This window comes from Mycolicibacter acidiphilus (assembly GCF_018455725.1).
GTDB lineage: Bacteria > Actinomycetota > Actinomycetes > Mycobacteriales > Mycobacteriaceae > Mycobacterium > Mycobacterium acidiphilum.
The window spans coordinates 1-41,352 of the sequence record NZ_JAHCLR010000032.1 but is presented as its reverse complement, the minus strand read 5'-3'; the positions used below and the strand labels follow the sequence as shown (position 1 = coordinate 41,352).

The 41,352-nt window shown below is 70.1% G+C and carries 38 protein-coding genes; 26 read left to right on the top strand and 12 right to left on the bottom strand.

Annotation, left to right across the window (positions count from 1 at the left end):
• Positions 1-587 (bottom strand): extracellular solute-binding protein (locus KIH27_RS15035; RefSeq protein WP_214093766.1); only part of this gene is annotated, 587 nt, incomplete at its 3' end.
• A gap of 78 nt (positions 588-665) precedes the next feature.
• Between KIH27_RS15035 and pstS the strand changes: the two genes are divergently transcribed.
• The 4 genes from pstS to KIH27_RS15015 all read left to right on the top strand — a co-directional run bounded on the left by pstS (position 666) and on the right by KIH27_RS15015 (position 7,987).
• The gene (gene pstS, locus KIH27_RS15030; RefSeq protein WP_214093765.1) at positions 666-1,769 is read left to right on the top strand and encodes a phosphate ABC transporter substrate-binding protein PstS; all 1,104 of its coding nucleotides are present in this window, start codon (positions 666-668) and stop codon (positions 1,767-1,769) included.
• Positions 1,770-1,822: 53 nt separating this feature from the next.
• A complete protein-coding gene (locus KIH27_RS15025) occupies positions 1,823-3,787 on the top strand; it encodes a serine/threonine-protein kinase PknD (RefSeq protein WP_214093764.1) in 1,965 nt (654 codons plus the stop codon).
• A 248-nt stretch (positions 3,788-4,035) separates the two neighbouring features.
• Positions 4,036-6,021 carry a serine/threonine-protein kinase PknD gene (locus KIH27_RS15020; protein ID WP_214093773.1) on the top strand — a complete coding sequence of 662 codons (1,986 nt, stop codon included), beginning with the start codon at positions 4,036-4,038 and terminating at the stop codon, positions 6,019-6,021.
• 7 nt (positions 6,022-6,028) lie between these two features.
• Entirely contained in the window at positions 6,029-7,987 is a 1,959-nt protein-coding gene (locus tag KIH27_RS15015) for a serine/threonine-protein kinase PknD (RefSeq protein WP_214093763.1), read from the top strand.
• Positions 7,988-7,989: 2 nt separating this feature from the next.
• On the opposite strand, the gene KIH27_RS15010 is transcribed toward KIH27_RS15015, so the two are convergent.
• The gene (locus KIH27_RS15010; protein ID WP_214093762.1) at positions 7,990-8,898 is read right to left on the bottom strand and encodes a class I SAM-dependent methyltransferase; all 909 of its coding nucleotides are present in this window, start codon (positions 8,896-8,898) and stop codon (positions 7,990-7,992) included.
• A gap of 219 nt (positions 8,899-9,117) precedes the next feature.
• On the opposite strand from KIH27_RS15010, the gene KIH27_RS15005 reads away from it, so the two are divergent.
• Positions 9,118-9,729: a cation efflux transmembrane domain-containing protein gene (locus KIH27_RS15005; protein ID WP_214093772.1), complete on the top strand. Its 612-nt coding sequence runs from the start codon at positions 9,118-9,120 to the stop codon at positions 9,727-9,729.
• A gap of 160 nt (positions 9,730-9,889) precedes the next feature.
• Here the strand turns inward: KIH27_RS15005 and ctpC are convergent, their stop codons facing one another.
• Both ctpC and KIH27_RS14995 read right to left on the bottom strand, forming a co-directional pair.
• Entirely contained in the window at positions 9,890-12,034 is a 2,145-nt protein-coding gene (gene ctpC / locus KIH27_RS15000; RefSeq protein WP_214093761.1) for a manganese-exporting P-type ATPase CtpC, read from the bottom strand.
• Positions 12,035-12,042: 8 nt separating this feature from the next.
• The gene (locus KIH27_RS14995; RefSeq protein WP_214093760.1) at positions 12,043-12,324 is read right to left on the bottom strand and encodes a DUF1490 family protein; all 282 of its coding nucleotides are present in this window, start codon (positions 12,322-12,324) and stop codon (positions 12,043-12,045) included.
• A 181-nt stretch (positions 12,325-12,505) separates the two neighbouring features.
• Here KIH27_RS14995 and KIH27_RS14990 point away from each other — a divergent pair, with 181 nt between their 5' ends.
• Positions 12,506-12,919, top strand: a complete 414-nt coding sequence (locus tag KIH27_RS14990; protein WP_214093759.1) for a hypothetical protein — start codon at positions 12,506-12,508, stop codon at positions 12,917-12,919.
• Entirely contained in the window at positions 12,894-13,175 is a 282-nt protein-coding gene (locus KIH27_RS14985; RefSeq protein ID WP_214093758.1) for a hypothetical protein, read from the top strand. Before KIH27_RS14990 ends, KIH27_RS14985 begins: the two co-directional genes overlap by 26 nt.
• Here the strand turns inward: KIH27_RS14985 and KIH27_RS14980 are convergent.
• Both KIH27_RS14980 and KIH27_RS14975 read right to left on the bottom strand, forming a co-directional pair.
• Positions 13,144-13,839, bottom strand: coding sequence for a TIGR03089 family protein (locus tag KIH27_RS14980; RefSeq protein WP_214093771.1), 696 nt, complete (start codon positions 13,837-13,839; stop codon positions 13,144-13,146). The genes KIH27_RS14985 and KIH27_RS14980 overlap by 32 nt on opposite strands.
• Positions 13,840-13,900: 61 nt before the next feature.
• Positions 13,901-15,370: an LCP family protein gene (locus tag KIH27_RS14975; RefSeq protein ID WP_372451394.1), complete on the bottom strand. Its 1,470-nt coding sequence runs from the start codon at positions 15,368-15,370 to the stop codon at positions 13,901-13,903.
• A gap of 119 nt (positions 15,371-15,489) precedes the next feature.
• On the opposite strand from KIH27_RS14975, the gene rfbD reads away from it, so the two are divergent.
• From rfbD to KIH27_RS14955, 4 genes are read left to right on the top strand one after another with little or no spacing between them, the layout of a single operon-like run.
• Positions 15,490-16,368, top strand: coding sequence for a dTDP-4-dehydrorhamnose reductase (gene rfbD / locus KIH27_RS14970; protein ID WP_214093756.1), 879 nt, complete (start codon positions 15,490-15,492; stop codon positions 16,366-16,368).
• A gap of 9 nt (positions 16,369-16,377) precedes the next feature.
• A complete protein-coding gene (locus KIH27_RS14965) occupies positions 16,378-17,262 on the top strand; it encodes a glycosyltransferase family 2 protein (protein ID WP_307856893.1) in 885 nt (294 codons plus the stop codon).
• A complete protein-coding gene (manB, locus tag KIH27_RS14960) occupies positions 17,259-18,332 on the top strand; it encodes a mannose-1-phosphate guanylyltransferase (RefSeq protein ID WP_214093755.1) in 1,074 nt (357 codons plus the stop codon). The genes KIH27_RS14965 and manB overlap by 4 nt, the downstream gene beginning before the upstream one ends.
• A 43-nt stretch (positions 18,333-18,375) precedes the next feature.
• Positions 18,376-18,993, top strand: coding sequence for a 3'-5' exonuclease (locus tag KIH27_RS14955; protein ID WP_214093754.1), 618 nt, complete (start codon positions 18,376-18,378; stop codon positions 18,991-18,993).
• Here KIH27_RS14955 and KIH27_RS14950 read toward each other — a convergent pair.
• From KIH27_RS14950 to cofD, 3 genes are read right to left on the bottom strand one after another with little or no spacing between them, the layout of a single operon-like run.
• A complete protein-coding gene (locus KIH27_RS14950) occupies positions 18,990-19,541 on the bottom strand; it encodes an NUDIX hydrolase (protein WP_214093753.1) in 552 nt (183 codons plus the stop codon). The genes KIH27_RS14955 and KIH27_RS14950 overlap by 4 nt on opposite strands.
• The gene (locus tag KIH27_RS14945) at positions 19,538-20,890 is read right to left on the bottom strand and encodes a coenzyme F420-0:L-glutamate ligase (RefSeq protein WP_214093752.1); all 1,353 of its coding nucleotides are present in this window, start codon (positions 20,888-20,890) and stop codon (positions 19,538-19,540) included. The genes KIH27_RS14950 and KIH27_RS14945 overlap by 4 nt, the downstream gene beginning before the upstream one ends.
• Positions 20,883-21,872: a 2-phospho-L-lactate transferase gene (gene cofD / locus KIH27_RS14940; protein ID WP_214093751.1), complete on the bottom strand. Its 990-nt coding sequence runs from the start codon at positions 21,870-21,872 to the stop codon at positions 20,883-20,885. The genes KIH27_RS14945 and cofD overlap by 8 nt, the downstream gene beginning before the upstream one ends.
• Before the next feature lie 373 nt (positions 21,873-22,245).
• Here cofD and KIH27_RS14935 point away from each other — a divergent pair, with 373 nt between their 5' ends.
• Positions 22,246-22,605: a WhiB family transcriptional regulator gene (locus tag KIH27_RS14935; protein WP_372451397.1), complete on the top strand. Its 360-nt coding sequence runs from the start codon at positions 22,246-22,248 to the stop codon at positions 22,603-22,605.
• A 52-nt stretch (positions 22,606-22,657) separates the two neighbouring features.
• Here the strand turns inward: KIH27_RS14935 and KIH27_RS14930 are convergent, their stop codons facing one another.
• Entirely contained in the window at positions 22,658-23,137 is a 480-nt protein-coding gene (locus tag KIH27_RS14930; protein ID WP_250150184.1) for a metallopeptidase family protein, read from the bottom strand.
• Between the two features lie 65 nt (positions 23,138-23,202).
• Here KIH27_RS14930 and KIH27_RS14925 point away from each other — a divergent pair, with 65 nt between their 5' ends.
• From KIH27_RS14925 to lpqB, 14 genes are all read left to right on the top strand, one after another.
• On the top strand, positions 23,203-23,622 hold the full coding sequence (locus KIH27_RS14925) for a DUF3499 domain-containing protein (protein WP_214093749.1): 420 nt from the start codon (positions 23,203-23,205) through the stop codon (positions 23,620-23,622).
• 74 nt (positions 23,623-23,696) lie between these two features.
• Positions 23,697-25,091 (top strand): phosphomannomutase/phosphoglucomutase, encoded by a 1,395-nt coding sequence (locus tag KIH27_RS14920; RefSeq protein ID WP_214093748.1) that lies wholly within the window; start codon positions 23,697-23,699, stop codon positions 25,089-25,091.
• Positions 25,088-26,179, top strand: a complete 1,092-nt coding sequence (locus KIH27_RS14915) for a TobH protein (RefSeq protein WP_214093747.1) — start codon at positions 25,088-25,090, stop codon at positions 26,177-26,179. Before KIH27_RS14920 ends, KIH27_RS14915 begins: the two co-directional genes overlap by 4 nt.
• A gap of 9 nt (positions 26,180-26,188) precedes the next feature.
• On the top strand, positions 26,189-27,415 hold the full coding sequence (manA, locus tag KIH27_RS14910; RefSeq protein WP_214093746.1) for a mannose-6-phosphate isomerase, class I: 1,227 nt from the start codon (positions 26,189-26,191) through the stop codon (positions 27,413-27,415).
• A complete protein-coding gene (locus KIH27_RS14905) occupies positions 27,416-28,357 on the top strand; it encodes a cation diffusion facilitator family transporter (RefSeq protein WP_214093745.1) in 942 nt (313 codons plus the stop codon). It abuts the gene before it with no gap.
• Between the two features lie 5 nt (positions 28,358-28,362).
• On the top strand, positions 28,363-29,448 hold the full coding sequence (locus tag KIH27_RS14900) for a type I-G CRISPR-associated protein Cas7 (protein WP_214093744.1): 1,086 nt from the start codon (positions 28,363-28,365) through the stop codon (positions 29,446-29,448).
• Positions 29,449-29,700: 252 nt separating this feature from the next.
• Entirely contained in the window at positions 29,701-30,873 is a 1,173-nt protein-coding gene (locus KIH27_RS14895; RefSeq protein ID WP_214093768.1) for an alkane 1-monooxygenase, read from the top strand.
• Positions 30,873-31,040, top strand: a complete 168-nt coding sequence (locus tag KIH27_RS14890; protein WP_214093743.1) for a rubredoxin — start codon at positions 30,873-30,875, stop codon at positions 31,038-31,040. The genes KIH27_RS14895 and KIH27_RS14890 overlap by 1 nt, the downstream gene beginning before the upstream one ends.
• A gap of 44 nt (positions 31,041-31,084) precedes the next feature.
• Positions 31,085-31,681: a TetR family transcriptional regulator AlkX gene (gene alkX, locus KIH27_RS14885; RefSeq protein ID WP_214093767.1), complete on the top strand. Its 597-nt coding sequence runs from the start codon at positions 31,085-31,087 to the stop codon at positions 31,679-31,681.
• A 72-nt stretch (positions 31,682-31,753) separates the two neighbouring features.
• Positions 31,754-33,214, top strand: coding sequence for an adenosylhomocysteinase (ahcY, locus tag KIH27_RS14880; RefSeq protein WP_284144754.1), 1,461 nt, complete (start codon positions 31,754-31,756; stop codon positions 33,212-33,214).
• Positions 33,215-33,309: 95 nt separating this feature from the next.
• Positions 33,310-33,951, top strand: coding sequence for a dTMP kinase (locus KIH27_RS14875; protein WP_214093741.1), 642 nt, complete (start codon positions 33,310-33,312; stop codon positions 33,949-33,951).
• A gap of 52 nt (positions 33,952-34,003) precedes the next feature.
• On the top strand, positions 34,004-34,690 hold the full coding sequence (gene mtrA / locus KIH27_RS14870) for a two-component system response regulator MtrA (RefSeq protein ID WP_214093740.1): 687 nt from the start codon (positions 34,004-34,006) through the stop codon (positions 34,688-34,690).
• Between the two features lie 28 nt (positions 34,691-34,718).
• Positions 34,719-36,359, top strand: coding sequence for an MtrAB system histidine kinase MtrB (gene mtrB, locus KIH27_RS14865; RefSeq protein WP_214093739.1), 1,641 nt, complete (start codon positions 34,719-34,721; stop codon positions 36,357-36,359).
• Complete coding sequence (lpqB, locus tag KIH27_RS14860) at positions 36,359-38,128, top strand: MtrAB system accessory lipoprotein LpqB (RefSeq protein ID WP_372451396.1); 1,770 nt, start codon at positions 36,359-36,361, stop codon at positions 38,126-38,128. Before mtrB ends, lpqB begins: the two co-directional genes overlap by 1 nt.
• Positions 38,129-38,738: 610 nt before the next feature.
• On the opposite strand, the gene KIH27_RS14855 is transcribed toward lpqB, so the two are convergent.
• Together KIH27_RS14855 and KIH27_RS14850 are read right to left on the bottom strand one after the other, a co-directional pair.
• Positions 38,739-39,296, bottom strand: a complete 558-nt coding sequence (locus KIH27_RS14855) for a hypothetical protein (RefSeq protein ID WP_214093774.1) — start codon at positions 39,294-39,296, stop codon at positions 38,739-38,741.
• Positions 39,297-39,833: 537 nt separating this feature from the next.
• Positions 39,834-41,330 (bottom strand): hypothetical protein, encoded by a 1,497-nt coding sequence (locus KIH27_RS14850; RefSeq protein ID WP_214093737.1) that lies wholly within the window; start codon positions 41,328-41,330, stop codon positions 39,834-39,836.
• Between the last annotated feature and the right edge of the window lie 22 nt (positions 41,331-41,352).

The following is a 41,352-nucleotide window of genomic DNA, read 5'->3' as shown; positions in this document are numbered from 1 at the left end:
TCACCGGAGCCGTCGGAGCGGTGCAGCGGCACCACCGCCGTGGCGGGCAGCGTGACGCCGGGGTTCAGCGCGGCGACCTGCGGGTCGTTCCAGGTCTTGATGTCGCCGCGGTACATGCCGGCCAGCACCGTGCCGTTGAGCTTCAGATCGCCGGTCAGGCCGGGCAGGTTGTAGCTGACCTGCTGGGCGGAGATCGCCAGCGCGATGTTCACCAGGCCGGGGTGTTCCTTGACATCCCCCTCGGACAGGTAGGCATCGGAGGCGCCGATGTCGACCGCACCGGCGGCGACCTGAGCGATGCCCGCCCCGGAACCGCTGTCGGCGGTGCTGATCGTGACGTTGGGGTACTGCTGCTGATAGGCCGGCCCCCACTCGCTGAACAGCGAGTACAGCAGGGTGCTGCCGGTCTCGGCCAGTGACACCGCGGCGGTGGCCGGCACGGGCGCCGCGCCGGCCGACGTCGAAGTCGAAGCCGAAGGCGGACTTGAATTCTCCGTCCCGGTCGATCCGCAGCCCGCCGCGGTCAGCGCGGCCAGGGTGAGCAGGACGGTGCCGGCGCGGGCTCGGCGTTGCGGTCTGGGCTCCATCGGCGCAATGCTACTTCCGCGCACCGACTCGCACGGTAAGGTCGGGCCTTGTCTTGACCGCCTCACCAGAGGAGTTCCGTGAAGTTCAGCAGATGTGGTGTCGCACTGAGTCTGCTGACTGCCAGCGCACTGGTGCTCTCAGCCTGCGGCGGCAGCAGCAACGACTCGGCATCATCGAGCAGTTCGGGGGTGGACTGCGGCGGTAAGCAGGAATTGCACGCCAGCGGTTCGACCGCACAGGAGAACGCGATCGAGCAGTTCGTGTACGCCTACATCCGTGCCTGCCCGGGCCACACGCTCGACTACAGCGCGAACGGATCCGGCGCCGGCGTAGACGATTTCGTCAAGAACGAGACCGATCTGGCCGGCTCCGACGTCGCGCTGGATCCGGCCAAGGGACAGCCCGACCAGGCGGCGTCGCGGTGCGGTTCGCCGGCCTGGGACCTGCCGACGGTGTTCGGACCGATCGCGGTCACTTTCAACATCAGCGGCGTGAGCAAGCTGAACCTGGACGGGCCGACCACGGCCAAGATCTTCACCGGCGCGATCAGCACCTGGAACGACCCGGCGATCGCGGCGCTGAACAAGGGCACCAACCTGCCGGCCACCGCGATCACCGTCGTCTACCGCAGCGACAAGTCCGGCACCACCGACAACTTCCAGAAATACCTCGACGGCGCGGCCGACGGCGCGTGGGGCAAGGGAGTCAGCGAGACCTTCAACGGGGGCGTGGGGACCGGCGCGGCGGGCAACAACGGCACGTCGGCCCTGCTGCAGAGCACCGACGGGTCGATCACCTACAACGAGTGGTCGTTCGCGGTGGGCAAACAGTTGAAGATGGCCGGGATCATCACGTCGGCGGGGCCCGACCCGGTGTCGATCAGCAGCGAGTCGGTCGGCAAGACGATCGCCGGGGCCAAGTTCCAGGGCCAGGGCAACGACCTGGTGCTGGACACGTCGTCGTTCTACAGGCCGACCGACGCGGGTGCCTACCCGATCGTGCTGGCGACCTACGAGATCGTCTGCTCCAAATACCCCGACGCCGCCACCGGCGCAGCGGTGAAGGCGTTCATGCAGGCCGCGGTCGGTCCGGGCCAGGACGGTCTGGACCAGTACGGGTCCATTCCACTGCCGGACTCGTTCAAGGCCAAGTTGCTGACGGCCATCAATGCCATCTCGTGACCCACGGATGAGGGTTGCCGTACCGAGTTGCCGGGTGAGGGAAAGGCGGGGCGGTGTCTAACGGTGAACCGGATTCGCGGGCGGGTTCCCAGTTCGGGCCCTACCTGCTGCGGCGGTTGCTGGGCCGCGGCGGCATGGGCGAGGTGTACGAGGCCGTGGACACCCGCAAGGGGCGCGTCGTGGCGTTGAAGCTGATCTCGGAGCAGTTCTCCGGCAACCCGGTGTTCCGTGAGCGCATGCGGCGGGAGGCCGACGAGGCCGGGCGGCTGAACGAACCGCACGTGGTGCCGATCCACGACTACGGCGAGATCGACGGCCTGATGTATCTGGACATGCGCCTGATCGACGGCGTCGACCTGTCCACCATGCTGAAGCGGTTCGGGCCGCTGAGCACGACCCGGGCGGTGGCCATCGTGAGCCAGATCGCCGCTGCCCTGGACGCCGCGCACGCCAACGGGGTGATGCACCGCGACGTGAAGCCGGAGAACATCCTGATCACCCGGGACGACTTCGCCTACCTGGTGGATTTCGGGATCGCCCGCGCCGCCACCGATCCGGGACTGACCCAGACCGGAACGGCGATGGGAACCTACAACTACATGGCGCCGGAGCGGTTCTCCGGCGGCGAAGTGACCTACCGCGCGGACATCTACTCGCTGGCGTGCGTGCTGTGCGAATGCCTGACCGGGACGCCGCCCTACGCGGCGCAGAGCATCGAGCAGGCGGTTGGCGCACATCTGACCGCACCCGCCCCGCGCCCCAGCCAGTTGACCGGCGGGCGGGTGCCGGCCGCGCTCGACGAGGTGATCGCCCGGGGCATGGCGAAGAACCCGCAGGACCGCTACCGCAGCGCCGGGGAGCTGGCGATCGCCGCCCAGCAGGCGCTGGCCGGGCCCGCGCCGGCCCAGGGGGCCACCACCGCGTGGCGGGGCGAGCCGCGGTATGGGCCGACCGACGCCGTGGACACCAGTGCCGAGACGATGATGCGCCCGGCGATACCGGGCGTCGACCACTCCGGGCGGCCGCCGCAGCCCGCCGCCGGCCAAGGCGCCTGGCGCGGCACACCCGCGGCTCCCGCACCGGCCGGGCCCCCGCCGCGGGTGGATTTCAGCTCACCGGCGCAGCGTGTTTCAGCCGGGGTGCCGTGGTACCAGCGCAAGCCGATCCTGATCGGCGCCGCCGCGCTCGTCGCCGTCATCGCACTGGTCGGCTTCCTGGTCAGCCGGCCGTCGCACGGCTCGTCGACCTCGGCGTCCGGCCAGACCGTGCTGCCGTTCGAGGGCATCAACTTCCGGCTCTCCCCGGGCGGTGTCGCACTGGACACCAGCGGCAACGTCTACGTCACCAGCCAGGGCATGTTCGGTCGGGTGCTCAAGTTGGCGCCGGGCTCCAACAAGCCCAGCCTGCTGCCGTTCGACGGCCTCTACCAGCCGCAGGGCCTGGCGGTGGACGGCTCCGGCGCCGTGTACGTCACCGACTTCAACAACCGGGTGGTGAAGCTGGCGGCCGGATCGGACAGCCAGGAGGTGCTGCCGTTCAACGGTCTCAACTACCCGGAGGGGGTGGCGGTCGATTCCGGCGGCAACGTCTACGTCGCCGATCGGGCCAACAACCGGGTGGTGAAGCTCGCCGCCGGGTCCAACGACCAGACCGATCTGCCGTTCAGCGGACTGAAGAACCCCGACGGTGTGGCGGTCGACGCCGCCGGCAACGTCTTCGTCACCGACACCGACAACAACCGGGTGCTCAAGTTGGCCAGCGGCGCGACCACCCAGACCGTGCTGTCGTTCACCGAAGTGGCGGTGCCGTGGGGAATCACCGCCGACGACGGCGGGAACGTCTACGTCACAGAACACGACGCGAACCGGGTGCTCAAGCTGGCGGCCGGCGCGGTCAGCCCGACGGTGCTGCCGTTCACCGGGCTCAACACACCGCTGGACGTGGCGGTGGACAAGTCCGGATATGTGTACGTCGCCGACCGCGGCGATGACCAGGTGGTCAAGCTGAAGGCGGGCTGATCGGCGAACGCGGCACTGCGCCGCGGACTCCGCGGGGGCGTTCCCGCAGGTTGCGATCGGACCCGGTCAGGGGTGGTGCGGCCGACACGGGTCGGATCCGCCACCGCAAGCCTGTGTGCGACACAACCGGTATCCGTGAACGCCATCTGTTGGCCGTCAGACGAGCCGCTGCCGGTTAGGCTGGTGGTCAGTTTTCCGCCGCGGCTGAGCCGGTGGTGCGAGGTGGTCTGGTGAAGGGAGTGTCGTCGGTGAACAACACCGAACCGAGTTCGCGGGCAGGGTCGCGGTTCGGCCCCTATCAACTCGACCGACTCCTCGGCGGCGGTGCCGTGGGCGAGGTGTACGAGGCCGAGGACACCCGCAACGACGAGTCGGTGGCACTGAAGCTGATCTCCGAGACGTTCTCCGCCGACGAGGCGTTCCGCAGCCGGCTGGAGGACGAGGCCGAGGCCGCCGGGCAGTTGACCGAACCGCACGTGGTGCCCATCCGCGCCTACGGTGAGATCGATGACGTCCTCTACCTGGAGCTGGGTCTGATCGACGGCATCGACCTGGCCGCACTGCTGGCTGAATCCGGGCCGTTGAGCACGCCGCGGGCGGTGGCCGTCGTCCGCCAGGTCGCCGCGGCGCTGGACGCGGCGCACAACGCCGACGTGATCCACCGCGACGTCTGCCCGGCGAACATCCTGGTGACCGGTGACGACCTGGCCTACCTGACGAACTTCGGAGTGGCCGCGGCGATCGCGGACCCAGAGGCCGGCAGCTACCACTACATGGCACCGGAGCGGCTCAGCCGTGAACAGGTCACCCACCTCGCCGACATCTACTCACTGGCCTGCGTGCTGGCGGAGTGCCTGACCGGCAGCGCACCGTTCTCGGCAGACAACGTCGACGACGCGCTGGCCGAGCGCCGGAGCACACCACCGCCGCGGCCCGGCAAGCTGCGGCCCGGGCGGGTCCCGGCCGCGCTCGACGAGGTACTCGCCCGCGGTATGGCGAGGAAGCCGCAGGACCGCTACAGCAGCGCCGGGGAACTCGCCGATGCCGCCTACCATGCGCTCACCGAACCCGAGCGGCACCAGGTCGGCCGGATCCTGCGGCGCGGCGAGCCCGCGATGCACCTGCCCGGCGGCCTGCAAGCCGAACCGGAGACGCGCGGTGACGGCAACGGGCGGGGCCGGGCGCAGGTTCCCGCGCAGCCGGGCGCGGTTCCACTGACCTGGCCGGGCTGGACGCCGCCGGACACCGGTGCGGGCACCGGGATCGCGCCGGTGGTGACCCTCCCGCCGTCGCCGCTGCTCACCCCGGCATTCCCGACGGCCCTCCGGCCGATCCCGACGCCGAGCCGGCACCGGATCAAACGCAAGCCGGTCCTGGTCGCGGCCGCGGTGCTGCTCGCCGGCGCGGTGCTGGCCGGCGCGGGCCATCTGATCAGCGGCTCGTCGGCGAAGTCCCCGGTGGCCGCACCGCCGCAGGACATCGTGCCGTTCACCGACCTCGACTACCGGCTGTCGCCGGGCGGGGTGGCACTCGACGGCGCCGGCAACGTCTACGTCACCAGCGAAGGCATGCACGGGCGGGTGGTGAAGCTTCAGGCCGGGTCGACCAAGTCGGACGTGCTGCCGTTCAGTGACCTCTACCAGCCGCGCGGCCTGGTCATCGACGGCGCCGGCAACGTGTACTTCTCCGACGTCAACAACCGGGTGGTCAAGCTCGCGGCGGACTCCAACACCCAGACGGTGCTGCCGTTCTCCGGCCTGGACAACCCGGACGGGGTGGCGGTCGACGGTTCCGGCAACGTCTTCGTCGCCGACCGGGGCAACAACCAGGTGGTGCGACTGGACGCCGCGTCGAACAACCAGACCACGGTGCCGTTCGTCGGGCTGAACAACCCGGACGGGGTGGCGGTCGACGGTTCGGGCAACGTCTACGTCACCGACACCGGCAACAATCGGGTGCTCAAGCTGATGAACGCCACGAATGAGCAGGTGGTGCTGCCGTTCGCCGGGATCGTCTCGCCCTGGGGGATCGCCGTGGACGGCGACGGGAACGTCTACGTCACCGAGCACAACCGCAACAAGGTGGTGAAACTGGCCGCCGGCGCCGCGATTCCGGTGGTGCTGCCGTTCACCGGCCTCAACGCACCGCTGGACGTCGCGGTCGATCAGCGCGGGGACGTCTACGTCGCCGACCGTGGCAACGACCGGGTGGTGAAGGTAACGGCGGACCGGTGAGGACCGTATGAACAACCAACCCGGCTCGCGCGCCGGCACCCAGTTCGGGCCCTACCGGCTGATCCGGCTGCTGGGCGGCGGCGGGATGGGTGAGGTCTACGAAGCCGAGGACACCCGCAAGCACCGGGTGGTGGCGCTGAAGCTGATCTCGTCGCATCTGGCGGGCGACCCGGTGCTGCACGCCCGCATCCAGCGCGAGGCCGACATCGCCGGGCGGCTGACCGAACCGCACGTGGTGCCGATCCACGACTACGGCGAGATCGACGGGAAGTTCTTCGTCGAGATGCGGCTGATCGACGGCGAATCGCTGCGGACACTGCTCAGCCGCTACGGCCCGCTGAGCCCCGCCCGGGCGGTGGCGATCGTGCGGCAGGTCGCCGCCGCGCTGGACGCCGCGCACGCCGCCGGGATCATGCACCGCGACGTGAAACCGGAGAACATCCTGGTGACCGCCGAGGACTTCGCCTACCTGGTGGATTTCGGCATCGCCCGGGCGGCCACCGATCCGGGGCTCACCCAGATGGGCACCGCCGTCGGCACCTACAACTACATGGCGCCGGAGCGGTTCACCGGAACCGACGTCACCTACCGCGCCGACATCTACTCGCTGGCGTGCGTCCTCAACGAGTGCTTGACCGGGGCGCCGCCGTATCGGTCGGAGACCATCGAACGGATGATCGCCGCGCACCTGACCGAACCGCCCCCGCACCCCAGTGCCGAACGGCCCGGCAGCATCCCGCCCGGGTTCGACCAGGTGATCGCCCGCGGGATGGCGAAGCGGCCCGAGGACCGCTACCGCAGCGCCGGTGAACTCGCCGCGGCCGCGCACCAAGCGCTGACCGCCCCGCAGCAGGACCAGGCCGCCACCATTCTGCGCAAGGGCGCAGAGGCGGCGTTCAGCACCGAGACGATGGCGGTGCCGACGCCGTCGGACAGCCAGGTCACCAGCTGGCGTCCCCAGTCCGCACCCCAGTCGGCGTATTCACCGCCGGCGCAGCCGATCTACGCACCGTCGCCGGCCCAGCAGCCGACGTACACGCCACCGCCGGCCCAACCGCCGCAGTTCGACCGGGCGCCCGCGGCCGCAGCCGGCCCCAACCGGCTGATCCTGATCGGCGCCGCGGTGCTGGCGCTGCTGGCCGTCGGGGGCCTGATCGCCTACCTGGTCCGGCCGTCGCACAAGTCCACCGCGTCGGTGCCGGCCGGGCAGAGCGACCTGCAGATCACCGGGATCAACTTCCGGCTGTCGCCGGGCGGGGTGACGATCGACGACGACGGCAACGTCTACGTCACCAGTCAGGGAATGTACGGCCGGGTGCTGAAACTGGCGCCGGGATCGACCACCCCGACGGTGCTGCCGTTCAGCGGGCTGTACCAGCCGCAGGGCATCGCGGTCGACGCCAACGGCACCGTCTACGTCTCCGATTTCAACAACCGGGTGGTGAAGCTGACCGCGGGATCCAACGCGGAGACGGTGCTGCCGTTCAGCGGCCTGAGCTACCCCGAGGGGGTGGCGGTGGACTCCGGCGGCAACGTCTACGTCGCCGACCGCGGCAACGACCGGGTGCTGGAACTGCCGTCCGGGGCGAGCGCCCAGAAGGTGCTGCCGTTCAGCGGACTGAACGACCCGGACGGGGTGGCGGTGGACGGCACCGGCACCGTGTACGTCACCGACACCGACAACAACCGGGTGTTGAAGCTGAGCGCGGGGGCGACCAGCCAGGCGGTGCTGCCGTTCACCGGGGTGGCGGTGCCATGGGGGATCGCGGTCGACGCCAACGCCGACGTCTACGTCACCGAGCACGACAGCAACAAGGTGCTCAAGCTGGCGGCCGGCGCGACCGATCCGACCACCCTGGGGTTCGACGGGCTCAACACCCCGCTGGACGTCGCGGTGGACAAGAAGGGCACGGTGTACGTCGCCGATCGGGGCAACGACCGGGTGGTGCGGCTCACCCAGGGCTGAGCTCAGCGGGCCGTCCGGACGGCGGTGCAGTAGTAGTTGTCGGCGACCGTGCCGTCACCGGCCGTCGGCACCGGGAAACCGCTGTCCGCCAACAGTTCCCGCAGCAGGACCCGCTCCACCTGCCAGCCGTTGCCGGTGAGGTGGGTGGCGACGTCACTGCGCGGCCCCTGGTAGGTCAGCTCACCGAGTTCCACGTCGAGGCCCTGCTCGCGCCAGCGCTGCTCGGCCTGCTGATGGACCTGATCGGAGTCGGGGGAGGTCAGGAACACCTCCGCCAGCAGCCGGCTGCGCTCCGCCGAGAGCGCCGTGACAGCATCGAGCAGCCGGTCCTGGGCGTCGGGCGGCAGGAACGCCAGCAGTCCCTCGGCGATCCAGGCGGTGGGCCGGTTCGGATCGAAGCCCGCGGCGCGCAGCGCGGTGGGCCAGTCGTCGCGCAGATCGATCGGTACGAACCGCAGATCGACCGTGGGTTGTGCGTTCAGACCGGCCAGCACCGACTGCTTGAAGTCGAGGACCTGCGGCTGGTCGATCTCGAATACGGTCGCCGTGGCCGGCCAGGACAGCCGGTAGCCGCGGGCGTCCAGGCCGGAGGCCAGGATCACGGTCTGGGTGATGCCCGTTGCCGCGGCGGCGGCGACGAACTCATCGATGTGCCGGGTGCGCACCGCCAGCAGATCGGTCATCGGCTGCATGCCCCACGGTTGGCCGGGGACGTCGACGTCGCCGGCGGCGATCTCGCCGGTGGCCCACCGGGTGAAGAAATCGACACCGACCGCGGTCACCAGTGGTTCGGCGAACCGATCGTCGATGAGGCCGGCGCGGGTCGCCCGGGCTCGGCCGGCGGCGACCATGGTCGCCGTGACGCCGACGCTGCTGGCCAGGTCCCAGGTGTCGTTGTCGGTGCGGGTCATGGCCGGCCTCCTGAGGAATGCGGGTAACTGTTAGCTCGTGTAACCAACGACTCGTTCGCCTGCTTCCGGGTTCCCGGTAGCATTTTCGGGGTGGACAGCGGTGTGGACAGCCTGGTGGGACCGGTCGGCGACGGGGTCAGTGGCGCAGTCAGGCACGGGCATGACCACCACGGGCACGACCACGACCACGATGGACACGATCACGACCATGGCCGTCCGGTGCACGACGCCGGCTGGGAGCGCGCGGCCGCCTGGGTTCGCCGGCTGGCCTGGATCAGCCTGGCGCTGGTGGGCGCCGAGGGGGCGATCGGGCTCTGGCAGGGCCTGAGCACCGGGTCGATCGCGCTGACCGGCTGGGCGCTGGGCGCGATCCCCGAGGGCATGGCCGGTGCCGCGGTGATCTGGCGGTTCACCGGCGCCCGGGCGCACGCGGCGACCTCCGAGCGGCGGGCGCAGATCGCGGTGGCGATCTCGTTCTGGCTGAACGCCCCCTACATCGCCGCCGAATCCGTGCATCACCTGCTCGATCACGAGCTGGCCGAATCCAGCATCATCGGCATCGCACTCACCGCGACCGCGGTGCTGGTGATGCCGGGGGTGGGCCGGGCGCAGCGCCGGCTGGCGGCGCGGCTGCGTTCGGCGGCCACCGACGGTGAGGGGATCCAGAACTACCTGTGCGCGATCCAGGCCGCGGCCGTGCTGGTCGGGCTGCTGCTGACCGCCAACTGGCCGGGCGGCTGGTGGCTGGACCCGCTCATCGGGCTGGCGGTGGCGGCGGTCTGCGTCTGGCAGGGCTTCCGGTCCTGGCGCGGTGAGGGCTGCGGCTGCTGACCGGCGCTGTGAGTTCGGCGCGCTCAGGCTCGCTCAGCGACGTCTAACGCGCCGAAATCGCAAAGTCCCGACTGCCCCGGAGCTGGTGGTGGTGCTCGACGGGGACAGTCGGGACTCCGATGACGTTACGCCGCGGTGGTGACCGGCGCCACGTTCCCGGTCAGTCCAACTGGTAGCGGATCAGCCGGGAACTGTTTGCGACGACGGCGACCGACGACGCGTTGTGCAGGATCGCGGCCAGAACCGGCGACAGCGCCCCGCCGGCCCCGATCAGCAACCCGGCGGCGTTGACCGCGATCGACATCCCGTAGTTCTGCCGGATCACGTCGACCGCGCGGCCGCCCAGGTCGCGGACGTCGAGCAGTCGCCGCAGGTCGTCGTTGGCCAGTGCGACGTCGGCGGTCTCCACCGCGACGTCGGTGCCTTGCAGCCCCATCGCGATGCCCATGTCGGCGGCGGCCAGCGCCGGGGCGTCGTTGACCCCGTCGCCGACCATGCCGACGACATAGCCCTCGTCCTGCAGTTCGCGGACCACCGCCAGCTTGTCCTCCGGCAGCACCTCGGCGCGCCACTCGTCGATGCCGAGTTCGCCGGCGACCGCCGCGGCGGTCTCCGGGTGGTCGCCGGTGAGCATGATGATCCGGCGAATCCCCTTGCCGCGCAGCTTGGTCAGCACCTCGTGCGCCTCGGGGCGCACCTCGTCGCGCAGGCTGATCAGCCCGACGAGGATGCCGTCGACGGCGAGCAGCAGCGGGGTCTCCGCCTGCGCCCGCAGCTTGGTCACCCAGTCCGCCGCCTTCTTGGGAATGCGGACCTTCTCCGACCGCAGCAGGTTCGGGCTGCCCAGCAGCAGGGTGCGGCCGTCCGCCCAGGTGCGGATCCCGAGGCCCACCAGCACCTCGCACTCCTCGTGCGGCGGGATGCTGATGTGCCGTTCCTCGGTGGAGCGGATCACCGCCTCGGCCAGCGGGTGCCGGGAGTGCAGTTCGGAGCTCGCGGCGTAGGCCAGCACCTGTTCGGGCTGCCAATCCTTGTGGATCGCAACGATATTGGTGACCACCGGCCGGCCCACGGTCAGTGTGCCGGTCTTGTCGAACACGATCGCGTCGATCCGGCCGGCCTGCTCGAGGTGCGAGCCGCCCTTGATCAGGATGCCGCGCCGGGCGCCGTTGCCGATCGCGGCGCTGATCGCGGTCGGCGTGGACAGGCCGACCGCGCAGGGGCAGGCGATCAGCAGCATCGTCATCGCGCGGCGCACATCCCCGGTGAACAGCAGGGTCAGCGCGGACAGCGCGAACGAGGCCGGCACGAACCGTCGGGAGAAGTTCTCCCCGACGGTCTGGATCGGCGCCCGGTCGTGCTGCGCCTCCTCGACCCGGCTGATGATGCGGCCGATCACGGTGTCGTTGCCGACTGCGGTGGCACGCACCACGATCCGGCCGCGCACCACCACCGAACCGGCGTGCACGCGGGCGCCGTCGGTGACGCTGACCGGCAGGGTCTCCCCGGTGATCGCGGACTGGTCGACGATCGCCTCGCCGTCGACGAGCTCGCCGTCGACCGGGATCGCGACGTGGTCGTGCACGATCACCTGGTCGCCGATCTGCAGCGTGTCGATCGGCACCTGGACTTCGGTACCGTCCGCCAGGCGCACCCATGCGGTGTCCTGGTTGCCGCGCAACAGATCCGAGATCGCCCGGCGGGTGCGGCGCAGCGTCAGATCCTGCAGGTACTCGCCGATGTTGAGCAGCCACAGCACGGTCAGCGCGACGACGTTCTCGCGCAGCACCAGGCTGGCGACGGTCGCCGCGGTCACCAGGGCGTCGGTGCCGGCCTTGCCGGACCGGATCGAGCGCAGCGCGCCGCGCAGGAACGGGTACCCCATGAAGACCGTCGCGCCGGTGGCCACCAGCTGGCCGCTCGGCCCGAGCATCGGCGGCCGGGCGAACACGTAGCGGCGCATGCCCAGCAGTGCCAGCGCCGCCCCGCCCAGCACCATCCGCAGCACGTCGGTGTTGCGGATGTCGGCCGAGCGGGGGGTGCGGACCGGGATGAGCTCGGCCGCGACGTGGGCGGCCTCCTCGATCGCGGCCAGGATCTCGGCGGTGTCGCAGCGCTTCGGCGAGTACCAGATCACCACCGAGCCGGTGCGCGGGTAGGCGTGCGCGGTGCGCACCCCGGCAACGCGGCCCGTCGACTCCTCGACGGCGACCGCGCGCCGCGAATCCGACCGGACCCAGGGCACCTGCACCCGGATCCGGCCGGCCGCGTCGGAGACGACCGTCAGTTCAGCTTCGACCGTCATGGCCGTGCTCAGTGGTCGTGGTCGTGTGCGACGGCCGCCGCCGGCGGGGTGGCTTCCTCGCCGATGCGCTCGCGGGCCTCGGCGACCACGTCGGCGACCTTGAGGCGGGCCGACTCGGCGGCCTCCTCGGCACGGCGGGTGCCGCGCAGGCTCCACTCGGTGGCGGTGACCGCGGCGGAGTGCAGCGGGGCCTTGTCGATCGCCTTCTTCAGGATCTCGTAGGCGCTGACGCCGACCAGTCCGGTGACCACGGTGGTAGCGGCCTTGGCGATGAATCCCTGGATGGGCATGGCTGATCCTCTCGTTCTGACTGTCTTGAGCAGTGAGGGTATCAGCATATAAGCATTCGTGCATATATCGGGTGAGTGGCGGTGCGGTGCGTTCAGCGGAATGGTTCCCGTGGTGGCCGATGAGGGGTGGTGCCGACCCGGGGATGCGCGTGCGGACCGCCCGTGGCCGCGAGCGAAAGGCATGCTGGGGCCCGATACGCCTGACGCGTTTCCGTTGTTTGGAGGGCTGCTGCTGCCTGCTGACCGCAGTCAGGTTGAAACCTTCGGCATAGACGATGCCGAGGTCGTCCTCGACGGTGATGGGACACCGGGCGGTCACGGCTATCACCGAGATGGATTGGGCATCAAACGAGATGAGTTTCCGGCCGGCTGGCAGGCCGGCGACGTCGTCGCGCTCACGTACGCCGTGTTCGATCATCCGACTGATGGGCTTCGCGGTCGGCGCCGCGATTCGTTCAGTCTGTATGGAACCTTCCGTGGAGTGGCCGCCGTTATTCGAGTCCGCTTCGAGGAGAACGTCGGATGGCGCATCGCCACGGTTCATCCGTACGACGCGTTACGCTGGGGCGATGAACGCGACCGACTGGGCTACTGAGCTGCTCCGCAGTCATTCGGTTGCGTTGACGGCGGTTCAGATGGACGACACGCGGGCCTTGATCGCTGATGGGGACGGCTGGCTGGCGGCCTACGATCTCTTCCGCGACGGGATCGACGACGGCTGGCTAGACGATGCCGACCTCACTGTGGCCTTGGAGTTGGCGCGTGCCGGGGCGTTCTCGAAATTCAGTGCGGATGTTGAGCGGACATCCGCGGCGCTCCTCAGTCGAAAGACCGAGTCACCTTCTCGGTGACGCGCCGGCGCTCCTGAGCCGCCGGGTCCGGGTTGCCCACCTGCACCAGGGATGCCCCGACGGCGAACACCGACAGCGCGTTGGTCACCAGGTCGGCGGTGGTGTCCCAGGACCGCACCGACCACACCCGATCGGCACCCGTCAGGCCGGCCGCGGCCGCCGCCTTCTCGCACTCGGCCAGCGCGTCCTCCGGTGACCGGCCGGGCAGCGCCGGACCCGGATGCCGCTCGGCGTCGAGTTGGTCGCCGTGCACCCGTACGGCGGTGGCGTAGTCGGTGACGCCGACCGGCAGGTCGGGGGCGGGGCGGCCGAACGGGTCCAGTGACAGCACCGCCACCTCGCCGCCGGTCTCGGCGACCGCCGCGTCGGCCTCGGCGAGCCGGCCGGCGGTGCACAGCGCGATGTCCGCCGGGGCGGGGCCGTCGCCGGCGAGCACCGCCTCGGCGCCGATCCACCACGTCCCGAACAGCACCGCCGCGGTCTGCCAGTGCGCCGGCAGCAGCACCCTGACCCGGCTGCCCGGCCCGGCGCCGAGTTCGTCGCGCAGCAGGTTACCGGTCTTGGCCGCCCAGTTCGCCAGCGTGACCGCGGACAGCTCGATGCGCTCGCCAGTGGCGTCGTCGTAGTAGGTGATGCGCGGACCGACCGGATCGGCACGCAGCATGGATTCGAGGATCACGGTGCTCAAATTGATCACACCGAGAGACGTTAGTGGACGGTGCCGGTTAGTTCACGCACTGGGGATCGTTGGAGCCCGCCGTCAGAATCGGTGACACGACCGGGATTTCAGGCCCCTCGTCGTCCGCGGAGGTCGCGGCCGCGGCCGCGGCCGACCCACCGGTGCCCAGGCCCGAGCCCGGGCCGGTGTAGTCGCTGGACAGCACCACCCGCACCGTGCCGAGGGGCACCGACTCGTTGGTGATCACCGGCAGCCCGCCCAGGTCGCGGGCGACGGCCTGCGCGCCCGGGTCGTCGGCCTTGGCCGCCTGGACCTGGCTGGTGCTGACGTGCGCGCCCTCGTTGTTGCCGACGTTGCCGGTGCCGAAACCCTTCGCGTTCAGCGCGGTGGACACCGCGGCGGCCAGCCCGTTGATATCGGTGTCGTTGAACACGCTGGCCGTGGTCTGGGCCGGCACGTAGCCCAGGTCGTCGGTCTTGCCCTCGTCCTGCTCGTGCAGCAGCCCGCCCACCCAGTCGGCGACCATCGTCGGGTCGACGCGGACCACGCTCTGCATGCCGTCGTCGCTCCAGCCGGACTCCTCGAGCACCGGGATGGTGGCGAACGCCACCTTGCCGCCGGCCAGGTCCTGCAGCTTCTTGATGAAGTCCATCACGTCCCAGCCGGCCGACAGCACCACCGAGCGCTGCACGGCCGCCTGCAGCCGGGACAGGGTCGCCGGGCTGGACAGCGTCTTGCCGGAGATCACCTGGTGGGCCAGCGACGCCATCACCGCCTGCTGGCGGCGGACCCGGTCGAGGTCGCCATGCGGCAGTTCGTGGCGCTGACGGACGAAGCTCAGCGCCTGCGCCCCGGACAGCTTCTGCCAGCCGGCCGGGAAGTCCGCGCCGGAGAGTTCCTCGTAGACCGGCCCGTTGAGGCAGACGTTGACGCCGCCGAGTGCGTCGGTGATCAGCGAGAAGCCGAGCAGGCCGACCTCGGCGTAGTGGTCGACGGTGACACCGGTCAGCGACGCCACCGTCTGGATCAGGGCCTCGCGGCCGGCGGCGGTGCCGCGCGCCTGGGCTTCCTCGGGGGCCATGCCGGACTCGACGAGTTCGTCCGCGGTGTTGAGCCGGACGGCGCCGTAGACGCCGTTGATCTTGGTCTTGCCCAGCCCCGGCGCGTCGACGTAGGAGTCGCGGGGGATGGAGATCGCGGTCGCCGAACGGCCGTTGTTCGGGATGCGGACCAGAATGATCGTGTCGGTGTTGGTGGCCTCGTCGTCGCCGACCCGCAGCGCCGAGAGCTCCTCCGGGGTCAGCGGGTTGCCGTGGGCGTCAGTGCGGCTGTCGCTGCCGACCAGCAGGATGTCGACCGCGCCGTCGGCGCCGCCTTTGCCCAGGGCCATCGCGGCGATGTGGAAGATCCCGTCCTCGAAGGAGCGGACCTGGCTCCAGGCCACCCCGGTGCCCAGCACGACGGCGACGGCCGCCACCGTCGCGATCACACGAATCACTCGTTGCGCAGGCATCACGTCAGGCTACTTGCGTCACGGCTGTATCGCTGGTAGCCAGGGCCGCATAAGCTCCGGCGGTTTAGCGAGCCTCGACGGAGGAGAGGCGAAGCTGGAACCGCCGCATAAACTCCGGCTTTGTGAGTCATTCCTCCAGGATCGTCGTCTTCGGCGCCGGCGGCCAGGTCGGCAGCCTGCTGGCGGCGCGCGCCGCCGAGCAGGGCCGGGATGTGCTGGCGCTGCCGTCGGCGCGCTGCGACATCACCGATCGAACGGCCGTCGCGCAGGCCGTGCTCCCCGGTGACGTGGTGATCAACTGCGCCGCCTACACCGACGTCGACGGCGCCGAGTCCGATCAAGAGCGCGCGCACGCCGTCAACGCGACCGGACCGGGCCACCTCGTCGACGCCTGTGCACGGGTCGGAGCGCGGCTGCTGCACCTGTCCACCGACTACGTGTTCAGCGGCGATTTCGGCGGTGCGCCGCCCCGCCCCTACGAGGTGGCGGACGCCACCGGCCCACTGTCGGTGTACGGCCGCAGCAAACTCGCCGGCGAGCAGGCGGTGCTGGCCGGGGCAGCGGACGCCGTGGTGGTGCGCACCGCCTGGGTCTACACCGGCGTCGGCAAGGACTTCGCAGCGGTGATGCGGCGACTGGCCGCCGGTGACGGCACGGTCGAGGTCGTCGATGACCAGGTCGGCTCGCCCACGTTCGCCGGTGACCTGGTCGATGCGCTGCTGGCCCTGGTCGACACGCCGCCCACCGCACGGCTGCTGCACGCCGCCAACGCCGGCGCGGTGAGCCGCTACGAGCAGGCCCGCGCGGTGTTCGCCGCCGTCGGCGCCGACCCGGACCGGGTGCGACCGGTCGGCAGCGCCGTCCACCCCCGTCCGGCGGCCCGGCCGGCGTACTCCGCGCTGTCCGGCGTCGAGTCCGCCCGCGCCGGCCTGGCACCGCTGCGGGACTGGCACAGCGCACTGGTGCAGGCGTGCGCCAGCACACGTCGACCAGCCGGATAATCTCTAGCCGTGACTGAGGCCCTGCCGGTGGTGACGGTGACCTATTCGCCGGGATGGCACCTGGACCGCTTCCTGGCGTCGCTGGCCCTGGCCACCGAGCGGCCGGTCCGGGTGGTGCTGGCCGACAACGGCTCCACCGACGGAACCCCGCAGGAGGCCGTGCAGCGCTACCCGGATGTGGAGCTGTTCGAGACCGGCGGCAACCCCGGCTACGGCGGGGCGGTGAACCGGGCGGTGGCCGAACTCGACCGCACCGCGGCGCCGAGTGAGTTCCTGATCGTCGCCAACCCGGACGTGCAGTGGGGGCCGGGCAGCATCGACGCCCTGCTTGAGGCCGCCGAGCGGTGGCCGCACGCCGCGACGCTGGGCCCGATGATCCGCGAACCCGACGGGGCGGTGTACCCGTCGGCGCGGCACCTGCCGAGCCTGATCCGCGGCGGCATGCACGCCGTCGTCGGCCCGGTGTGGCGGACCAACCCGTGGAGCCGCGCCTACCGCCAGGAGCGCATGGAGCCCAGCGAACGGCCGGTCGGCTGGCTGTCCGGGGCCTGCCTGCTGGTGCGACGGTCGGCGTTCGACGCGATCGGCGGCTTCGACGAGCGCTACTTCCTGTACATGGAGGACGTCGACCTCGGCGACCGGCTCGGCAAAGCCGGCTGGCTCAACGTCTACGTCCCCGCCGCCGAGGTGCTGCACCAGAAGGGCCACGCCACCGGCCGCGACCCGGCCGCGAACCTGGCGGCGCATCACCGCAGCACCTACACCTACCTGGCCGACCGCCACCCGGGCTGGTGGCGCGCGCCGCTCCGCTGGACCATCCGGGGGGCGCTGGCGGCCCGTTCGCGCCTGGTGGTGCGCAGCGCCCGGCGGAAGCTGATCAAGGAGCGCTCATGACATTGCAGAACGTTGACGCCGTCGTCCTGGTGGGCGGCAAGGGCACCCGGCTTCGCCCGCTGACGCTGTCGGCGCCCAAGCCGATGCTGCCGACGGCGGGCCTGCCGTTCCTCACCCACCTGCTGTCGCGGATCGCGGCGGCCGGCGTCGAGCACGTGGTGCTCAGCACCTCCTACAAGCCGGGGGTGTTCGAGGCGGAATTCGGCGACGGCTCGGCGCTGGGCCTGCAGATCGAGTACGTGACCGAGGAGGAGCCGCTGGGCACCGGTGGTGGCATCGCCAACGTCGCGCCGCGGCTGCGGCACGACACCGCGATGGTGTTCAACGGTGACGTGCTCTCCGGTGCCGACCTGGGTGAGCTGCTGGCCTACCACCGTGAGCAGCAGGCCGACGCGACCCTGCACCTGGTCCGGGTCGGCGACCCGCGGGCGTTCGGCTGCGTGCCCACCTCCGACGGCCGGGTGACGGCGTTCCTGGAGAAGACGCAGGATCCGCCGACCGACCAGATCAACGCCGGCTGCTATGTGCTGTCCCGGGAGGTCATCGACCGGATCCCGCGTGGGCGGGCGGTGTCGGTGGAGCGGGAGGTGTTCCCGGCGCTGCTGTCGGACGGGGTGAAGGTCTGCGGCTACGTCGACTCCACCTACTGGCGGGACATGGGCACCCCGGAGGACTTCGTCCGTGGCTCGGCGGACCTGGTGCGGGGTATCGCGCCGTCGCCGGCGCTGGACGGGCACCGCGGGGAAGCACTGGTGCACGACGGCGCCGCGGTGGCACCCGGCGCGGTGCTGATCGGCGGCACCGTGGTCGGTCGTGGCGCGGAGATCGGCGCCGGGGCCCGGCTGGACGGCGCGGTGATCTTCGACGGGGTGCGGGTGGAGGCCGGCGCGGTGATCGAACGCTCGATCGTCGGGGCCGGCGCCCGGATCGGGCCGCGGGCACTGATCCGCGACGGGGTGATCGGCGACGGCGCCGACATCGGGGCGCGCTGCGAACTGCTGCGCGGCGCGCGGGTGTGGCCCGGGGTGAACATCCCCGACTGCGGGATCCGCTACTCGTCGGACGTGTGAGCCGCACCGCCTGCGCGATGGCCGGGCTGGCTACAGTGCTCTGATGGCGTTCGCGGTCATCGACTTCGAGACGACGGGCTTCGTGCCCGAGCGGACCGATCGGGTGATCGAGGTCGGGGTGGTGCTGACCGACGACGACGGCCGGGTCGAGTGCGAATGGACCACGCTGGTCAACCCCGGCCGCAGCGTCGGCGCCTCGCACGTGCACCGGATCGCCGCCGCCGACGTGGTCGACGCGCCGGAGTTCGCCACGATCAGCGGCCAACTCATCGAACTGCTGCGCGGACGCACGGTGGTCGCGCACAACGCCAGCTTCGACATGCGGTTCCTGCACTCGGAGTTGCAGCGCGCCCGCTACACCGTCCCCGAGCGCCCGGCGGCGGTGTGCTCGATGAAATGGTCACGCCGCGTCGTCGGCGCCAGCAAGCTGGCCGACTGCTGCGATGTGCTCGGGATCGACCTCGACGACGCGCACTCGGCGCTGTGCGACGCCCGCGCCACCGCGCAGGTGCTGGCGCATCTGGTGGATTCGTGCCGGGGACAACAGGATTGGGTGGGGGAGGTGCAGCGCGCCGCCGGCTACCGGTGGCCGCGCCCGGCGCTCGCGGCGTCGGCGGTCACGCTGGCACCGCGGGTTCCGGACCGTCGAGCGCCACGCTAGCGTGACGCCCGGTGCAGGGCCACGGCCCGCGCCACCAGATGGGCCAGCGCGTCGTCGGTGTCCGGCGGCAGCGCATCCACCGGCCACCAGCGCAGGTCGACCGACTCGTCGCTGATCGCGATCCGGGCGCCGGCCGGCGCGTGTGCGACGAACTGCAGGTCCAGGTGCCGGGTCGGTACCCCCAGCGAGCAGGTCACCGGATGCACGTGCACCGCAGCCAGATTCGGGTCCAGGCGCAGACCGTCGATGCCGGACTCCTCGGTGGCCTCCCGCAGGGCGGCGGCGAGGATGTCGGCGTCGCCGTCCTCGCAGTGCCCACCCAGCTGCACCCAGCGCCCGATCCGCGGATGCAGGGTCAGCAGCGTCCGCTCCCCGTCGTCGTCGAGCACACAGGTGGAGGCGGTGATGTGCCCGGGCACGCACTCCCGCACACAGGCGTCGGGCCGGGCGTGCAGAAACGCCAGCACCGCGTGCCGCAGCGCGTCCTGGCCGGAATCCGGTGCCGCCCAGTCGGTCAGCAGTGCTATCGCCGAATCACGCACGCTCACCGCAGCACCACCAGGTCGTCGGTGGCCGCCGGCGGCCGGGGCTGCGTGATGTCGTCGACGGGGAAGCCGATCGCGACCGCGCCCAGCGGCGCCCAGTCTCCGGGCAGGTCCAGTTCGGCGCGCACCAGATCCGGGGTGAAGATCGTCGACCCGATCCAGCAGCTGCCGACGCCGCGCACCGCCAGCGCCACCAGCAGCCCCTGCACCGCGGCGCCGGCGGCCACCGTGAACATGGTGTGCTCGGCGGCGGTACGGGCGGCGTCGGGATAGTGGTGCGCGCCGTCGGGCACCATCATCGGGATGACGACTTCTGGTGCGTCGTACAGGATCTGGCCGCGTGCCACCCGGGCCGCGATGGACTCGGGGGTGCGGCCGTCGCCGGCGAGGTCGGCGCGCCACTTCTCGGCCATCGCATCCAGCAGGCGGGTGCGCACGTCCCGGTTCTGCAGCCATACGAAGCGCACCGGCCGGGTGTGGTGCGGCGCCGGGGCGGTCAGCGCCTCGGCCATCGCGTCGGACAGCAGCTGCGGCGGTACCGGGTCGGTACCGAAGCGGCGCACCGAGCGGCGCAGCAGCTGGGCCTGGCGGCGGCCGGTGTCGATGGCCTCGGCGGTGCCGAGCCAGAACAGATCGTCGGCGCCGGCGCGCACCAGATCTCGTGCGGCGGAACCGTTGTCGGTGATCGTGCGGCTGCCGAGCCCGCGCACGACCGCAACCGGCACGTGCGTCAGCTTGCCCTTGACCAGATCCGCGGCCGCGGCGACCTCGTCGGCCACCGCGATCTCGGTGACCACCAGTTCGTTGCCGTGCCGGTCCTCCGCGCCCGCGTAGCCGCTGAGCACCCGCATCCCCGCGGCGCCGATCGCGACGTCGGTCTGCCCGGTGCGCCAGGCGCGGCCCATGGTGTCGGTGATCAGCACCGCGACCGTCACGCCGAGCCGGTCGGCCAGGCCGGCGCGCAGGGTGGCCGCACTGGCGTCGGGGTCCACCGGCAGCAGGGCCAGTTCGTCGGCGCCGACGTTGGAGCCGTCCACGCCGGCGGCGGCCTGGATCAGCCCGTTGCGGTTCTCGGTGATCCAGGTGCGGCCCTTGCGCGCCAGCACCCGCACCGCCTCGTCCTCGATCAGCTTGCGGCGCAACGCGTCGCGCTCATCGGGGTCGGTCGGCGCCGGGACGATCCGGCCCTCGCACTTGGACACCACCTTGCTGGTGACCACCACCACGTCGCCGTCGGTGAGCCACGGTGCGGCGCCGGCGAGCGCCGCGGCGAGGTCGTCGCCGGGGCGGAACTCACCCAGGCCGGTGATCGGCAGAATCTCGACCGGGGCGGCGCTGCCGTGCTCAGCCACCGCCTACACCCGCGAGATCCAGTCCGGCGCGCACCATTTCGGCTGTGGTCGCCGGGTCGGTCATCAGCAGTGGGGCTGATCGGACTGTCACGCCGTCGATCTGCGCGTCGTCGCCGTCGTGCACCAGCCAGCCGTCCAGGATGCCGGTGCCGGAACGCGCGCCGTAATGCTTGCCGACCGCGGCGGCGGTGGTGTCCACCCCGATCACGTTCAGGCAGGTGTCGGCCATGCCGCGCAACGGCTTTCCGTCGATGATCGGGGAGTAGCCGATGATCTTCGCCGGGGTGGACCGCAGGGCGGCGCGGATGCCGCCGATGGCCAGGATCGGGCCGATGCTGACGACCGGGTTGGACGGGGCGATCAGCACGATGTCGGCGCCGGTGATGGACTCGACGACTTCCGGTGTGGCGGTGGCCTTCTCGGAGCCGACGAAACCGAACCCGTGGGTGGGCACCTCGGCGCGGTAGCGCACCCACCACTCCTGGAAGTGCACGGCGCGCTGGCTGTCGTCGGCCGGGTCGGTGATGACGACGTGCGTCTCGCAGGGCTCGTCGGTGACCGGCAGCAGCCGGGCGCCGGGCTGCCAGCGTTCGCAGAGCGCCGCGGTCACCTGGGTCAGCCGGTAGCCGGCGCGCAGCGACTGGGTGCGGACCAGATGCGTCGCCAGGTCGCGGTCGCCGAGGGAGAACCAGTCCGGCTGCATGCCGTAGCGGGCCAGCTCCGCCATCGCGTTCCAGGTCTCGTCCCGGTGCCCCCAGCCGCGCTCGGGGTCGACACCGCCGCCGAGGGTGTACATGCACGTGTCCAGGTCGGGGCAGATGCGGACGCCGTGCATCCAGGCGTCGTCGCCGACGTTGACCACGGCGGTCAGCTCATCGCCGCTGTCGGACCCGTCGGCGAACTGCCCGAGGCCCAGCAGTTTCTGCACGCCGAGCAGGAACCGAGCGCCGCCAACACCCCCGACGAGAACCGTGACCTTCACAGCGCTCGACCCTAGCCCGCCGGTGCCGCGGCCGGTGTGGCGGAGGGCTGCCCGACGGTGGCCCGGGAGCGGCGCAAGACACGCCGTCGGCCCGATGTGGCTTAGATGACAGGGACGCGCCGATGTCGGACACGCCGTAAAACGATTACGGGATGGTAAGGAATCTGGCCGTTCGGCTTGACCGCCGCAATCCAGGCGTGTCTAATCACATCAGTGTCATTTCTCGATTAGCCAGCCGATTTCGGTGTCGCAGACCGGGATTCGATCACTTGTTCGAATTGAGATGGAACACATCACAATAGCGGGCGATATTTCAGGATCGTGCAACGAGGTGAGGAGGCGGAGCATGTCCTATGAACACCTTCGGGGAGTGATGGGCGGCACACCGCACGCCAATGCCGGCTTGACCGCTGCATCGGAGACCGGAGGGGTGCCCGGCCGGCCCCACCTGAGTCTGGTTCCCGAACTTGAGGAATACGACGAGTTCGACTCGTTCGACCCCGCATCCGCCACCAATGAGCAGTGGCAGGAGCGTGCGCTGTGCGCGCAGACCGACCCCGAGGCGTTCTTCCCGGAGAAGGGCGGCTCCACTCGCGAGGCCAAGAAGATCTGCCAGCGCTGCCCGGTGCGCGCCGAGTGCCTGGAGTACGCCTTGGCGCACGACGAGCGGTTCGGCATCTGGGGCGGCCTGTCCGAGCGTGAGCGTCGCCGCCTCAAGCGCGGCATCATCTAGCGAACGCTATTGCCGACGGGCAACCCGCCACGCTGGTGATCGCCCGGAGTCGTCAGTCGTCGATCGTCGGGTCGATGACCGACGGCTCGACATCCAGGTAGGTGGCGACCTGCGCCACCAGAATCTCATGCAACAAATCCTCGAGTTCCATGCTGTCGTTCGCGCGCTGTTCAATCGGCTTGCGGAACAACAGAATTCGCGCCCTCGTCGGGTTGCCGCGAACATCCACCCCGGCCGGGATCAACCGGGCCAGCGGAATCGGTCCGTCGGCGATCACCTCCGGCGGCCACTGCACACTGTCCGGGTCCTTCGCCGCGATGCGGGGGATCTCATCGACCGCGACGTCCAGCGCCGAGAGTCGTTGTCGCCAGCGCTGTTCGATCGGCTCGTAAGCCTCCAGCACCGCCATGTCGAAACGTTCGGCCCGGGTGCGCCAACCGGGCACGGTGGGCGGCAGCAGCGGTCCGCGGGCATCGCGGCCGCGCCGGTAGCGGCGCGAGGCGGTCACCCGGCGATGGTAACGGTTGCGCATAGGGTGCCGGGCGCCTGCGCGTGTCCGGCGCCGTGCCGACCGGCAGCCGCGATAGCCTCACGAGCGTGAACGTTCCCCGCCGCTGCTGCCGGCCAGGGTGTCCGCACTATGCGGTGGCGACCCTGACGTTCGTCTACTCCGATTCCACCGCGGTGGTCGGTCCGCTGGCGACCGCGGCCGAACCGCATTCCTGGGACCTGTGCGTCAACCATGCGAGCCGGATCACCGCCCCGCGCGGCTGGGAGCTGGTGCGCCACCCGGGCCCGCTGGTCTCTCCGGAGGACGACGACCTGATCGCGCTGGCCGAAGCGGTCCGCGAACGTGAATCGGGCCGCGCCGCCCCCGCCAGCGGGTGGTATCCGCAGCCGGCCCCGGCCGGGAGCGGTCCGGCCGAGTCGAGCGCGGCGGTGCTGGCGCCGTCGCACGCCAAGAGCAACGGCCGGCGCCGCGGCCACCTGCGGGTCTTGCCCGACCCGTCGGACTGATCCACTTCGCGGCGTTAGGCTTGGCGGGCGAGAGTCCCCCCATCGTGATCCCCCGTCGTCAGGAGCGCCCGTCCATGTCTCGGCCCGCTGCGGCTGTCCACCGTGTGATCAAGGCGTACGACGTACGCGGCCTGGTCGGCTCTGAAATCGATGAATCCCTGGTCGCCGAGGTCGGTGCCGCGTTCGCCCGGCTGATGGCCGCCGAAGGCGCCGACCGGGTGGTGATCGGACACGACATGCGCGACAGCTCGCCGCCGCTGGCGGCCGCGTTCGCCGACGGCGTCACCGCTCAGGGTCTCGACGTGGTCCGGATCGGGCTGGCGTCGACCGACCAGCTGTACTTCGCCTCCGGCCTGCTCGACTGCCCTGGCGCGATGTTCACCGCCAGCCACAACCCGGCCGCCTACAACGGCATCAAACTGTGCCGGGCCGGCGCCAAACCGGTCGGCGCCGACACCGGGCTCGGCCGGATCAGCGAGGACGTCATCGCGGGCGTCCCGGCCGGCGGCGGGCGAACGGGGCAGATCTCCGAGCGTGACGTGCTCGCCGACTACGCGGCGTTCCTGCACTCGCTGGTCGACGTCTCCGGCTCGCGCCCGCTGCGGGTCGCCGTCGACGCCGGCAACGGGATGGCCGGGCACACCGCGCCCGCGGTGCTGGGCTCGGTCGGCGCGATCACGCTGCTGCCGCTGTACTTCGAGCTGGACGGGAACTTCCCCAACCACGAGGCCAACCCGCTCGACCCGGCCAACCTCGTCGACCTGCAGAAACATGTCGTCGCGGTCGGTGCTGACATCGGGCTGGCGTTCGACGGCGACGCAGACCGCTGCTTCGTGGTCGACGAGCGCGGCGAGCCGGTCTCCCCGTCAGCGGTGACGGCGCTGGTGGCCGATCGGGAACTCGCGCGCGAACCCGGCGCGACGGTCATCCACAACCTGATCACCTCGCACGCGGTGCCGGAACTGGTGACCGAGCGCGGCGGCACCCCGGTGCGCTCCCGGGTCGGACACTCCTTCATCAAGGCGCTGATGGCCGAGACCGGCGCGATCTTCGGCGGGGAGCACTCCGCGCACTACTACTTCCGGGACTTCTGGGGCGCGGACTCGGGGATGCTGGCCGCGCTGCACGTGCTGGCCGCCCTCGGCGAGCAGGACCGGCCGCTGTCGGAGCTGACCGCCGACTACCAGCGCTACGCGGCGTCCGGTGAGATCAACTACACCGTCGCCGACGCGAAGCGCTGCACCGCGGCGGTGATCGAGTCGTTCGGCGAGCGGGTCCGCGCGGTCGACCACCTCGACGGGGTGACCGTCGACCTCGGCGACGGCAGCTGGTTCAACCTGCGCAGTTCCAACACCGAGCCGCTGCTGCGGCTCAACGTCGAGGCGCCCGACGCCGACGGGGTCGCCGCGGTGGTGGCCCGAGTCGCCGCCGGGATCGACGCGGCGGACGCGAGCAAGCCGGGCCCGTGAGCGCCTCCTTCTCGGGCTCGTTCTCCGACCAGGCCGTCGACCTCGACGACGCCGACGCGCTGCTGGCCGCCGACCGCGACGGGGTGCTGCGGGCGGCATCGATGGCCGGGGCGCAGGTGCGGGCGGTGGCGGCGGCGGTCGCCGAAGGCGCGCTGGAGCCGGTGCGGGGTGACGGCCGGCCGCGCTCGGTGATCTGGTTGGCCGGCCGCGGCACCGCCGCCACCGCCGGCACCCTGCTGGCCGCCGCGCTCGGGGACGTGATCGCCGAACCGCTGGTGCTCACCGCCGAGGTGCCGCCGTGGATCGGGGCGCTGGACGTGCTGGTGGTCGCCGGCGACGACCCGGGGGATCCGGCGCTGGTCGCCGCGGCCGCCGCCGGGGTGCGCCGCGGCGCCCGGGTGGTGGTGGCCGCCCCCTACGAGGGACCACTGCGGGATGCGACGGCCGGCCGGGCCGCGGTGCTGGCGCCGCGGCTGGGCGTCCCCGAGGAATTCGGGCTGACCCGCTACCTGGCGGCCGGGCTGGCGGTGCTGGCGGCGGTCGACGTGCTGACCGCGCGCACCGACCTGGCGACCCTGGCCGACGAACTCGACGCCGAGACACTGCGCAACAGCGCCGGGCGTGACCTGCTCACCAACCCGGCGAAAGCCCTGGCCGACCGGATTCGCGGCCGCGGCGTCGCCCTGGTCGGGGACTGCGCGGCGACTCTGGCGCTGGCCCGGCACGGTTCGGCGGCGCTGCTGCGCATCGGTCAGACACCGGCGGCGGCGGCCGGCCTGGCGGACGCGGTGGCGGCGCTGCGGTCCCGGGCCGCGGCCGGTCGGGACGCCGCCGATATTTTTCACGACGAACAGATCGACGGGCCGGCCGGTGAGCGCTGGTGGGTGCTGGCGCTGACACTGGCCGCAGAGCGTACGGTGGTGGCGGCCCGAATCGGTGGCCTCGACGGTGTCGACCTGGTCGGTGCGGGGGATGTGCCGGGGGCGCCGGATGCGCCGGCCGGGCCGGGCCCGGTGGAGCAACAGCTGGCGGTGTTGGCGGTCCGACTGGAGATGACCGCCGCCTACGTGCGACTTTTGCGGGGATAACGAGAAGACGTGGAACTACTACGCGGCGCGATACGGACCTACGCCTGGGGGTCGCGGACCGCTATCGCCGAATTCACCGGGCGGCCGGTGCCGACCGCGCATCCCGAAGCCGAACTGTGGCTGGGGGCGCACCCCGGCGACCCCGCGTTCCTGGAGACCCCGACCGGCGAGGTCTCGCTGCTGGACAGCCTGACCGCCGACCCGCAGGGGCAACTGGGCTCGGCGGCCTGCGCGCGCTTCGGTGACACGCTGCCGTTCCTGGTCAAGGTGCTCGCCGCCGACGAGCCGCTGTCACTGCAGGCCCACCCGAGTGCCGCGCAGGCGCTGGAGGGCTACCGCAGCGAGGAGCGGGCCGGGGTTCCGGTGTCGTCGCCGATCCGCAACTACCGCGACACCAGCCACAAGCCGGAGTTGCTGGTGGCGCTGCAGCCCTTCGAGGCGCTGGCCGGGTTCCGGCCGGCGGCCCGCAGCGCCGACCTGCTGCGGGCGCTCGCGGTCTCCGACCTGGACCCGTTCATCGACCTGCTGGGCGACCAATCCGACGCCGACGGGCTGCGGGCGCTGTTCACCACCTGGATCACCGCGCCGCAGCCGGACCTCGACATCCTGGTGCCGGCCGTGCTCGACGGCGCCATCCACTACCTCAACGCCGGTGGTGCCGAGTTCGCCGCCGAGGCCAAGACCGTCCTGGAGCTCGGGGAGCGCTACCCGGGGGATGCCGGGGTGCTGGCCGCGCTGCTGCTCAACCGGGTCAGCCTGGCGCCCGGCGAGGCGATCTTCCTGCCGGCCGGCAACCTGCACACCTACCTGCACGGCGTCGGGCTGGAGGTGATGGCGAACTCCGACAACGTGCTGCGCGGCGGGCTGACCCCCAAGCACGTCGACGTCCCGGAGCTGCTGCGGGTGCTGGACTTCACCCCCACCACCGAGGCGGCGCTGCGCCCGGCCACCCGCGTCGACGGGCCGGAGCTGAGCTATCGGACCGCCGCCGACGAATTCGCGGTGTCGCGGCTGACCCTGGACGGCGCCTACCTCGGCCACGAGGTGGACGCGCCGGCCCACCATGACGGCCCGCAGCTGCTGCTGGCCACCGAGGGCTCGGTGACCGTGCACGCCAAGTCGTCCACGCTGACGCTGAACCGCGGCGCCGCCGCCTGGGTGCCCAGCGACGACGGCCCGATCCGGCTGACCGCCGAACGGCGGGCCACCCTGTTCCGCGCGACGATCGGTCTGTGAGTGTCGGCAGCGGGTAGCACCCGGGCGATCGTCGCGGCGCTGACCGCCAACTTCGGGATCGCCGCGGCGAAGTTCGTCGGCTGGGCGATCACCGGCAGCGCGGCGATGCTCGCCGAGGCCGCGCACTCCGTCGTCGACACCTGCAACCAGGCGCTGCTGCTGTTCGGTCAGCGTGCGGCGACCAAGGCCGCCGATGAACTGCACCCGTTCGGGCACGGCCGCAGCCGCTACTTCTGGTCTTTCGTGGTGGCGCTGGTGCTGTTCAGCCTGGGGTCGATGTTCGCGCTGTACGAGGGCTACCACAAGGTCAAACACCCGGCGGAGCTGAGCTCCCCGGTGGTGGCGATCGTGATCCTCGGGGTGGCGGTCGCGCTGGAGACCTTCAGCTTCCGCACCGCCCTGCGCGAGTCACGGCCGCTGAAGACCGAGGGCAGCTGGTGGCGGTTCATCCGCAACTCCCGCAACCCGGAACTGCCGGTGGTGCTGCTTGAGGACAGCGCCGCGCTGGTCGGTCTGCTGCTCGCCCTGCTGGGGGTCGGTTTGGCCGTGCTCACCGACAACCCGGTGTGGGACGGCGTCGGCACCCTCGGGATCGGGGTGCTGCTGGGCGTCGTCGCGGTGTTCCTGATGATCGAGATGCAGAGCCTGCTGATCGGGGAGGGCGCCACCGCCGCCGAGGACCGGGCCATCCGGGCGGCGTTGACCCGGGCCGAGGACATCACCGGGGTGTCGGAACTGCGCACCCAGTACCTGGGGCCCGACGAACTGCTCGTCGTCGCCAAGGTCGGGTTCGCCCCGCAGACCGACCTGACCGCGGTGACCGCCGCCATCGAGGCCGCCAAGGCCAATGTGCGGGCCGCGGTGCCCGCGGTGCGGGTCAGCTATCTCGAGCCGGATGTGATGCGGGCGGCTGTGACAGACTCGTCGGAGCAGAAGGGTTGATCGCTTTGTCCAAACTTTCCTACCGGGAGCTCGCCGCCGCCTGCGAGACCGGCGGCGCCAACACACTGACCGTCGCCACCGAACTGGCGGCGGCCGGCGGGTCGCATGCCGCGATCGCACCCGCCCCGCGGCCCGGGCACCGCGGCGCCACCGCGTTCGGCTACGAGACGCGCCTGATCGACGGCGAGGCGGCGGCGACGGTGATCGTCGACGACAACCCCGGCCAGTTGCAGCGTGTCGAGGCCGCGATCCTGCAGGCCGTGCGTGACCAGCACCCGGTGCTGGGCCGGGCGCCGCGCGTGCAGGTGTCCTACGACGGCGGGCGGTTGGTCTACGCCGACCTGGAGCTGCCGCAGCGCATCTTCGACGGCCACTTCCTGACCGGTGCCATCGACGGCAAGCCGGCGATCGCCCACCCGGCGTACCGGGCGGCCCGCGAGAGCACCCCGGACAACGCCCGAGCACTGCTGCAACTCAGCCCCGGCAGCCTGGTGTTCGGTTCAGTCGACCCGGCGCGGGCTACCGCCCAGCAGCGCTTCCGCGGCGCGCTGTCCGGTGAGATCATCGGCGTGCTGATCGACGGCGCGCCGACCGACGCCCGGTCGGCCGCCGACACGGGTGTGTGCTGCAGCCGGATCATCCGCACCCAGGTGCTGAGCTTCGCCGCGCTGCGCCAACTGCGGTTCGACTGCGGACCGGCCGGCGACGACGCCTGCCGTGCGCTGCTGGCCGCCTACGCGCTGGCCGGGCTGGTGCGCGCCAACGCCGAACTGAGCCTGCGGGCCGGCTGCGACCTGGTCGAGGCCGCGCCGACGAAGCTGAAACTCGACGCCCGCGACGGCGAGTTCATCGACCTGACCGCACTGTCGATCGGCGACGCCGACGACCTGCTGGAGCAGGCGCTGACCGACGCCTACCGCGAGGCCGACATCGACTGGCGGGGACAGGTCCTGACCGTCACCGGCAACTCCGCGGCCTACGCGGCTGCGCAGAACGGCGGAGCGGCCGAGGTCGAGAAACCGCTGGTGTCCGAGCCGCGCCGCTTCCGGCTGCCGCACTTCATCGAAGCCCGGCGCAGCGCCGCGCGCTGACCCCTTCCGCCCCGGGCGTTGAGTGTGCGTCCCGGGTGAAAAAAGTCGGCGATCACCGCCCTCAACGCACGATCAACGTCACATCGCGTCCCGTCACGCCCGACATCCGTTTACAAAACATCATTCAATGTCTAGACAGGCGACGATCTGACACGTAATGTCCATTACCGAACGTGGTTGAACTCACAGGAGGTTGGGGCAGTGACGACGACGGAACCGGTGTGGCGGGACAAGAAGCGCTACCTGTGGCTGATGGGCCTGATCGCCCCGACGCTGCTGTTCACCGTGCTGCCGATCATCTGGGGGCTCAACCACCTCGGCTGGCACGTCGCCGCCCAGGTGCCGTTCTGGATCGGGCCGATCCTGGTCTACGCCCTGCTGCCGGTGCTGGACCTGAAGTTCGGCCCGGATGGGCAGAACCCGCCGGACGAGGTGATGGCCGCACTGGAGAACGACCGGTACTACCGCTACTGCACCTACGCCTACATCCCGTGCCAGTACGCCAGCGTCGTGCTCGGCTGCTACCTGTTCACCGCGACCGATCTGGGCTGGCTGGGCGTCGAGGGGTCGCTCAGCTGGCCGGCGAAGATCGGGCTGGCGCTGTCGGTGGGCGTGCTGGGCGGGGTCGGCATCAACACCGCCCACGAACTCGGCCACAAGCGGGACGGGCTTGAGCGCTGGCTGTCGAAGATCACCCTGGCGCAGAGCTGCTACGGGCACTTCTACGTCGAGCACAACCGCGGCCATCACGTGCGGGTGGCCACCCCGGAAGACCCGGCGTCCAGCAAGTTCGGCGAGACGTTCTGGGAGTTCCTGCCGCGCACGGTGCTCGGCAGCCTGCGCTCGGCCTGGCAGTTGGAGGCGGCGCGGCTGGACCGACTCGGCAAGAAGTCGTGGCGCCTGTCGAACGACGTGCTCAACGCCTGGGGGATGTCGGTGGTGCTGTGGGGTGTGCTGCTCGCGGTGTTCGGCCCGGCGCTGATCCCGTTCGTCGTCATCCAGGCCGTCTACGGCTTCTCGCTGCTGGAGTCGGTCAACTACATCGAGCACTACGGCCTGCTGCGCAAGACCAAGGCCAACGGCCGCTACGAGCGCTGCACCCCCGAGCACAGCTGGAACTCCGACCACCTGGTCACCAACCTGTTCCTTTACCACCTGCAGCGGCACAGCGACCACCACGCCAACCCGACCCGGCGCTACCAGACGCTGCGCAGCATGGAAGAGGCGCCGAACCTGCCCAGCGGCTACGCCTCGCTGATCGGGCTGACCTACTTCCCGCCGCTGTGGCGGAAGGTGATGGACCACCGGGTGCTGGCGCACTACGACGGCGACGTCACCCGGGCCAACATCGTCCCGCGCCGCCGGGCCGCGATCCTGGCCCGTTACGGGGCGCCGGCCGCGGTGGCCGAGCAGACGGCGGCGTAATGGCGCGCTACCGCTGCCCGGGCTGCGAGTACGTCTACGACGAGGCCGCCGGTGAACCCCGCGAGGGATTCCCGGCCGGCACCGTCTGGCGCGAGGTGTCCGACGACTGGTGCTGCCCGGACTGCGCGGTGCGGGAGAAGCCGGATTTCGAGACGGTGGAAGTCTGAGGAGCGTGCCGACTAATGTCGCCTGCGTGACTCGAAGCGCCCGCATGCCCTACGCGGAGGCCTCCCGGGCGCTGCTGCGCGACTCGGTGCTCGACGCGATGCGTGAGCTGCTGACCGCCCGCGACTGGTCGTCGATCACGCTGGCCGCCGTCGCCGAGGCGGCCGGGGTGAGCCGGCAGACCATCTACAACGAGTTCGGGTCGCGGCAGGGGCTGGCCCAGGGCTACGCGCTGCGGCTCGCCGACCGGCTCGTCGACGCCGTCGAACGCGCCATCTACGGCAATGTCGGCGACGTGCACGCGGCGTTCCTGGAGGGGTTCCGGGACTTCTTCACCTCCTCGGCCGCCGACCCGCTGGTGATCTCGCTGCTGACCGGGGTCGCCAAGCCCGACCTGCTGCAGATCATCACCACCGACAGCGGCCCGATCATCACCCACTGCTCGGCGCGGCTCACGTCGTCGTTCATGCACAGCTGGGTGCGGGCCAGTGAGGAAGACGCCGGCATCCTGGCCCGGGCCATCGTCCGGCTGGCCATGAGCTACGTCTCGATGCCGCCGGAAGCCGACCACGACGTCGCCGCCGACCTGGCCCGGTTGTTCACTCCGGCGGCGGAGACCTACGGCGTCATCGAGACCGGCTGACCCGGCGCACCCCCGGCTGACCCCCGCCGGTAGCTTGTACCCGAGCTATCCAACCGAACCCACGGGGGCGTACTGATGAGTTTGACCGCGGACAACCGCAACGGCATCGACTACAAGGTCGCTGACCTGTCCGAGGCCGAGTTCGGCCGCAAGGAGATCCGACTGGCCGAGCACGAGATGCCGGGTCTGATGGAGCTGCGCCGCGAGTACGCCGGCGTCAACCCGCTCAAGGGCGCCCGGATCACCGGCTCGCTGCACATGACGATCCAGACCGCGGTGCTCATCGAGACCCTGGTCGACCTCGGTGCCGAGGTGCGCTGGGCGTCGTGCAACATCTTCTCCACCCAGGACCACGCCGCCGCGGCGGTCGTCGTCGGCCCGCACGGCACCCCGGAGGAGCCCAAGGGCACCCCGGTCTTCGCCTGGAAGGGCGAGAGCCTGGAGGAGTACTGGTGGTGCGCCGAGCAGGCTCTCACCTGGGATGGCGCGCCCGCCAACATGATCCTCGACGACGGCGGCGACGCCACCATGATGGTGCTGCGCGGCGCGCAGTACGAGAAGGCCGGCGTGGTGCCGCCCGCCGAGGACGGCGACTCGCACGAGTGGAAGATCTTCCTGGCCCGGCTGCGGGACCGGCTGGAGACCGACAAGACCAAGTGGACCACGATCGCCGAGTCGGTCAAGGGTGTCACCGAGGAGACCACCACCGGCGTGCTGCGGCTGTACCAGCTGGCCGCCGCCGGCGAGCTGGTGTTCCCGGCGATCAACGTCAACGACTCGGTCACCAAGAGCAAGTTCGACAACAAGTACGGCTGCCGGCACTCGCTGATCGACGGCATCAACCGCGGCACCGACGCGCTGATCGGCGGCAAGAAGGCGCTGGTCTGCGGCTACGGCGACGTCGGCAAGGGCTCCGCGGAGTCCCTCAAGGGTCAGGGTGCGCGGGTCACGGTCACCGAGATCGACCCGATCAACGCACTGCAGGCGCTGATGGAGGGCTACGACGTGCAGACCGTCGAGCAGGCCATCGGTGAGGCCGACATCGTCATCACCACCACCGGCAACAAGGACATCATCACCCTCGAGCACATGAAGGCGATGAAGGACCAGGCCATCCTCGGCAACATCGGCCACTTCGACAACGAGATCGACATGGCCGCCCTGGAGTCCTCCGGCGCGACCCGGATGAACGTCAAGCCGCAGGTCGACGTCTGGACCTTCCCCGACACCGGCAAGTCGATCATCGTGCTGAGCGAGGGCCGGTTGCTGAACCTGGGCAACGCCACCGGACACCCGTCGTTCGTGATGAGCAACAGCTTCTCCAACCAGGTCATCGCGCAGATCGAGCTGTGGACGAAGAACGACGAGTACGACAACGAGGTGTACCGGCTGCCCAAGCACCTCGATGAGAAGGTGGCCCGCATCCATGTGGAGGCGCTCGGCGGCACGCTGACCAAGCTGTCCAAGGAGCAGGCCGAGTACATCGGCGTCGACGTCGAGGGCCCGTACAAGCCGGACCACTACCGGTACTGATCTCCCAGATCGCCGAACGTGAAGCCACGCGCACGCTGGAGCACTCAGCGTGAGCGTGGCTTCACGCTTGCCGGGGTAGAGGTGGTGTTCGCGCCATGCTGATCGCGATCGAAGGCGTCGACGGCGCCGGCAAGCGCACCCTGGCCGACGGGCTGCGGGCGGCGTTCACCGCAGCCGGGAAATCGGTGACGACGCTGGCGTTCCCGCGCTACGGCGACTCGGAGACCGCCGACCTGGCCGCCGAGGCGCTGCACGGCCGACACGGCGATCTGGCCGACTCGGTGTACGCGATGGCGGTGCTGTTCGCCCTGGACCGGGGCGGGGCCCGCGCCCAGATCCGGCTCCTGATGCGTGAGTACGACGTGGTGATCCTGGACCGTTACGTCGCCTCCAACGCCGCCTACAGCGCCGCCCGCCTGCACCAGGATGCGGCCGGCGAGGTCGTCGACTGGGTGCGCCACCTGGAGTACGGCCGGCTGGCGCTGCCCGCCCCGGACTGGCAGTTGCTGCTCGACGTCTCGGTGGAGTTGGCCGACGCGCGGGCCCGGCAGCGGGAAGCGACCGACGCCACTCGCGCCCGGGACAGCTACGAGCGCGACGAAGGCCTGCAACGGCGCACCGGTGCGGTGTACCGCGGATTGGCGGCGGCCGGCTTCGGCGGGCCGTGGCGGGTCGTCGGTCCGGCCGTCGACGCGGCGGGGCTGGCCGCCGAATTGTCGGCCACGCCGCGCAGTTAACCCGCAAGACACGGCGTGTACTAGCCGGGTTTTGTCACGCTCGGGTGACACCATGGACGCCATGAGGCAAAGGATTCTGGTCGTCGACGATGACGCATCGTTGGCCGAGATGCTCACCATCGTGCTGCGCGGCGAGGGTTTCGACACCGCGGTCGTCGGCGACGGCACCCAGGCGCTCACCGCCGTCCACGAACTGCGGCCCGACCTGGTGCTGCTGGACCTGATGCTGCCCGGCATGAACGGCATCGACGTCTGCCGGGTGCTGCGCAAGGACTCCGGCGTGCCGATCGTCATGCTGACCGCCAAGACCGACACCGTCGACGTGGTGCTCGGCCTGGAGTCCGGCGCCGACGACTACATCATGAAGCCGTTCAAGCCGAAGGAGCTGGTGGCCCGGGTGCGAGCCCGGCTGCGGCGCAACGACGACGAGCCGGCCGAGTTGCTCTCGATCGCCGACATCGACATCGACGTGCCCGCGCACAAGGTCAGTCGCGCCGGTGAGCAGATCTCGCTGACCCCGCTGGAGTTCGACCTGCTGGTGGCGCTGGCACGCAAACCGCGGCAGGTGTTTACTCGGGACGTGTTGCTCGAACAGGTCTGGGGTTACCGGCACCCGGCCGACACCCGGCTGGTGAACGTGCACGTGCAGCGGCTGCGAGCCAAGGTCGAGAAGGACCCGGAGAACCCGACCGTGGTGTTGACCGTTCGAGGAGTGGGTTACAAGGCCGGACCTCCGTGATCCCTGGCGTCATCGAGGCGGGGCGCGCGTGATCTTCAGTTCCAAACGCCGTCCCGGCCGGCCCGGTCCGCTGCTGGGTGGTGTCGGCGTACTGCGGCGTGCGGTGCAGATCGCCTGGCGCCGCTCTCTGCAACTTCGCGTTGTGGTGCTCACGCTCGGGTTGTCCGCGGCGGTCATCCTGGCGCTCGGCTTCGTGCTGACCAGCCAGATCACCGACCGGGTGCTCGACGTCAAGGTTCGGGCGGCCACCGAGCAGATCGAACGGGCCCGGGTCACCGTCGGCGGCATCGTCGGCGGTGAGGAGTCCCGGTCGCTGTCGTCCAGCCTGCAGTTGGCGCGCAGCACCCTGATGTCCAAGAGCGATCCGTCCGGTGCGACGGCCGGCGCGTTCGAGGTGGTGCTGGTGGTGCCCGGTGACGGGCCGCGTGCCGCCACCACCGTCGGCCCGGTCGAGCAGGTGCCGGCCGGGTTGCGGGACTTCGTCAAAGCCGGTCAGGTCAGCTATCAGTACGCCACCGTGCACGTCGAGGGTTTCTCCGGGCCGGCGCTGATCATCGGGACGCCGACGACGTCGCGCATCACCAACCTGGAGCTGTACCTGATCTACCCGCTGGGCACCGAGCGCAGCACGATCAGCCTGGTGCGCGGCACCATCGCCACCGGCGGGTTGATGCTGCTGGTGCTGCTGGCCGGGATCGCGCTGCTGGTGTCGCGGCAGGTGGTGCTGCCGGTGCGCTCGGCGTCGCGGATCGCCGAGCAGTTCGCCGAGGGCAACCTGTCCGAGCGGATGTCGGTGCGCGGTGAGGACGACATGGCGCGGCTGGCGGTGTCGTTCAACGACATGGCCGAGTCGCTGTCCCGGCAGATCACCCAGCTGGAGGAGTTCGGCAACCTGCAGCGCCAGTTCACCTCCGACGTCAGCCATGAGCTGCGCACCCCGCTGACCACGGTGCGGATGGCCGCCGACCTGATCCACGACCACAGCGAGGACCTGGAACCGTCGCTGCGCCGCTCCACCGAGCTGCTGGTCAGTGAGCTGGACCGGTTCGAGACGCTGCTCAACGACCTGCTGGAGATCTCCCGGCACGACGCCGGGGTGGCCGAACTATCGGTGGAGTCGGTGGATCTGCGCTCGACGGTGAACTCCGCGCTGACCAACGTCGGGCACCTGGCCGCCGACGCCGGCGTCGAACTCAAGGTGGACCTGCCGCCCGACGGGGTGATCGCCGAGGTCGACCCGCGCCGGGTGGAACGCATCCTGCGGAACCTGATCGCCAACGCCATCGACCACGCCGAACACAAGCCGGTCGTCATCACGATGGCCGCCGACGAGGACACCGTCGCCGTCACCGTGCGCGACCACGGTGTCGGGCTGCGGCCGGGAGAGGAGAAGCTGGTCTTCAGCCGGTTCTGGCGGGCGGACCCGTCGCGGGTGCGCCGCTCCGGTGGCACCGGGCTGGGTCTGGCGATCAGCGTGGAGGACGCCCGTCTGCACCAGGGCCGCCTGGAGGCGTGGGGGGAACCCGGCAAGGGTGCCTGCTTCCGGTTGACGCTGCCGTTGGTGCGCGGGCACAAGGTGACGACCAGCCCGCTTCCGATGAAGCCGGTGGACGCCGAACGCCGGGAACGCCGCCAGCGCACCCGCGAGCACGCGGAGAAGACCGGATGATGCGGCGATACATCGGCAGGCTCGCGGTGCTGGCGGTCGCGGTCGTCACGACGCTGTCGGGCTGCGCCGGGGTGCCCAGCGAGTCGGCGCCGCAGGCGATCGGCACCGTCGAGCAGCCGCCGCCGTCGAACCTGCCCAAGCCGACCCCGGGCATGGACCCCGACGTGCTGCTCCGCGAATTCCTCAAGGCCACCGCCGATCCCGCCAACCGGCACCGGGCGGCGCGGCAGTTCCTCACCCAGTCGGCGTCGGACTCCTGGGACGACGCGGGCAGTGCGCTGCTGATCGACAACGTGGTGTTCGTCGAGACCCGCGGTGCCGACAAGGTGACGGTCGACATGCGCGCCGACATCCTCGGGTCGCTGTCGGACATGGGGGTGTTCGAGACCGCCGAGGGCGCCCTGCCCACCGCCGACCCGATCGAACTGGTCAAGACCTCTGACGGCTGGCGGATCAACCGGCTGCCGAACGGGGTGTTCCTGGACTGGCAGCAGTTCCAGGCCACCTACAAGCGTCACCAGCTGTACTTCGTCGACCCCACCGGCAAGACGGTGGTGCCCGACCCGCGCTACGTCGCGGTGTCCGATCCCGACCAGCTGGGCACCGAACTGGTCTCCAAACTGATCGCCGGGCCACGCCCGGACCTGGCCGCCGGGGTGCGCAACCTGCTCGGCCCGCCGCTGCGGCTGCGCGGCCCGGTGACCCGCGCCGACGGCGGCAAGAGCGGGGTCGGCCGCGGCTACGCCGGGGTGAAGGTGGACCTGGACAGCCTGTCCACGACCGACCCGGCCAGCCGGCAACTGCTTGCCGCGCAACTGATCTGGACGCTGGCCCGCGCGGACATCAAGGGCCCGTACGTGATCGACGCCGACGGCGCCGCACTCGATGACCGGTTCCCCGACGGGTGGACCACCTCCGATGTCGCCGCCACCGACCCGGGCGCCGACGACGGTGCCGGCGCCGGGATGCACGCCCTGGTCGGCGGATCGCTGCTGGTGCTGGACGGCCAGCGCGCCGACCACGTCCCCGGCGCGTTCGGCCGGGCCACCGATCAGGCGGCGGCCGCCCTGTCCCGCAGCGGGCGCCAGGTGGCGTCGGTGGTGGTGCACCCGGGCGGGCCGGATCCGGTGTCGACGCTGTGGATCGGCGACCTCGGCGGGGAGGCGGTGCAGGCCGCCGAGGGGCACCTGCTGTCGCGGCCCAGCTGGTCGTTGGACGACGCGGTGTGGGTGGTGGTCGACGGCAACACGGTGCTGCGGGCGATGCAGGAGGTGGCCTCCGGGCGGCCGGCCCGCACCCCGGTGGACTCCGGGGCGCTGTCTGCGCGGTTCCCCGGCCCGATCAGCGAACTGCAGCTGTCCCGGGACGGCACCCGCGCGGCGATGGTGATCGGCGGGCAGGTGATCCTGGCCGAGGTCAACCAGACCCAGGACGGTCAGTTCGTGCTGAGTTCACCGCGCCGGCTCGGCTTCGGGCTGGGTTCCTCGGCGGTGTCGCTGTCCTGGCGCACCGGGGAGGACATCGTGGTGAGCCGCTCGGACCCCAAGCACCCGGTGTCCTACGTCAACATCGACGGGGTGAACTCCGATGCGCCCAGCGGCAACCTGCAGCTGCCGGTGTCGACGATCGTGGCGAACCCGTCCTCGGTGTTCGTCGCCGAGCCGCGCGGTGTGCTGCAGCTGTCGTCGTCGGCGGCGGAGAACGAGCAGGGTTGGACGCCGGTGCAACCGTTCATGGTCGGCGGGGCGGTGCCGGTGTTGCCCGGGTGATTGTCAGGCCGTGTTGTTCCGACCTCGTGGACCGATCAGAACGCCCATGTCTTCTCTGGTGAGATGACGAAGCCGTGGTCACCGTTGATGCACGCGGTTCGGTCACCCTGGTCTTGAACACAGGTTATGGAGCCGTAGGTGACTTTCTGCCCAGGAAGCAGTTCGTGACCTGGTATAGCAATATTGCTGCCCTGATAGGGCACACACTGTGATGCACGTCGCGCCAACCAATTCGGCGCGACGCCCACGAATGAACATCCGGTATCGGGTCCATCAAAAGGTGCGTCTGCGGCTCCGGGGATATCGCCTTGGCAAGACAAGGTTCGGTTATCCTCCGTGACCCCTACTCCGCTGAACAGATATGAGCACGAGTAATGCCTGCTTGCAGGGTAGAAAACTACCGACCTCCAGCTTTTGTTCATATGCATGAGCGTGTTCGGATCGACCGGCGTGTAGCTATCGACGTTGGGGAATCCGGGAGGTGCAGCCTCGGCGGTGCACGCGCTCGCGATCATGAGCGCCGAGGCGGTAAGTGCAAGTGGGACGCCGACAATGCGGATAACCAGTTGATTCGCGTGTGTATCCATCCTCATCCGCCTCACCGCACACATCACACGCGCGGCAGCCAACCAGACCACGACGGGGACAAGATGAAACCCCGCCCTTGCGGGTCTTTGCACGCGGTCGTTCCAGCGTCATCGACGCCACAGATCACGCCGCCGAGAGAGATGGAGTGGAACGGCGGCAGGGTTTTGATCGGCTCGTTGTGAATGGTTCCGTCAGTGCCGGTGTCGTCGCTAACGGGGCGTATTTGCGAACCGGTGCTAATCGTGTTCACATGGGGCGCGCCGCCTTTTGTTGGCGCTGCTGGAGGTACGGCTGGGAAGTTATTACCGGTACAGCCCGCATACGCCCCGATAGTGATGGAGCATGAGATACCGTCCGGCGTAAGGAAGTATGTTCCAGACACCACTATTCCAGGTGTGTCGTAGCTGATTAGGTGATCTCTGGCGTTGACCGGCGCGTAGCTGTCGATATCAGGGAACGGTGGCGGGTCAGCATGGGCATTGCACGCACCGAGTGCCATGGCGGCGGCGAAGACTCCGCCTGCGGCAACGCTACCTGCTAACAGCCAATCCAGTTGGATTTCTCGCTGCGCGGCTGTCATCTCAGAACGTCCAAGACCCTGACGGTTGCAGCACGAACCCGTGCTCGCCGTTGGACGTATTGATGCAGGCGGTCACGTCACCAGACGTGACACCGCAGGTGATGTTGCCGTACATGACCTTCTGGCCGGGGTTGAGTATGGGCAGTCCAGGCGGTCCGCTGGGGCACTGCCCCGTGCTATGGCTAACTGCACCTGGACCAGACGATGGCGCTTGTGCATACCCTAAGTCGCACGTCCCGTTGGACTTACGGTCGAGGTCTGGCAGCGGACCATTGCATTGTGCTAGTTGATCGTTCGAGGTGACGTTCTGCGGCATCCCGAAACCACAACTGAGTCCATCTGGCGTTGCGAACTTCACGCCAACGGTTCCACGTCCGCCGTGTTGGATGAAGGAACCTGTAACGTCCGCTGCGCCGCTGAGGTCGGGGAATCCCGGCGGTTGAGCTTCACCGTGAGGCGCATCGCAAGCACTTGCGAGGGTAACCGCTGATGCGACTAGATATACCCATCGAACGCTCATAATTTACTCCTATCTGGTCAACGAGGAGGCGCTATAGGCGCGGGTGGTGGCTGTGACACCGTGAAGGTCGACGTGAACGTCCGCGGGTCATAAATCTGTTTTCCATCTGGACCGAGAGGTGCGTCGGGCGGTGCAAATTGACTAGTGCGTAGCGTGATGGTATCCGTACCGGTTGCTGGGTCAAAGTGGTCTGCGACCACGGTAGGTCCATACACACCCGGGACGCCTTTCGGGCCATCCGAATTGACAACCGTGATCACATTGGGATTCCCAACTAACCCTTCAGGCGACGACGCCGCGACAGCAGTTACAGGACCAAAGTCCGTCGCGCCAGTCAACATGTATCCACCACCTTCCATTTTGATTAGCTGATTTTCACGATTGCCAGCTAGAACGTCGCCAACCTTGTGCCAGTTGCTCGCCCAACTATTAGGGTTGTTTGGGTCAACAGGTGCAGATTGCCATAACTCTCGAACGTCCCCGTGCCCGTCACCGGGGTTACCGACGACGTACATGGTGTTGGTCGCGGGGTCGTAGACGCCGCTCGCTTGTGCCACGGGTGCTTTCCCGATGACTTTGGACGGGTTCTTCAGGTCCACGATGGCGGAGTTGGGAGTCACGTAGCTCTCGTTCGGGACGTCGGAGCCTGGGGGGATGTGATAGGGCGGCATGCTGTAGAACGCCAACAGTTGTCCGTCTGGTCCCTGCGCGGTACCTGTAGGCAGAGGGCGGGCGTCGAAACCTGCATCGAGGGGATTCGGTTCCCCGTTCAGGGTCGGTTTGTGGTGTTTGCCGTCGCCGCCGATGTTGATACCGGTGTTCGGGATTGTGGCTTCTAGGTCATCCTTCTTCTGCTCGTCGTTGCTTTGCGGCTCCATGACGGGCGTGCTTGCGTCGTTGTTGATCGTCGGGTTCCGTGTCACATCATCGACCAGCGTCGCCGTGCGCGGCATCCCGGCCGCACCAGCCCCGCCGTCGCCTTCTTCGGCGGGGAACGCGAAGTTGTCCAGTCCTTGTGTTGCGGTATCGAGCTGGCGGGACAGGTCGTTCTCGCCTTCGACCAGCCGTGCGACCTGGTATTTGATGAACTCCTCGTGTTCGGCGGCGGTGTTCATCTGCGCCATGAGGGCCTCGCTGGACGAGTAATCCGGGTCGGTGGGGGTCACGTGGTAGTCCTCGGCGACATTGAACCCGGCGTTGCGAACATCCTCCACGGTGCTGACCAATGTTCGCCTGCACGCTTCTTGCTGTTCGCGGCCGCGTTCGGCGATCCCAGCGGCGTCGCGCAATTGTTCGGTGGGATTGCGTACCCACATCATGTCGCTGTCGGTGCGGGCTTGTGCTGCGTCGGCGGCGTCACCGGTCCACTCGGTGCCACCGGGGTGCATTGACTGGTTGCGAACCTCGGTGAACGCCTGTTCCCATTTGTTCGCGAGGCTCCGCCAGTTTGCGGCGCAGGTGGTCAGGTATTCCCAGCTTGCGTTCTCCACCTCGGACAGGCTCGGCAGCGTCATCGGTTACCTCAACACCGGGATT

Excerpts from the sequence above, each read along its gene's own strand:
- KIH27_RS14920 (WP_214093748.1), top strand. The coding sequence starts at position 23,697 with ATGTCTCGGCCCGCTGCGGCTGTCCACCGTGTGATCAAGGCGTACGAC.
- KIH27_RS14855 (WP_214093774.1), bottom strand. The coding sequence starts at position 39,296 with ATGACAGCCGCGCAGCGAGAAATCCAACTGGATTGGCTGTTAGCAGGT.
- KIH27_RS15010 (WP_214093762.1), bottom strand. The coding sequence starts at position 8,898 with ATGACCCGCACCGACAACGACACCTGGGACCTGGCCAGCAGCGTCGGC.
- KIH27_RS14980 (WP_214093771.1), bottom strand. The coding sequence starts at position 13,839 with ATGCTGCGTGCCGATCCGGTCGGTCCGCGCATCACCTACTACGACGAC.
- KIH27_RS14935 (WP_372451397.1), top strand. The coding sequence starts at position 22,246 with ATGGGCGGCACACCGCACGCCAATGCCGGCTTGACCGCTGCATCGGAG.
- KIH27_RS14955 (WP_214093754.1), top strand. The coding sequence starts at position 18,376 with ATGGCGTTCGCGGTCATCGACTTCGAGACGACGGGCTTCGTGCCCGAG.
- KIH27_RS14875 (WP_214093741.1), top strand. The coding sequence starts at position 33,310 with ATGCTGATCGCGATCGAAGGCGTCGACGGCGCCGGCAAGCGCACCCTG.
- KIH27_RS14895 (WP_214093768.1), top strand. The coding sequence starts at position 29,701 with ATGGGCCTGATCGCCCCGACGCTGCTGTTCACCGTGCTGCCGATCATC.
- KIH27_RS14890 (WP_214093743.1), top strand. The coding sequence starts at position 30,873 with ATGGCGCGCTACCGCTGCCCGGGCTGCGAGTACGTCTACGACGAGGCC.
- lpqB (WP_372451396.1), top strand. The coding sequence starts at position 36,359 with ATGCGGCGATACATCGGCAGGCTCGCGGTGCTGGCGGTCGCGGTCGTC.
- KIH27_RS14850 (WP_214093737.1), bottom strand. The coding sequence starts at position 41,330 with ATGACGCTGCCGAGCCTGTCCGAGGTGGAGAACGCAAGCTGGGAATAC.
- manB (WP_214093755.1), top strand. The coding sequence starts at position 17,259 with ATGACATTGCAGAACGTTGACGCCGTCGTCCTGGTGGGCGGCAAGGGC.
- alkX (WP_214093767.1), top strand. The coding sequence starts at position 31,085 with ATGCCCTACGCGGAGGCCTCCCGGGCGCTGCTGCGCGACTCGGTGCTC.
- KIH27_RS14990 (WP_214093759.1), top strand. The coding sequence starts at position 12,506 with ATGCTGGGGCCCGATACGCCTGACGCGTTTCCGTTGTTTGGAGGGCTG.
- KIH27_RS14985 (WP_214093758.1), top strand. The coding sequence starts at position 12,894 with ATGAACGCGACCGACTGGGCTACTGAGCTGCTCCGCAGTCATTCGGTT.
- KIH27_RS15015 (WP_214093763.1), top strand. The coding sequence starts at position 6,029 with ATGAACAACCAACCCGGCTCGCGCGCCGGCACCCAGTTCGGGCCCTAC.
- mtrA (WP_214093740.1), top strand. The coding sequence starts at position 34,004 with ATGGACGCCATGAGGCAAAGGATTCTGGTCGTCGACGATGACGCATCG.
- ctpC (WP_214093761.1), bottom strand. The coding sequence starts at position 12,034 with ATGACGGTCGAAGCTGAACTGACGGTCGTCTCCGACGCGGCCGGCCGG.
- KIH27_RS14930 (WP_250150184.1), bottom strand. The coding sequence starts at position 23,137 with ATGCGCAACCGTTACCATCGCCGGGTGACCGCCTCGCGCCGCTACCGG.
- KIH27_RS14995 (WP_214093760.1), bottom strand. The coding sequence starts at position 12,324 with ATGCCCATCCAGGGATTCATCGCCAAGGCCGCTACCACCGTGGTCACC.